Below are 55,913 nucleotides of genomic sequence, written 5' to 3' on the forward strand. Positions count from 1 at the left end.
TACCCGCCCGCTGACCCGGCAGGCCGTTGCCACCGGCAAAGTCATACTTGACACGTGTTAGGTCGCCTCACTAGCCTACTAAACACGTGTTAGGAGGAGTCGACAATGACGTCTGAAAAGACACCGGGGCAAACTCAGCCCCCGTATCCGCCGCGGCCCGGCAGCGGACTTTCACAGCTCACGCGGCGTTCCCTGCTGGGCGTGGCGGGCCTCGCTGTTGCAGGAGCCACGGTGGGCGCCTGGCCACGGCTTACCGGGACTGACATCCCGGGCCGCGGCAGCAAGGCCCTGAGCATCGCCATCCTTGGAACCGCAGCGGACGCAACGGCCCGCCAAAGCCTGGTTCAGGCCTTTACCGCCGCCCACCCGGATATTCCGGTCCAGGTGCAGGCCATCCAGGGCGCGGACTGGAAGGATTTCTTTTCTAAAATCCTCACCATGGTCGCGGCCGGAACGCCGCCGGACGTTGTCTACGTGGCCACCGAGGGCGCCCAGCTGTTCGCCGACAAGCTCGCCGAGCCCCTGGATGATTATGTCCGCCGGGACGCTGCCGATATGAGCGACTACTTCGACGACGTTCATCCGAGCCTGCTGGAAGCCTTTATGTACCAGGGAAGCCTTTACCAGCTTCCGCTGGACTGGAACGCGGCGAACATGTATTTGAACACCACAACCTTCGCCCAGGCCGGCCTTGACCGGCCGAAGGACGACTGGACGCAGGATGACTTCAGCGCCACCCTCCGCGCCCTGCGGAACGCGCGCCCGGCCGACTTCACCCCGTACTACTGGACCAACCGGCTTTTTGGCGGAGTAGTGCCATGGCTGTACGCCAACGACACCAGCTTCCTCACTGAGAGCAAAGCCTCCGGCGGGGACTGGCTTTGGGACCGCTTTTACCCCACGGATCCTGCCCGGGCGGCACGCGGCGGGGGGTATCAGTGGCTGGCCCCCAACGCCGAGGACGCGCGGGTTATCGAGACCTTTGACTACCTCCGCGAACTCGTGGCCGAAGGACTGGGCGTGCGTCCCGAATCCGGGGGCGGCAACGCCCTGGTTGGCTTGTTCGGCAACAACCGCATCGGCACCACGCCGGCGGGCGGCTACTGGGCGCAGGGCCTGCACGATGCCGGAATGACCCCCGACCAGTTCGACGTCCAGTTCTTTCCCCGCTGGCGGACGCAGCGGCACCAGTTCGGTGCTGCCGGCTATGCGATCATGCGCACGGCGAAAGACAAGGACGCCGCCTGGGAATGGGTGAAGTTCTGCTCCAGCCGCGAAGCGATGCAGTTGGCCATGCCCAAGCCGAACACCACTCCCACCCGCCGTTCGATGGTGAACGAATCCTTTTACGCCGCCACCGGGCCCCGACACTGGAAAGTCTTCTACGACACCCTCGACAGGTTCCCCACCTCCGGTCCGATCCCCGCGCCCCCGCAACAGGCCGCCGTGGAAACTGCCCTGATGAAAAATGTTTCCACCGCTGTCAGCGGTAACTCCGCCGGCGTACGGACAGCAATGGCCACCCTGCAGCGCGATCTCGAACTGGCCCTCAGGAGGAACGCATGACCACCACTTCCACCGCCCCGCGCCAAAGCGCAAAACCGCCGGCCGCGCGACGCTCGTTCGTCGAGCGATGGCTGGCGTTGATATTCCTTGCCCCCACACTGCTGGGGATGGCCCTGTTCACTTTCCTGCCGATCATCGGCTCGCTGGTCCTGGCCTTCTTCCGATGGGACATCATTTCAGCACCCCAGTTCGTCGGTTTCGCCAACTTCGCCTCCCTGGCCCAGGACCCCACCGTCCGGGTGTCCTTCCTGAACACCATCGTGTTCGTCGCCGTCGCAGTAATCCTTCAGCTTGGCATCGCACTGAGCCTGGCTTCCATGCTCCAGGCCAGGATGCCGTCCTGGCTCAGGGTCTTCCTCCGTTCCACCTTCTTCTTTCCCCTGGTGCTGTCCGCCGCGTCGGTGTCCATCTTCATGCGGTACATGTTCAACGAACAGTTCGGCGTGGTGAACTGGCTGCTGTCGCTCATCGGCATTCCCGCGGTGCCCTGGCTGACCAGTCCCGTGGCCTCCGCCGCCGTCGTCGTCCTGGTGTACGTCTGGCAAAACTTCGGGTTCTCCTTCCTTCTCTTCCTCGGCGCCCTGAGCAACATTCCGAAAGAACTGCACGAGGCAGCAAACCTGGACGGCGCCACGGGCTGGAAACAGTTCAGCTACGTCACCCTTCCCCTGATCAGCCCCACCGTGCTCGTTGCCTCTGTCATGGCGATGATCAGTGCGCTGCAGGTCTTCGACCAGCCCTACGTACTGACCAACGGCGGTCCCGGGGATTCCACCCGGACCGCCGTCATGGTGATCTTTGAATCCGCCTTCCAGCAACTGGAATTCGGCGAAGCCTCGGCCATCGGCCTGGTGCTGACAGTGCTGATCCTTGCCGTCACCGCCCTGCAATTCCGACTCAGCTGCCGCTTCGTCTTCTACCAGTGAGGTCCCTTATGTCCAGCCAGACCCTGCAGACCGGGACCAGCGAGCATTCGGCTTCCACCAGCGGCACGCCGGCCACCCGCACGCCCTACCGCAACAGCCGCCTGCCCGCTGCAGGAACCGTCGGCAGATACGCCGCGCTAGCGGTGGCTGCGGCCCTGACCCTCGGCCCTGTCCTGTGGACCCTGTCCACCTCGCTGCGAACGCCGTCGGAGTCCTTCAACCTGCCGCCTTCCTTCCTGCCCCTCAACCCTGACTTCACCGCTTACGAGGAGGTGTTCAGGCAGATCAACGTCGGCCTCCTGGTCCTGAACAGCGCCCTGGTGACCGGGCTGATCGCGCTTGGCCAGATGGCTTCCGCCACTCTGGCCGGCTACGCCTTCGCCCGCCTGGACTTCCGTGGCAAGAAGGCCATCTTCTCGTTGGTGCTGGCCACGATGATGGTTCCCGTGCAGGTCACCATCGTTCCGGTGTTCATGCTCATCCGGGGGATGGGTCTGTCCGATACCCTGCTGGCCCTGATCCTGCCGGCCATTCCCACCGCCTTCGGCACCTTCCTGATGCGCCAATACTTCCTGGGCCTGCCAAATGATTTTGCGGAAGCGGCCGCCCTGGACGGTGCCGGACCGTGGCGAATCTTCCGTTCCGTTTACGTACCGTTAGCGGTCCCGGGCATGGCCATCGTCGGGATCCTTGCCTTCAACTTCCACTGGAACGAGTTCTTCCGGCCTCTGATCCTCACTATCAGCGAACAGAACTTCACTCTTCCCCTCGGCCTGGTCACGCTCCAGGGCAACCTCGGCACCGGAAGCATCTCGGTGGTCCTCGCCGGCGTGATCCTGTCCATGCTGCCCGCACTGGTCGTCTTTATCTTCGGCCAACGCACCCTGCGCGAAGGCCTCACGGCCGGCGCGAGCAAATAACACTGACCTTCATAAGGAACCTCATGGAAACCATCACCCCGACCAGTACGGCAGCCACCGCAGACAGCTACCGCCCGGCCCTGCACTACACCGCACAGGACACCTGGCTCAATGACCCCAATGGCCTGATCTTTCATGAAGGCGTCTACCACCTCTATTACCAGAACAACCCGCTGGGAAATGTTTGGGGAAACATGTCCTGGGGTCACGCCACCTCCACAGACCTGCTGTCCTGGACCGAGCACGCCGTCGCCATCGCCTGCGACGAGAACGAAGACATTTTTTCCGGCAGCGTCGTCCATGACCGTCACAACACCAGCGGATTCGGCAGCGGGTCCGTTGCCCCCCTCGTGGCGATCTACACCAGCGCCTTCAAACCGGGCTCACAGTATGAGGGCGTTCAGGCCCAGTCCCTGGCCTACAGCCTGGACGGGGGCTACAGCTGGACAAAACACACAGGCAACCCCGTCCTTAACCGCGGGTCCGCCGAGTTCAGGGATCCTAAGGTCATCCGGTACGACGGCGGCGCGGGCAGCTACTGGGTGATGGTCGCCGTCGAAGCCAAAGACTTCCAGGTGGTCTTTTACAAATCCCGCGACCTGAAGAATTGGGAACTACTGAGCACTTTCGGCCCTGCAAACGCCACCGGCGGCGTTTGGGAATGCCCTGACCTGTTTCCCCTGCCCGTGGACGGCGACCCTGAAAACGTCAAGTGGGTCCTCACTGTCAACCTCAACCCCGGCGGGCCCAACAACGGCTCAGCCGGCCAATACTTCATCGGTGACTTCGACGGAACCACATTCACCTCCGCCAGCACCGTAACCGACGGCCTGCAGGACCCTGGCCGGCTGAGCGAATACCGCTGGCTGGACTGGGGCCGGGACTATTACGCCGCCGTCTCCTTCAGCGACGCCCCGGACAACCGCCGCCTCATGATCGCCTGGATGAACAACTGGGAATACGCCAACCACATCCCCACCACACCGTGGCGGAGCCCCATGAGCCTCGCCCGCGAAATTTCGCTCCAGACCAGTGACGGAAACCTGTCCCTGGTCCAGCGACCCGCGGGTGATTGGACAGACCTGGCTGACGCTGAGTTGTTCCGCCTTTCCGGAACCACCATCCACGACGGCGTGCAGGTTCTGGCGGGCGCGGCCGGCACGGTCCAGCGCATTGACGTCAACTTCACCCCCGGAAGCGCAGAAGAATTTGGTCTCATCCTGCGTGGTGACGGCGTGAAGGGAACCCGCGTGGGCATTCGACCCGGGCAAGCCACACTGCTCGTGGACCGGCGCGAATCCGGCAGGACAGACTTTCACGCGTCCTTCAGCTCCATCGACACCGCTCCCGTCCTGGCGAAGCAGGGGTCCTACGACCTCACCATCTTCGTGGACCGCTGTTCCGTTGAAGTCTTTGCCCAAGGCGGCAAGGTCACCATGACCGAACTGATCTTCCCGGCCGAAACCAGCACCGACCTCGCCGTTTACGCCGTCGGCGGCGCGGCCACCATCAACAGCCTCCAGGTCACGCAGCTCGGGTAGGGCAGCACCAAACAAGGAACAACAAACATGCACAACAACGGGAAACAAAACCCTCCCGAGCAGGTGATGGACGTCGTCGTTATCGGGGAAGCCCTGATCGACATCGTCACCACGCCTGAGGGGACCAGTGAACATCCCGGCGGTTCACCGGCCAATGTCGCCTACGGCCTGGCCCGCCTGGGAGTGAGCACCGGACTGCTCACTTCCATGGGTACCGACCGCCGTGGTGATGCACTCGAGGAGCACCTCGCCGGGGCCGGGGTGACGCTCTTGCCCGGCTCCCGGTCTCTGGAGAGAACGTCGACGGCGACCGGCACCATTGCGCGCGATGGCTCGGCGAGCTACGCCTTCGACATCTCCTGGGATGTGGAACCGCAGGATCTTGGACCTACTCCGCCCAAGGTCGTTCACACCGGTTCGATTGCGAGTTTTCTGTTACCGGGCGCCGGCGGCGTCAAAGCTATGCTCCAGGAAATCCGCAGCGAGTGCATCATCACCTACGATCCCAACATCAGGCCAGCCCTGCTCGGAACCCATGCCGAAGCACGGCAAACTTTCGAGGAACTGGTGCAGCTCACCAGCGTCGTCAAACTCAGCGATGAGGACGCCGAATGGCTCTACCCGAAGAGGGCCCTGGAGGAAACCGCCACACACATCCTGGATCTGGGAGCGGAGCTGGCTGTCATCACCAGGGGCTCATCAGGCTCATTGCTCGCGACACCCACCACCTCCCTCAGCATTCCTGCAGTGAAGACCCCAGTGGTTGACACCATTGGCGCTGGCGACTCCTACATGTCGGCCCTGATCCTGGGACTCCTCACCCGCGGAACCAGCGGCCTGGCGCCCTCCGTCCTGGACCAGTTGGGATGCACGGCGGCCGCTGCGGCCGCGATCACCGTATCCCGGGCCGGCGCCCGGCCGCCAACCGAAGACGAACTCCGCTCAAAGCTTCAGCCCCTGCCTTCGCACTCGTAGCACGAACCCTCCGTGCGACGCCGTGCGCAGGGCGGCATGGGGACCCTCCCCCCTGCCAGGGCCGCTAAGAGTGCCTCGCTGACGGCGCCACCGCGACGGAAGGTGCACCGTGGGCCATCCCAAAAGTAACCCTTGACACAGATCCAGTAACGCGCGTAACCTCTATCACATGCGCTAGTAACGCGCGTTACCTACTTGGCAGCACTACCGACCACCACCGGAGTATTCAATGGCGAAGACCACCACCTCGACCCATGCCGGGGCTGCGCGGCAGCGGGGTGTCACCATGAATGACGTTGCCAAGCACGCCGGCGTTTCCCGGACCGCGGTCTCGTTCGTGCTGAGCAACCGCGAAAATGCCAGCATCTCCGAGGAGACCCGCGCCCGGATCAACGAAGCTGTTCGGGTCTTGGGCTACCGCCCGAATGCCGGGGCACGTGCGCTGGCATCCCAGCGCAGTGATTGGTACGGGATTGTCACCGAGATCGTGACGGCACCGTTCGCCGTCGACATCATCAAAGGTGCACAGGACCAGGCCTGGCTTGACCGTCGGTTCCTGCTCATCGCGCCCTCCGACCAGGCCGATGCCGTAGGACCCAACCAGGGCATGGAAGACGCCGCCATTGAAAAGCTGCTGGAACAACGCGTGGAAGGCCTTCTCTATGCAGCCACGTACCACCGGGGCGTTCACGTTCCCGAAAGCGCCAACGAGGTACCCACCGTCCTGATCAACTGCTTCGATGCGGACGGAAGGCTGCCCTCGATTGTCCCCGACGAGCGAGCGGGCGGCCGCGTCGCCGTCGAACGTTTGCTCCAAGCCGGCCACCGCCGGATCGGAGTGATCAACCTGGACCCGGATATTCCGGCAGCAGTCGGACGTTTGGCAGGTGCCCGCGAGGCACTTGCCGACGCCGGCCTCGAGCTGGACCCGGAGCTCGTGGTGCCCGGACATGCGACGGCTGACGGCGGCTACGAGGCCGCCTGTGAAATCCTGGACCGCTACACGGAAAAGGACAGGCCAACCGCGCTGTTCTGCCTCAATGACCGCATGGCGATGGGCGCTTACGACGCCATCAAAGAACGGGGCCTGACCATCCCCGGAGACATCGCCGTGATCGGCTTCGACAACCAGGAACTGATTGCGGCCTACCTTAGGCCCAAGCTGACCACGGTTGCGTTGCCGTTTGAAAAAATGGGCGCCCTGGGAGTCCAGACGCTCGCAGCTCTGACAGCAGGACAGCCGATAATTGCCGACCAGCAATTAGTCGGCTGTCCGCTGCTAGAACGCTCTTCGGTCTGACCGCGAAATCAATAGCGAAGAGCAACCCCTCCCCCACCCCTTCACCTTGCTGATGAAGATAGGAAAGAGATAACCATCATGACACAACCCCGATTCCTGAGGGCTGCCCGCACAACGGCGGCCGGGCTGGCGGTGGGCGCACTGCTGCTGACCGGCTGTGCAGCCACCGTGAACAAGCCTGCCGGCACCGACGCCGCAGCGAACGCCAGCGCCTTTCTCACCATTCCGCGTGAGGACATGGGCACGTTTGTGCAGAACTTCAACCCGTTTGCACCCACCGTCAACCCGATGGTCCAGCAGTCCATCTACGAGTCGCTACTGATCTTCAACCCGGCCAAGGGCGACACCGTGCCGTGGCTGGCCACTGAATGGGAAGCCGCCGACGACGGCAAGTCCATCACCTTCACCCTGCGCGATGGCGTTAAGTGGTCCGACGGCCAACCGTTCGTGGCCGAGGACGTCGCCTACACCTTCGAGCTCCAGAAAAAGATCAAGGGTGGTTACGACTATCTGGACACCGTTGCCGCGGAAGGCACCAACAAAGTTATCTTCAACTTCAACAAGCCCTGGTCACCGGCTCTCCACGACGTCGGCCAACTCACCATCTTGCCCAAGCACATCTGGTCCGCCCTCGCCGATCCGGAGAAGGACGCCAATGCCAAGCCCGTCGGCACAGGCCCTTACACCGAGGTTGACAGTTTCCAGGCCCAGTCGTTTGTGCTGAAGAGGAACCCCAACTACTGGCAGCCGGAAAAGCAAAAGATCGCCGGTATCAAGATGCTCGCCTTTGCAGGAAACGACGGCGCCAACCTCGCCGCCGCGAACGGCGACGTGGACTGGGCTCCGCAGTACATCCCGAACATTGAAAAGACGTTCGTTTCCAAGGACAAGGAACACCGCCACTACTGGTTCCCGGCCACGGGCGCCATGATCAACTGGCAGCTCAACACCACCAAGGCCCCCTTCAACGACGTTGATGTCCGCAAGGCCCTAAGCATGGCCGTTGACCGGGAGCAGGTCACCAAGATCGGCATGAGCGGCTACGCCAAGCCTGCGGACTGCACCGGGCTCTCCGGCAACTACGAGGCCTGGAAGAACAACGAGGTCAAGGAGAACTGCACCTGGACCAAGCTGGATGTCCAGAAGGCCAATGAGCTGCTGGACAAGGCGGGCTACCCGAAGGGTGCTGACGGCAAGCGCACGCTCCAGGATGGCAAGCCTTTCGAATTCAAGATCTCCGTGGGCGCGACTTCTTCTGACTGGCTGTCCGTGGCCAACGTGATCGCGCAGAACCTGGCAGAAGTCGGCGTCACAGCAAAGGTTGAGTCCCCGGACTGGGCTGCCGTGGTTGCCGGCTACGAGACGGGCGACTTCGACTCCGGCATCGTCTGGAGCGCCAACGACCCCAGCCCGTACAAGTACTTCAACACCTCCATGGGCACGGCCACCGTCAAGCCTGTGGGCACCAAGACGTTCGACAACTACCACCGCTTCGGGGACACCAAAGCCGACGCACTGCTGGCGGAATTCGCTGCAGAGGCCGAGGAGTCCAAGCAGAAGGACATCGCCAACAAGCTGCAGGAACAATACGACGACGCCGCACCGCTGGTGCCTCTGTTCTCCGGCCCGGAATGGGGCGCCTTCAACGACACCCGCTTCACCGGCTGGCCCACCGAGGGCAATCCTTATGCCACCCTTTCGGTCCGTGCACCTACGACGGTGCTGGTATTGACCACGCTGGAACCGCGCAAGTAACGCAGCGGGCCACCCACACTGCACGCCCGGCGGGCAACCAACCCCGCCGGGCGTGCCTCCAAACTTTCCGCAATTCCCGAAATGGAGGGAAACCGTGCGCTTCATCCTGCGCCGCCTGGGTTTCTACCTGATCGCCTTCTGGGCATCCGTCACCCTGAATTTCCTGCTCCCGCGCTTCATGCCCGGGGACCCCGTCTCCCGCATGTTCGCCCGCTCCCAGGACAGAATGCAGCCTGAACAGATCGAGGCCCTGCGCAAGCTGCTCGGCGTTGACGACCGGCCTCTCTGGGAGCAATACACCGACTACCTCCACAACATCTTCACCGGGCAAATGGGCGTCTCCATCTCACGTTTCCCCACTCCGGTCACCGAGGTCATTGCGTCCCAGATCGGCTGGACCCTCCTGCTCGGGGGAACCGCACTGGTGATAGCCGCCGTCGTGGGTAACCTGCTGGGCATCCTGGCCGCCTGGCGACGCGGCGGAGCCATCGATTCGGCGCTGCCGCCGGTGCTCGTATTCATCGGTTCCTTCCCGTACTTCTGGCTCGCGATGGGCGCGCTGTACCTGTTCGGCGTGGTGCTGGACTGGTTCCCCATCCGCCACGCCTTCACGGCAGGTCTGGAACCCGCCTTCACCTGGGAGTTCATCGGCGACGTCGGGGCGCACCTTGTCCTGCCGGCGTTGACGATCGTGCTGGTATCCATTGGCGGCTGGATGCTGGGCATGCGAAACACCATGATCGCCACGAACTCGGAGGACTACATCACCATGGCCGAAGCCAAAGGACTCCGCCCCAGCCGCATCATGCTCCGCTACGCAGCACGCAACGCCATGCTCCCGTCGGTCACAAGCTTCGGCATGGGCCTGGGCTTCGTGGTGGGCGGGGCTCTCCTCACTGAGGTGGTGTTCGCGTATCCCGGCGTCGGATACCAACTCCTCAACGCCGTCCAAGGCCTCGACTACCCGCTCATGCAGGGCCTGTTCCTGACCATCACCGCCGCCGTGCTGCTGGCGAACTTTCTGGTGGACATCCTCTACGTCCGCCTCGACCCGCGCGTGCGCAGCAACTAGAGGGACCGATCATGACAACCGCAATCCTGAAGCAGCCCACTCAGCCCACAGCTGCCCGCAAACCCAACCGCAGTTTTGTCCACGGCCTTATCACCAACAAGAAAGCCCTGGTGGGCATGATCGTGATGCTCGTGTTCATCGCGCTTGCGTTGCTGGCCCCCGTGCTGTTCCCCGGAGACCCGTCGCGGATTACCGCGATGGCCTCGCTGGAACCGTCTCCCGAGCACTGGCTCGGCACCACGGCCAAAGGTCAGGACGTGCTTGCCCTGACTGCCCACGGCTCCCGCAGTTCCCTGTTTGTCGGGTTGACTGTGGGCTTTGCTTCCACCTTCATCGGCATTTTGGTGGGCCTGGCCTCGGCGTACTTTGGCAAGTTCATCGACGAAGCACTGTCCCTGGTGACCAACGTCTTCCTGCTCCTGCCCGGGCTGCCGCTCCTTGTCATCCTGGCCGCGTTCCTGCCGCCGGGGCTGGGCACTGTGATCCTGGTCCTCGTGGTCACCGGCTGGGCCGGGTCGGCACGTGTATTGCGCGCACAGGCGCTGTCCATCCGCTCCAAGGACTTTGTGGCCGCGGCGGTGGTCTCCGGCGAACGGGCGGGCCGGATCATGTTCCGCGAGATCCTGCCGAACATGGCCTCGATCGTCATGGGCACCCTGCTGGCCTGCGTGATCTATGGCATCGGCGCCCAGGCAGGCCTGGAGTTCCTTGGCCTGGGTGACGTCAGCACGGTCTCCTGGGGCAACAACCTCTTCTGGGCCGGCAACGAGGGTGCCCTGCTCACCGGCAGCTGGTGGGTCTTCGTCCCGTCGGGCGTGTGCATCGCGCTGGTGGCCTTCGCCCTGGCCCTCATCAACTACGCCGTGGACGAGGTCACCAATCCCCGCCTGCGGAAGATCAAGACCCCCAAAACCATCGAAAGGAGCGCCGCCAAATGACGGTCTCCCAAGTTTCCTTTGGCTCCCACGAGCCCGTCCTGGACGTCCAGAACCTCACCGTCAAGTATGTCGGCGACACCCGCTCCACCACTGCCGTCGACCGTGTTTCCTTCAGCATCGGCACCGGCGAGGTGTTCGGGCTGGCGGGCGAGTCCGGCTGTGGGAAGTCCACCATCGCCAACTCGATCATGCGGCTCCTGAAGGATCCCGCGAGGATCGCCGGCGGCAGCATTTCCTTCGGCGGCAAGGACGTCCTGGCCATGAGCCCGGAGGAGCTGCGGCGCTACCGCTGGCAGGACGTGGCCATGGTGTTCCAGTCGGCCATGAACTCGCTCAACCCGGTGTTGACCATCGGAGAGCAGATCGTGGACATTTTCACCACCCACGCGGGTTACTCCCGCAAGGAATCCCTGCGGCGCGCCGGCGAACTGCTGGAACTCGTGAGGATGGACCCCGCACGCCTGAAGTCCTACCCGCACCAGCTCTCGGGTGGCATGCGGCAGCGGGCCGTGATCGCCATGGCCGTGGCGCTCAAGCCGTCCCTGTTGATCCTCGATGAGCCCACCACCGCGCTTGACGTGGTGGTGCAGCAGGAGATCATGGCGCAAATCAAGGAACTCCAGCGCGAACTGGGGTTCTCTGTCCTGTTCATCACCCACGACATGTCCCTCATGGTGGAACTTTCCCACCGCATGGCCGTGATGTACGGCGGCAGGATCGTGGAGACGGCGAAGGCGCAGGACGTCTACGCCAACCCGCGCCACCCCTACACGCAGGCGCTGATGGGCGCGTTCCCGCCACTCACCGGTCCACGCGTTCCGCTGACCGGACTGCCCGACGGCGTGAAGTTCCGGAACATCCCGGACCTCACCGAGGCGGCACCCGGCCACCTCGTTGCACCGTTTGGTGCCGACGCTTCAGCGGCTGACACCGCAATCCTGGCAGGAGCCGTACGATGAGCCACGCTGTACTGTCATCCCAGCGCCCCTCCACTGACACCGAAGCTCCAGCCCTCGAGGTCCGGGGACTAGGAAAGTCTTTTCCTGTAGGTGGTTTGTTCTCCCGGGACTCCGTCCGGGCCCTGCAGGGCGTGGACCTGGCCATTGGCCGCGGCGAAATCGTGGCCCTCGTGGGAGAATCCGGGTCGGGTAAGAGCACCCTGGCCCGCTGCGTTGCCCGGCTGGAAAAGCCGAGCTCCGGCGAGATCCTGATTGACGGCGTCGACGTCCTCAAGCGCGACCGCTTCCAAGCATCGCGAGCCTTCCGGTCCCAACTGCAGATGGTCTTCCAGGATCCTTTCGGCTCGCTGAATCCTGCCCATAGAGTGGAGCACTTCCTGCGGAGGTCGCTGGCGATCCACCGGAAGGGCGGCAGCTCCGAGGCGGAGACGCAACAGCGACTTGAGGAGCTCATGACCACCGTGGGGCTGCAGGCCGACATGCTGAACTCCTACCCGCACGAGCTCTCCGGCGGGCAGCGCCAGCGAATCGCGATTGCCCGGGCCCTTGCCGTGGAACCTCGGGTCATCCTCGCCGACGAACCCACCTCCATGCTGGATGTTTCCGTCCGGATCGGCGTGCTGAACCTGATGCGGAAGCTCCGCGATGAGCAGGGAATCTCCATGCTCTACATCACACACGACCTCGCCTCGGCCCGATACCTGGCGGACCGGACGGCGGTCATGTTCGCGGGAGAACTCGTCGAAGAGGGCGAGTCCTTGGATCTCCTGGCCAACCCGGCCCACCCGTACACGCAGCTGCTGGTCTCGGCCGTCCCGGACCCGGCCCGGGCGGGCTCCTACGATCCCGTCCGCCGGGCCGAGCTGCGGCAGGCGGTGATGGCTTCGACCAGCTGCGCTTTCGACGGCGACCCGAGCCAGGCCTGCTCGGCCGAAGAACCCGTGCGCCATCTGGTTGGAGACCCCGAAAACCGGCACTGGGTGCGCTGCCACCTCTACCGGCCGTGGGACGGCGCCGCCGGCCATGCCCTGGCGGGCGAACCAACCCAACCCAACCGCCCGGCGTCGAACGCTCAAGAAGAGGCTTCCGCATGACTGAACTGACCCACCCGCTCGCAACCGTTCCACAGGACGAGTTGGTTGCCCGGGCCGAAGCCGACCCCCTCCGGCCACGCTTCCACTTCGTGTCACCGGCCGGTTGGCTCAACGATCCTAACGGCGTCAGCCACTGGGACGGCACGTACCACCTCTTCTACCAGTACAACCCGGAGGGCGCCTTCCACCACCGCATTCAGTGGGGTCACGCCACCAGCACGGACCTCGTCACCTGGACGGACCAGCCCATTGCACTGGACCCGTCCGCCGGACCCGACGCCGAGGGCTGCTGGTCGGGGGTCTTGGTGAACGACCGCGGCACGCCCACCCTGGTGTACTCGGGGCGGTTCGAGGGCAAAGAGCTGCCCTGCGTCGCCGTAGGATCCCCGGACCTGCTGAACTGGACCAAGGACCCCGGAAATCCCGTGATCGCAGCACCGCCAGTCGGAGTAGACATCACGGCGTTCCGCGATCACTGCGTCTGGCGTGAAGGAACGAAGTGGCGGCAGCTGGTGGGTTCCGGCATTCGCCAGCGCGGCGGTACAGCGTTCTTGTACGAATCAACGGATCTGCGGTCGTGGGACTACATCGGGCCGTTGTTCATCGGCGATGCCTCACAGGGCGATCCTGCGGACACCGATTGGACGGGGACCATGTGGGAATGCGTGGATCTCTTCCGGGCGGGACAGGGTTCGCTGGGATCAGCGCCTTCTGCCGGCTCGCCGGATGTGCTGGTCTTCTCCGCCTGGAACGACGGCGACACGCACCATCCGCTGTACTGGACCGGGCGGTACGCCGGGGACAGCTTCGAGCCAGCGGCCCTGCACCGGCTCGACTACGGCGGCCGCTTCTTCTACGCACCGCAATCCTTCGAGGATGAGTCCGGCCGGCGTGTCATGTTCGGCTGGATGCAGGAAGGCCGCAGTGATGCCGCGATGGTGGAGGCCGGCTGGTCAGGGGTCATGAGCCTGCCGCGGATCGTCACGGCGGCGGACGACGGGACCCTCCGGTTCGCACCCGTACCCGAAATCAAAAAGCTGCGCCGTGACCATGCCGGCCTCCGTGGACTGGTGCTGACCGGCGCCCCGGCGCCCCTGGACATCGGCCTGTCCGGCAAGCAACTCGACCTCGAACTGGACCTCCAGCTGGCACCGGGCGCACTGCTGCGGCTCGGTGTGCTGGGCTTCGCTGGCGGGGGCACCTCCGGCAGCCCCGCCGAGGAAACGGTCATTGAGCTGTACAGGGCGGGTGACGGCGGCAATAACGGCACGCTCCGCCTGGACCGCACTAGAAGCAGCCTTGATCCAACCGTTGATGTGGAAGACAAGTCAGGACCCGTCCCCATGCCCGAAGGACGGGTGCACCTCCGGGTCATCGTGGACCGATCCGCCGTCGAGATTTTTGCCAACGGGATAGCGCTCACCGCCCGCGTCTACCCCACCCTGGGCGGGGAACACGTCAGCCTTGCCGCCCAGGGCGCGGTGCAGGTGCTCTCCCTCGACGCATGGACCATGGCCGAAATCTTTGACGGTACCCGGAGCCTCTTTCCCTGAACCGGGGCACTACACCAACACCCGCTCTCACAGCAGCATCGACGCTGCCCAGCAAGAAGAAGGAACCCATGCAAGATTCACCCGCGGTCTCTCGTCGATCACTCCTTACCGGAAGCGGGGCGGCGGCCCTCAGCGGATCGCTCGCACTTTCAGCGGCCTTCGCTGATTCCGCCGCAGCCGCTCCGGCCGGGACACCCGATCCACCATCTAACGGCTCTCTTTCAAAAGGATCACGCCGGATGCGTCCGACCTATCACTTCAGCGTCCCGGACAACTGGAAGAACGACCCTCAGCGCCCCATCTTCATAGACGGGGAGTACCACTACTACTACCTGTACAACGCTGACTATCTGCGGGGCGGCGGCGGCACGTCGTGGCGCCGTGCGACGACCACGGATCACGTCGCGTTCACTGACCACGGCGTCGCGATCCCGAAGTTCAGCAACGACAACGGCGACTGCTGGTCAGGGTCGCTTGTGGTCGACGAGCGGAATACCGCCGGATATGGCGAGGGTGCGGTGATCGCCCTCGTGACGCAGGCTCCCGAAGGTCGCCAGGCCCAGTACCTCTGGTACTCGACAGACCGCGGGCGCTCGTTCCGGGCCGCCGGTACGGCCCCGGTGTTGCCGAACCCCGGAGTGCACGACTTCCGCGATCCCAAAGTGATCTGGGATGCTGACCGCGGACGGTGGTTCATGGCGAACGCCGAGGGGCAGAAGCTCGGCTTCTACACCTCCGCCGACCTGCGGTCCTGGCGGCGCGTTGGCGAGTTCGTTCGCACCGATCTCGGGCTTCTGGAGTGCCCTGATATCTTCCGCATGACCGCCGACGACGGCACTTCTCATTGGGTGCTCGGCACGAGCGCCAACGGCAAAGCCCGCGGCCTGCCCGCAACCTACGCCTACTGGACCGGCACCTTCGACGGAACATCGTTCACGCTTCCGGCGCAGCCCCCGTGTCAACGCGATTGCGGGCATCGCCGCAATGACGGTTCCCAGGGCGTAGGCACTGACAAACTGCCCCGCCGTCGCCTCGGTGACGGCCAGCCCCGAAGCGATCTGCGGCAACAGGCCTGCCGGCATGGTCTCGGTGGCAATCAGCAGGAATCCCATCAGGGCCATGACCAGCAGGGCCGCCCAGGGAAAGGGCCGGGCCGGGCCGGAAGGATCGCTTGCCGGAGCGGAATCCTTTGTTTCTTCGATGATGTTGATGTTTTCGTGGGGCAGGGCGTCGACGGGCGCCTGGCGCGCGCCATCCTCAAGGATTGCTCGAGTCAAAACGGTTCCGTTCTTGGTGGAAATGTCCGGAGTGGCTGTGTCAATGCGCTCAGTTAGCGGGAGCCAGCCTGGCCGTAAAGCCGCTCGTGTGGTCCCGGATCGCCGCGAGGTCATCGAACGATCCGATCCGCACAATTCCGCGGGAGTACCCGACGCTCTCGTAATAGAAGACGAGGGCTTGGTCGGGCGCGTAGTAGCCGATGGTCAGTGGTTCCGCGCTGTCGCCGGTGGGCACGCCGTCGAGCGAAAGCGGCTCCGGCAGTTCTGCGATCTTTTCCTGGCCGCCGTAGTCCCTGAAGGAAAGCGTCAAGGGAAGCTGCCCGATCAGGGAGCGTGCAGTTGCGTTGCTGGAAAGAGTACCTCTCACGGTCCCGCCATCGATGTCGATGGTGATCGGGGTACTGTCTGCCGCACCCGCGGAGGACGGGACAGCTGCAGGTTGCGACGACGAACCATCGGCCGCGGTGGATGGTTCCGTTGGGGTGGACGGCGGCTCAGTGGTGGAGGCCGGGCCGTTAGACGAGGTGTTGCACGCGGCCAGGGGAATCATGAGCGTGATGATCGCAGCCAGGGCCCGCATTTTCAGGCGCATGAGAGATGGCTTCCCTTTCAGTTGGAAAAATTTGTCCACTCCAGCAAAGCAGTTGCACAAGAGGGGTGGGAGCCCCTGTTGTGACGGGTCCTGGGAGGGACCCCCTGGTGGACTCAGCCCCCACTGTTGCCGGGCCGCGCAGCGGGCCTGGGCGGCAGGGTACGGAAAGCATCAGTCCGTGCCCTCAGTCGAGAGGTGTCACGAACGTGCGGAAGTCCTTCCCATCGCTATAAATGCTCCACAGCGTTTCGCACAGGGCCGCGACGGCGGCCAGGCCACCCGGCAGCGCCGCTGGCGGCCGGAAGTTTTTCAGTTGTCCGTCCGTGCCCTCTCGGATGTACCCTGGACGGCATTTCCGTGTTCGCTAGCCGCCCACGAGGCGAGTATCTGCATGCGTTCAGCCGACGGCGAGCCGGGCTCTGCGGCGTAGATCGTGAGAGTCAGTCCCGGCTCGGCGGCCATTTCGAGCCCCTCGAATGCGAGGCTCATTTCGCCCACGACGGGGTGATTGAAGGTTTTGAAACCAGTGCCGTGGTGGCGGACGTTGTGCGCACCCCAGCGTCGGCGGAACTCCTCGCTGCGGGTTCCCAGCTCACCGATGAGGTCGTGGAGTTCCTTGTTATGGGGGTCCCGGCCGGCCTCCGTCCGAAGGATGGAGACGGTGACCTCCGCGAAGGCATCCCAGTCCGGGTAGAACTCGTGGGCACGTTCGTCCAGGAACGTGAACCTGGCGATGTTCGGTGGTTGGCCGGGCATCTCGTAGCAGTCCTTATAGAATGCGCGGGCCAAGGGATTGACCGCCAGCAGGTCCATCCGGCCGTTGCGGACGAATGCGGGACCGGCTGTGATCGCATCAAGCACCCATTGCAGGCTCTGGTGCGGCACATAGGACTTGGACGTGCGGCGCCGCGGTGGCCGGGCGGCCGGGCTGGCCGCGCTGGCGAGGTTGAACAGGTGTGCCCGCTCGGCGTCGTCCAGGCGCAAGGCCGTGGCGATGCTCGCCAGCACCTGTGGAGAGGCGCCGCTGATCGCACCGCGCTCCAGGCGGGTGTAATACTCCACGCTCAAACCGGCCAAGGTGGCTACTTCGCTTCGGCGTAAACCCTTGACGCGCCGGTTCTCCCCGGCGGGCAAACCAACCTGCTCCGGGGAGACCTGGGCGCGCCGCGAGATAAGGAAGTCACGTACTTCCGCTCGATTGTCCATGCCTTCCACGCTAGATCAACCCCAGGGGAAGAGGGAGTCCCTCCCAGGGCCTCTATCAGGAGGACCCTCCAGCACGGGTTGAGGGGGTCAGTTCGCGATGACGGGAAAGCCCGACCGCACCCGTGAACGCCATTGCTGCTGCGCCCGCGCCTGCCAGCTCAAGCAGACTTCGGCGGGTGACGCCCGTTTTGCCCGGACGGGCAGTCGCGATCGTTTCATCGTGGTTGAAGTGTGCGCTCATCGTGTTCGTCCTCATGATCCGTTTCGTATGATGTGGCCTTGTTCGCCTTGTCGAGCACACCACGGCTCATTCCGGGGAGGGAGTTTCTCTTGTGAGGGGTACCGGCAAGGCCCCTCACAAGGACCGCCCGTAGCCCCAGTGGGTGCGGTTTTCGTGCTTCCTCGGTCCCGGTGGTCCGTTCCGACCCCCTTTTGCCCTTGCAACCAATCTGGTTTTCTGACCAGCGTTGGTTCGCATCACCGTGTGCTGCGGATTTCAGCTCCCGATTGCCGGCAACCTCTTGGGGTCCCTCTTGGTACCCCTCACGGCAGGGACTCCCGGACCGTCGATTCCCCGTGTTGGATTGATGGCGTACTCCTCGGACCGACCCGGAAGGACACAGTCGTGGAGGTCGTCATTGACAAGGACAACCCCACGACCCGCTCGTGCCTGGCGATGCTGCCGATGACCCCGGCGTTCTCCGACTACGGCGGCAGGGAGAAGGTCCCCACCCCGACCGGGACGACCCGTGTGAATGAGCTGCAGAACGTTGAACTCCCACCCTAGGCTCGCCAACGAGAGCCACACCGCCCACAGAGAGGATCGACGACTTTGAGCGTCTCCACACACACCGTCCGACCACCCCGCCGCGGCCTTCTGGCCACCGCCGCTCTCCTCGCCGCGGCAGCCCTGGCGCTGCTCCCGGCATCACCGGCCGCCGCGCACCACGGCTGGGACGGCTTCGAGACCAACCACCTCGTCTACATCTCGGGCACCGTCTCGTCCGAGGGAAGCTGGGGCGACCCGCATTCGCTTTTCGACGTGGCACTGGATGCCCAGCTTCCGGCCAACACGCCCGATCTGCCGATCCCCGAGGACCTGTCAGGCCCGGAGGACAGCATCCGGGTCGAAGCCGCACCCGCGTATGACGGCCCCCACGACGGGCTTGAGGTCATCATCGCTCCGCCATGGTGGTCGCGCAGCAACGGACTGGACCGCTCCGTGGAGGTCGGAGAACGCTTCCAGGGCGTCGGATACATCAACAGCACCGACGACGGCCTCTTCCGCCCGGTAGCGTTCTGGTACGGAGACGACCATGCGCCCGTCAACCAGGTAATCGGCAACACGCTCCCGGTCAGGGCACCGCTACCGGGCGATGCCCGGGCAGGCGATGCGCAAGCAGGCGGTGGACCGTCGGCGGTGGAGGATCCCGTGGAAATGGACCCTCCGACAGAAGATGCCGGCATCGTCGGTCGCAGCGGAGCGGAGACGTGGGTTGTCTGGGCGGTGTTCGGTGCCGCCGTCGTCGTCGCCGTCGTGGGCGGAGTCTTCTATGTGCGCCGCCGTACCCGCCAGGATGAACGGAGCCCTGATGCCTGAATGGCTTGAACCGATCCTGCGCTGGCTGCAGCATTCCGCGCTCGGTGATGCCGTGCGCTCCACTCCCTTCATGTATCCGACGCTCGAGAGCCTCCACATCCTCGGGATCGCCGTGCTCGTCGGTCCGGCCTTCGCCTTCGACCTCCGGCTGCTGGGCGTCGGGCATCGTCTGATACCCGTCACGAGGGCCGCACGCTATCTCCTGCCCGTCTCCCATCTCGGACTGGCCATCGCAGTGGTCACCGGCATCCTGCTGTTCAGCGCGCAGGCAGTCGGTGTCGCCGGCTCCGGTGCTGCTCCGTGGAAGCTCGGACTCCTGCTCCTGGCCGGGCTGAACGTCCTCGTGTTCCACCGCGGCGTCCACCGTCGGGTCGGCGAGTCGGCGTACGCCGACGCGACACCGATCGCGGCCCGCGTCTCGGCGGTCGTATCGATGACGACGTGGACGGGTGTGATCTTCGCAGGACGATTCCTGGCCTACGTCTAAGGTTCGCTCCATCTGGTAGGCCGACGTGCGCTATCGCTTCGTCATCGACGCCCAATTACGGTCCGCGGTCCTGCCAATCCGGCCCAGCCCGGCACCAGTACGACCCGATCCGAAGCCCTGCGTGTGCACATTGTGCGCACCCTCTTTCCTGCCCACTACGACGCCCCCAATTGGGCTGCTGAACGGCGGCCCGGGCGGGGAGCGATTTGGTGGCGCCCTTAGTGAAGGCCCATAGCGTTGCGTACTTCATCCAGGATGTGGTGCATGGCAGTCTCGGCTGCTGTCGCGTCCCCGCCGGCGACGGCGGCGGCCACGTCCTCGTGGGCGTCGAGGGCTTCAGGTCTGGGTTTGAAGGGCATGAGGCCCCGCCGGGTGCGGCTGGTGAGCACCTCTGCCACCATGCCTTCCAGGGCCAGGAACATCTCATTGCCGCAGCTCTGCAGCAGCAGGCAATGGAATTCGATGTCTGCCGCCAGGAATGCCTCAAGCTCCCCGGCGTCCCCCAGTCGGCGCAGATCCGCGGCCAGCGACGTCAGCTTCGCCCGCTCGGCGGCGCTCGCCCGGCGGGCGGCGCCGGCTGCAGCAATAGGTTCGACGGCGATGCGCAGCTCGGTGAGGCTGCTGTACTGGATCTCGCGCCGGTCTGAGGCGAGCCGCCAGCGCACGAGCTTGGGGTCAAAGACATTCCAGAGCCGGCGCTCCTGCACCACGATGCCCACCCGCCTGCGCGAGTACACCAGGTTCATGGACTCGAGGACCTTCATAGTGTCGCGTGCCACGGTACGGGAAATGCCGTATTCCTGCTGAATTCCTTCGAGGGTAAGCCGGCTTCCCGGCGGTAATTCGCCGGAAGCAATGGCAACGCCAACCGCCTCCAAAACGCGTTCGTGCATCGCCGGGGAGCCCCCGCCGTCGTCGGCGCTGCCCGCGTCCTGTGGTGTCGCCGTCGACATCTTTCCTACCTTCCTCTGCGCCTGCGCGCACTACCAGCTTACTCAAAAGAAGCGAAAGATATGACTTTTGACACGAAAAGATAGTATCTGTCGGGCGGAAAGGTGCTACCTTTTTCAAGCGCACCTCCTCGGGCATGCGCGATGAGCGTTCTTCACTAAGCCAACGGCGTCTTCTTCGGAGGTAAAACATGCAGTATCCCACCACGCACCTTGTAGTGATGGGCGTTGCCGGCTCCGGCAAGTCCACCATTGCGGCAGCTCTCTCCGAGCAGCTGGGCTGGGCATGTGCCGAAGCCGACGAGTTCCACCCGCAGACCAATATCCAGAAAATGAGCCAAGGCATTCCCCTGCAGGACGAGGACCGCTGGCCCTGGCTGCAGCAGATCCAGAACTGGATGACCACCCAGGCCAAGGCTGGCAAAAGCACAGTGCTCACCTGCTCCGCCCTCAAGCAGAGCTACCGGCAGTTGCTCGCCCAGGCGGAGGGCCGCGTCCTGTTCCTGCACCTCCACGGCGAAGCGGACCTGATTGGCCAGCGCATGCAGGGCCGCGAAGGGCACTTCATGCCGCCCACGCTCCTGCCCAGCCAGCTGGCAACCCTGGAACCGCTGAGCGACGACGAACTCGCCACCGGAAGCCTCCGCCTGGACATCTCCAAATCCCCTGAAGAGCTCGTGAGCACCATCGTCGCCTCGCTGAAGCTACCGGCCGCTCCCGCGTCCTAACTTATTCACCCGCAACCATCCAGCTTCAAAGGAGAACCATGGTCATCGAAGGATGGACCCAAACGATGGGAGCAGGCCCCCTGCTGCTCATCGCCGCGGCCGCGATCGTCACGCTGCTGTTCCTGATCATCAAGCTTCGCATGCACGCGCTGCTCGCCCTGATCCTTATCAGCCTCGCAACCGCCTTCGCCACCGGCATCCCCGCCAACCAGGTGGTACCCGTACTGATCAACGGTTTCGGCACAACCTTGGGCACCGTGGCCCTCCTCGTGGGACTTGGCGCAATGCTCGGCCGCATCGTGGAAACCAGCGGCGGAGCCAAGGTCCTGGCCGACTACCTGATCGGCATCTTCGGCGAAAAGCGTGCCCCCTTCGCGCTGGGCCTTGCCTCCCTCATCTTTGGCTTTCCCATCTTCTTCGACGCCGGCCTGATGGTCATGCTGCCTGTCATCTTCGCCGTCGCCCACCGCCTCGGCGGCGGAGTGCTCCGCTACGGCCTGCCCGCCGCCGGCGCGTTCTCCGTGATGCACATCTTCCTGCCGCCGCATCCCGGACCGGTATCCGCATCCGCCTTTTTTGAAGCCAACGTTGGCCTGGTAACCCTTGCCGGCCTCATCGTCGTCATCCCCACCTGGTACGTCACCGCCTACCTCTTCGGCCTGCACATCGGCAGGAAGCTCGTGCTGCCGGTTCCGGAAATCCTGGGCCACGCCAGCGCCGAAGCCGAGAGCCACCCGCCGCGCTTCCGCACTATTGTGGGGCTGCTGCTCCTGCCGCTGGTCCTGATCTTCATGAACACCGGACTGAACACGCTGGCCGCCTCCGGTGTGTTGAGTGAAGGCGTCAAGGATGAGCAGTGGTTCCAGATCCTGCGCACCCTCGGTGAAACCCCGGTGGCCCTGCTGATTTCCGTGATCGTGGCCATATACGTCCTGGGCCTCAGGCGCGGCAAGGATGCAGGTGCACTGGAGAAACTGCTCGAATCCTCCCTGGGCCCGGTCTGCTCTGTCATCCTGATCACCGGTGCCGGCGGCATGTTCGGCGGCGTCCTGCGCACCTCCGGCATCGGCACCGCACTTTCCGATGTCCTGGGTGACATGGGCATCCCGCTCATCCTGGCCGGCTTCCTGATCGCAGCCATCCTGCGCATCGCCCAGGGTTCCGCCACCGTGGCCCTGACCACCACCGCGGGCTTGATCGCCCCGGCCGTGGCGCTGGCAGGGCTGAACGGCATGCAGGTCGCCTCCATGGTCATCGCCGTCGCAGCGGGCTCCGTGGTGGTTTCCCACGTCAACGACTCCGGCTTCTGGCTGGTGGGCCGCTTCTTCGGGATGGACGTCAAGACCACCCTGAAAACCTGGACCGTAATGGAAACCCTCATCGGCGTGATGGGCTTCGCCATCGCCGCCGTGATCTTCCTCCTTGCCGGTCTGGCAGGTTAGCGTCGAGGAAACTCACTGGCGGGCGCCCGCTTTTGGTGAAATGGTCCCCGAAAGTTGGACTGGCCGAATGGATCATAAGCCGCGAGGGCCTGGAACCGTATTGCGCGGGGCTCAGGCCCTCGCAGGTCCCACCAACTCCTGCGACTGGACCTCGAAGCGGCCGCACCTGTCAACTGGCCAGGCTCAGGGAGCTCATGATCAGCTCCGGATGGGTGGCCATGTCATGCAATTCCCTCCACCGTCCTGCATGAACAGGTACAAGAGCGGACATTCCGGACCGGCCGCAACCCCCTCGGTCGATCGAAAGAATAATCAGCAAGTCATGTTGTACGCGGCCCGAGCCACCATGAAGTGGTGAACACGGAAAACCAACGGAAGGACGAACAAGAATGAACACCCAAAAGAGGCTTCGCAGGGCGGTACCCGGTCCGCCGTAGGCAGCCGCTCCCCCACACAACCGAATGGGTCTATCAGGGACCCCACACACCCAGAACATCAGATCAGAGGCGAGTGTGCACACTGTCCACACGAAGAAGCATGAAAAGGCCCCTGGACAGGGAAACACTGTGCCCGAGGTGGGACTCGAACCGGGTTCCAGCCCTTGAATATCCGCCACTCCCCCGAACACCTCCGCAATCCGGCCCAGTCCGGCCGACATACGACCCGATCCCAAAGCCCAGGGTGTGCACATTGTGCACACCCTCACTTTTGCCCCATTAGGCGCCTCCCAACCAAGCTGCTTGAACGGCCGTCCGGACAGGGCAGGTGTGTCTTGCGTGGCGACTTCGCTCCGATATGAAGAGCAGGCTCCTAGAACCGGGACGGCCCCCAACAGACACCGCACTACGGGGCCCGTGGCTTTCAGCGCGAGGGCCGTCCCCTATGCCGCAGCAAGGCATATGCATCATCCGTTGACCGCATTCGCTGCCCCGTCTAACCGCAAGATTTCCGTTTCACGGTGATGAAGTGACTACCGGTGACCTCGGACCGACGCATCAGCCGCTGAGATACCGGCCCTATTCAGTGACAAGCCTGGCAAGGGAGCGAACCGTGTTTGTGAACTGGTCGAACCTCAGTCTCATGTGGCCGTTCTGAAGACCGCCTGTGCTGCGGACCAGTTCGTGGGCCTTGAGCTCCAGCAATTCATCCGGCACAAAGCGCGGCACGGTGCGGCTGACCCATGGGCAACGATCGGCTTCGTCACCCCTTGCCTCACGGTAATCATCAGGCAGGAGCTCCGCTTCGGAGGTCACTTCTACGACCGCGTAGCAGTCACGGGTCTGGGCGCAAATTACAACCAAGTCTCCGGTCTTGATGCTTGGTCGACCCTTCGCGGGCCTGCCGAAGAACCAATCACGGCGCCACGGATCCAGCGCCGGCGCACCGTACTCGGACTTCAGCCACAGTGTTCTGCTCGTATCACGCGCATCCAGCAGAAGCTGCTCCACAAGAACCAGAGCAGACTCACTGTCCAAGTCATCGGAAGCGGAGGCGTCTGCCCTCGTCAGCTGCTGCGCCTGAATGAGCAGCTTCTCGACATCCTCGTCCTCGACGTCGCGGCTGACCCACTTGCCCATGGCTTTCCTGACACCTTCGACCTGAGCTCCTGCCAGATCAACCCCCAGCTCCACGTTGGCAGCCTTGGAGCTGCCCAGACCGGCGCCGGTCAAGTTCGCCGATCCAAGGAAGCTACGACTTCCAACAATGAACGTCTTAGCGTGCAGCCGTTCAACATGGCTGAGGGTGACGCCGCTTTGCTTGAGTTCCCTCAAACCGTCGATTGACAGGTAGCCGTTGGCAACTGCGCTCGGACCAAGGCACGTGAAGAGCTGCCAGCTGGAATCAGATGGCGCGGCGGCTCGCGCCAAACGGTTACAGACGTCAAACGAAAGAAACGGACTGGCCAAGAACACGTCACCGTCGACGTCCCCGATGGCTTCGTAGCCAATCAGCAGCCCTCGCGTGGATCCGACCTTCATTCATCACGATGTTGACCATACTGTGAGTCTCATTCATGGTCCGTCAGCGCTACGAACATCTTCATCTACGCACTGCAAAGGCCCTCGTGTGACGGGGGCCCATACACCTCCTTCACACTCGCTGACCTGTTCGGCAGGCACGCACATGACCATGGCAACAGCGGCTACGGGGCCTCCAGCGCCGCACCGGAACCAACCGTTGCTGAGACTGGGCGCGCGACATTCCATTCCTTGGCACGGAGCCGGCAGCCTCCTTGCAGAATTCCGACGATAGCGTTTCATGAGATGCCCGCTATTAGCCCCACGCTGTCATCCAGCGATTCGTCTCCCGCGGCGCCCACCAAGACGAGTTCGCACGCCAGCGATGGCAATGCCATGCCGACAGCCGTTGTTCAAGCACCAGGACCATTAGCCTCGAGCCCGTGAGCTTGTCGCCCCGTCCTCGACGTGCCCTTCGCCACCACAGATCCCGCTATCCCAAGAAAAACGTCGATGGTTAAGGCTGAGCACCGACCTCGCGGAAGAGATTGGTGACGCTGCGGTCAACCCAGTTTATGTGTCTCGCCACTAACCGCCATGGGCGCGCCATTTGCGCGGCTAAAGACCACGCACCCGTAGGCTGTAGGCCAGCGAACGGTCTAATCAGGGGAGCAAAAATGACGGAATCCAGCGGCGGCATGGGCAATACCGCAGTGATGGAACGGACGGCAACAGATCACCGGCTGGAGCTGAAACTACGCTTCCTCTCCCGCGACTACACACTTCCCCAGTTGCGCCGGCGTTTCCAAGACATAGAGGCGTTGCTAACGCTGTTGCTGGCGGACAAATCGATGCTGCCTCTCTCCAGCTCTCGTCACACAATCTATTACAGCAAATCAGGCAGGTTGGTGAGTGATAGGAGATCAGCTCAGACTGAGCACGCCGAGCTTCTCAAGGGCGTCGTCATTGAAAGAGTTTCCCTCAGCAGCCCGTTGGAGATTTTAGCCGTCATCACTGCGTCCACTGCGGCGGTCGCCGCTGTCGTGAAGCTCATGCCAAAAATCATCGATGTAAAGAACGATTGGAATGAGAGTCGCGTTCAGCGGGCGGACTCCAATCTGAAACTTGATGAGATCGAGTTACAGCGTAAGCTCGTCAAAATCCTCTCCACTGAAGCCGACAAGATGACGAGCGACGGATACGAAGCGGCTGGCGCGAACAACCCAACCAAGAGACTCGTGAAATCAGCTGCTCGGGCTATCGCCCAGTTAGACGATGTCGAGACCAAAGACTGAGTATGTCTGCGGATTTTGACCAAACCTCCGGAGCGGCCTGCACCTTCATGTCTGACGGCAGCTACACAATCGATGGCTCATACACCGCCGAGCCTTTGTACGACAACACAGTGCCCATGGCCTACGAATGCTCATCTACGAAGTCAAGCGAAAGCTGGACGGCTGACTCGAAGTTCGTAGGCCAGCAGTAAATGAGAGGATTCAAAATAGACCACAGAACCGCAACGCTCGTTGGCCTGCTCACTGTGATCGTCATATCCATTGTTTGGGTGAGTCACGCGGAGAACGAGGCAATTCGTCTACATCTGCCACCTGTACTTCCAGAGCCCACAACTGTCGAAGGTATCAAGCTCACCGACTGGATTAGCGCCATAGGAACGGCTGTTGGAGCCGTACTCACCGCCGGTGCTCTCTTGATTGCTGCCTTTACCTACAGGCACCAGGTGGACGAGAAGAATCGTCAGGCAGAGGACCGGCGGCGGCAGGCTGAGGAAAACAAGCGAGCCGAAGATAAGGCTGCAAGGGCGCAGGCCGTACAAGTCTCGCTAGTCACTGCGGATTCAAAGCAGCACACCAATTATGTTGTCCTAGAACTGATCAATTCCAGCTCGTCGCCCATAAAGAACGTCTTACTCATGTGCTTCGATCACAAGGGGCAACAAATGGGTCAGGCCCTGCAACAAGTGATTGCAGGGGGCCAGTCTCTGCATCTGGAGAGGCCTCGAAGGGTTGTGGACAAGGCCTGGGCTAGGTTTCAAGACGCAGAAAACAGAACGTGGAAGGTCTATGTGAACGGAGATCTAGAACCAGCCTAAGCAGATAAGCCAGCCCGCTACGGGTGAGTAGTAAACGCCTGGTAGGTAATCCTGGAGCCGGCCGGGCTATTTGGGTCTTGTATCGGTTCCTTCACGCATCGGCGCCTCAAGGCTTGGATTCGCGCTTCCAGTTTTGACGACATACGGGGCACGGTCAGAAGCAACGGCAACAGCCACCACGTGTTCACCAGCTTCGCACACCTGCACATTCAGATGTCGTACGAGTTCTGGCGGCGTGTGGTCGAACTGGGGAATGATCTGTGACCACCAGTCGAGGATGTCGGTGCCAGATACGTCGTGGATCTCACCTGTTTTCTCGTCGATGCCAATGATGTACAGCACTGGATCGCCTCCCGCCCGATTCAGGCTGCCGGCCAGCTGCCGAGCCTTCATTTCTTGCGGCCAGCTTCGCTTACATTCGATCAGGTCGTGCTCCACGGGTTGACGCGCACGGATCTGATCTACAGCGGTAATTACTCTGGCTTCAAGCTCTATGGCGCGCATGTACCAACGCTACCCAACCCCTGTGATGCTTCTGACAGAGTGGTAGCCGTCCGGATTGTGTGCTTTCATGCGCCATCCTTCTATCCCTCCGCGGGTTTATCCTGGGCTTCAGTAGCTCGTTCGGCTTCGCGCCGCGCTTTCCACCGCTGAGCTGCTTCGACTACTCTTGCGTCTTTGGCATCACCGTCCCGTGAATAGACTTTGATTCCCCGCGGCGACTCGCTCCATTGCTTCTGGTTCTTGCTGATGTCCTGGAGTGCTTTCGCCGCGTGGTGCACACCAAGGATCTCTGGGAAGATCCGGGCCTTAGAGGGATGCAAGTCAATGAAGACGTCGCTCGTCTGTTTCTCACCATCGATTCCGTCATAAGTGACAACGCCCTTGTAAAGCAGCGGCAGGTCTTCCCTGTGAGCTCGTTCCGTAGTGACGTCAAAGAGCGTCCGCCACTCCTGGCCTGGAGCCAAGAACGAGATTAGGTCGGGAAGAATGACATCTTCTTCGCCGCCGTTACCGTCCGTCCGGTTGAGCGCGGGTTCAAATGACAGACGGATGTTCCGGCCTGCGGTCTGTCCATAATTCCGTACTACGAGGTCAAGAATGTGAGAGCCCACAGCGCTCTCTTCCAGGAAGGCGACGACGTACGGCTGCGACTTTTCACGCTCTAGCTTCTTCGTCTGTTGACGGGCTGAAGAGGCCTCTTGTAGTTGGCCCCATGCAATCCAGAGCGCGGCAGCAGCGATCAGGAACGTCAGAAGGGACGCAAGTGCCCCTATCCAGTCCGTAATGCTCGGCCCATTGTCTTGGATGGCCCGCACCAGCTCGGCGAGTTGCTCATCAGTCATGGAAGCAAGTCTGCCAAAGACCACTGCCAGCCAATAGCAGGGCGGACTTGCCACAGGCGTGGCGTGTCCGAAATTTGACGCCACGTCGAGGAACATCACTCCGCGGCGGCCCGGGATGCGGGCCCACGCCTCGGCAGCCCTGAGCCTCTCCGATGGTGGCCGCGGCAGTGGCGGTGTGGTGCGGGTTCTCGTAGGGGGCCCGCGCACGAGCTGGAGTGACGCTAACGTCAGCGCACAGAACGAATGGATGGCCGTCACATCCATGGCCTCGACGTCACCGAGGTCCGGCAGGAGCCCAGGACGCCGCGGACCGGTCGTAGTCTGCCGTCCAGACCCAGTTCGGCGATGAACACTGTCCGGCCGGTGTACCGGACATCGTTGGAGGCCAGCAGGCCAGCAGGGCGGCCATGGCGATGGCCATGTCAAAGATCAACCGTGGCCACTCTCCCCGGGCTCGCACTCACATGGGTCCCGATCAGACTCGATTCCCCCTCTAAGTGGGCGCGAATGAGATTATCATGGCGCGAGTACTTCCAATGGAAGTGCTGGACATGCTGAAGTTGTGGCAACCCGGGGTCTTAAGACCGCGGTTTAGCTTGCCCGGTCCCCGACCGAACAAGATGAGCAAGCGACGAACTGGGCCAGAGCTTATCGGCGTCATGCCGCGCCGCCGAAAAACCTCCATGAATGACCAGAAGCATTTTCGCTGTTTGTCATTCTGATCCCCCATCATCGCTGGACGGGCCCTCCGCGCAACCAGAGCGCGATGCGCCGAGCGCAGTCGAAGAATTCGTTCGGCGCTCCTCCGTCGCTCATCTCCTCGCGAAAACTTGGACCGTGCCCCGTTCCCCAAGTTGCACCCCGGCCCCTCATACCCAGCGGTGACTCCCATATCAGAACGACGCCGAAATCTGACAAGCACGACCGGTGCCTGCCAGTCGATAAAGGGGAAAGGCCATGGAACCACTCACGATCAAAACACCTGCAGACGCTCTCAGTTTCATTGGACACACCCTGGGGTTTTGGCCCCGCGAAAGCCTCGTCTGCATCACCCTCGTCGACAACCACGTCGGGGCCACCCTGCGCGTTGACCTGCCGAAGCCGGGAGCAGAAATCAGCTACGCACAAACCATCGCCGGATACTTAGCCCATGACGCTAAAGCCGCCAGCGTTGTCTTCGCGCTATACACATCGCTTCCCGCCGAGTCCGGACATACCCGGCCTCACGCGGCAACCATCGCGGCACTGACAGGGGCCCTTGCCGAGCGGGGAATGACCATCCGCGACGGACTCCTCGTAGGAGATGACGTAGTCTCGCAATACGACGGCGATCCCGAGGTCGGACCATCGCAGCCCCTAACGTTGACGCAGTCAAGCCAAATCAACGCCGAGTTCGTCTACCGCGGCAGCACCATCGCCCCAACCAACCGCATCACCTTGCCGGCCTCGACCAAAGAGACCCAGACCGCGGACGCCGTCGAAAGTTGCGTGAAATCACTGCAGAGCCTGAACGTCCGAGACGCCATGGACCGGGCCCGGACGCTGTGGACAGAAATGCTCGACGCGAAATCCTTCCCGACCGACGAGCGAATCATCAGCCTGATCGCGGGCCTCCAGTTCCCCACCACGGAACGCTCGACGGCGTCGGCGGCATCCTGCAGCGCCTGCGGCATCAAGTGGCCATACACCAGCTCAGTCGTTCGCGTAGATGCGTGCCCGAGTCGCCGGGAGATCGTGAACAGCGATACGCCATCCTGAATCAGCCAAGACGCGTGCGTATGGCGCAGATCGTGGATCCGGGGTGACTTCTTCAGGCCGCGGGCCTGGGCGGCTTCCACGGCCGGCACCCAATAGTGGTGCCAATAAAGCTTGTGCACAATGCGTTCCCCTTTGGGAGTGGTGAACAATAGTTCCGAGCCAGAGCGGCTGGCCACCAGTGGAATCAGAACTTCCACCAAATGGGGATTCAGCGAAACTGTCCTCTTACCGGCGCCTGTCTTGGTCGCTCCAACGTAATACTCGGAATCCGTACCGCGTTTCCATGCCTTGTTAGTTCGCATCGTTGCCGGCTTCGACATCAGGTCCACGTCCGCCACAGTCACCGCAGTCGCTTCGCCGAACCGCGTTCCCGTCATGACCAAGAATTCAGTGAACACCTTGTACCGCTCCCCCATGCCCTCCAGAATCAGGCCGAATTCAGCGTGAGTCAGGAACCTGGCCTCATCCTCTGGCTTTTCGCCTGAGGGGAGCTGCACGCCTCGGCAAGGATTATCCTTCCGGTAGCCGAGCCGGACGGCCGTCTCTATCGCCGAGAAGATGAGGCCATGGTTGTTCTTGATGGTCTTAGCGGACCGGCCCTTGGTCTGCATCTCCTTGATCTAATACGTCAGGTGCCGGTAGTCAAGCTTGTCCACGGGAATGTGCCCGATGACGTCAGCTATGTGCAGCTTCAGCATTGTCTGATATGTGTGCACCGTGCCAACAGATGGCCGGACCAGAAGGTCGATGTGCTCTTGGATCACGGCCGCGACGGTGGGCGCTTTGGTCTGGTTCGCGAGCATCGCATGCCGGGCGATCTCAAACTATTGGTTGTTGGCGTCAAGGAGGCGCTTCAGTGTGATCGCTTCGGATTCCGTCGGAAGCGTGATGCCTTGTTCCTGGCGGTTGGCCGGGTCCCGCAAGCAGACCATAAAGGACATCGAACCGTCCTTTTTAGTGCGCCTTCGAATGCTGGCCATAGGAAAAATGCTACGCCGCTGTCGACACTTTTAGTACTTTTGTCCACACTCAGCACCTTAAGAAGCCACTGACCTGCGGAAGCACTGTGCCCGAGGTGGGACTCGAACCCACACACCTTTCGATACCGCATTTTGAGTGCGGCGCGTCTGCCAATTCCGCCACTCGGGCGCGGAGTACACCGGTGTCATAATCGGCCCGCCACAGTGCTGTGAGCAACGCGATCGCTTCCAGTGCGCGAAATTACTCTACATGCAGATAGGCTGAATCCCAGAATCGCGCCAGTGACGCCGCATCGAACCAAACCGGTCCAGTACAGCAGCGGCGACAATCTAAGATGGTCTAGTTCCCGCCGTACCTTTCCAAGGAGTTCCCGTGTCAGAACAGACGGAGTCAAACCCCACCACCACGCCGGCGCGCCGCGTGGTGGTTGCCGAGGACGAGACCCTCATCCGGCTCGACATCATCGAGATCCTGCGGGGCGAAGGCTACGACGTCGTCGGCGAAGCGGACAACGGCGAAAAGGCCGTGCAGCTCGCCGAAGAACTGAAGCCCGACCTGGTTCTCATGGACGTCAAAATGCCCGTGATGGACGGCATCTCCGCCGCCGAAAAGATCGTCAAGGCCCGGATTGCCCCCGTGGTGCTCCTCACCGCCTTTAGCCAGAAGGAACTGGTCGAGCGGGCCCGCGATGCCGGCGCCATGGCCTACGTGGTGAAGCCCTTCACCCCCGCGGATCTCATCCCGGCCCTGGAAATCGCCCTCTCCCGCCACGAGGAAATCAAGGCGCTCGAGAGCGAAGTCACCGACCTGCAGGAACAGTTCGCCACCCGCAAGCTCGTGGAGCGCGCCAAGAGCCTCCTGACCACCAAGATGGGCCTCACGGAGCCGGAGGCTTTCCGCTGGATCCAGAAGACCTCGATGGACCGCCGCCTCAGCATGCGCGAGGTTGCCGAGACCATCATCAACCAGGTCAACTAGGACATAGCAACGAAGGGGTCCGGAAGGCCGCAGCCGCGGCCCTCCGGACCCCTTCGTTTTAACTGCTAGAGGGCGAGGCGCCCGCCCAGCTGCACCGCGGCCACCAAGGCCAGCACTCCGCCGGCGACGGTGACCACGGCCATGAGCGCCGGCAACGCTCCCCCGCTCAACGCCACCTGCTCGCTCTCCGATCGGGTGAGGATCGTGTGGATGCGGCGGTAGCGCCGGTGCGTCAGGCCGAGCGCCACTATGGCCACGCCGGCGCCGAGCGCCGTCGGAATGAACGCCCACGAACCTAAGATTTCGGGCAGGATGCGGAGCGCTGCCAGGGACCCGACGGCGACTGCCAGCGCCGTCCTGCGCCACGCCAGCGCTGTGCGCTCCACCCACAGGCCGGCGTCGAAAGGCCGGTCGCTCCGGCTGGCTGCCACTTCAGTACCGCCGGACATCAGGCGAGGACGACGCCGAGGAAGACCAGGATCCCGGCGACGGACACCGCGGCACCGATCGGCAGCGTAAGCCGCGCGGCCGGCAGCGGCGTGTCGAGGCGCAGCGCCCGCTCGGTCTTCACCCAGCCGAACCAGGCCTGCAACGGCGCGGCAATGCCGGCGACGATGAGGACCATGGACGCTGCAAGGCGGAACCCGCCCTGCAGGTTCAGCCCCAGCGCCTCCAGGGCGATGCCGCTGGCAATCAGTGCCAGCGACGTCCGGATCCAGGCCAGGAACGTGCGTTCATTCGCGAGGCTGAACCGGGCGTCCGGATCGGCCCCCTGCGAATAGAGAGCGGCGGGAAATCGTTTCGAGGTCTCTGTCATGGCTCTTTCTGGTTGCCGTGCTGGAGCAGAAGGTGAGGGACAAGACGCTGGCGGCGGCCCTGGTGGGGGCCGCCGCCAGCGGTGTGGGGTGGGTCAGTGGTGGGGTTAGCGGGCGGAGACGGTTGCCGGTGCCTGCTGCTGCTGTGCGTTCCAGGCCGCGTAGCTGCCGTCGAGTTCGACGACGTCGTACCCGGCCCGGCGCAGTGCGCTGGCCGCGACGGAGTTCCGCACCCCGCTCTGGCAGTAGGACACGATAGTGCCCTGGGCGGGGAGTTCGTCCAGGTGCCACATCACGCGGCCGCCGCTGAGCTGGTACGAGCCCGGGATGTGCCCGGCCTTGTGCTCGGTCTTGTTCCGCACGTCCAGGACCATCGCGGCGTCAAAGCCCTCGAGCTCTTCGGGGGCGATGAGCTTCGGGACACTGACCGGCAGGCCCTCGATCCCGGTGACGTACCCGGCGACCTTGTCGATGCCGACGCGGACCAGGTGATCCCACATCTCCTGCGCGGCTTCCTGGTCCGGGGCCAGCAGCACCAGCGGATTCGGATCGGTTTCCGGGTTCACCACCCAGGCGCCGAAGCTCGCCACGGACTTCCCGGCCGGAACATTCAACGCCCCGGTCACGGTGCCCTCGTGGACCGCATCGTTCGAACGGGTGTCGATGAACGTGACCGTGTCCGCTGCCAGGTCCTTCGCGACCGCCTCGCGGTCCAGTTCCTGCAGGGGTGCGCGCTCCCCCATCACGGCCGGGCCTTCCCGGTTTTCCCGCTTCATCCGCCCGAAGTAGGCGTGCGCGTCGGGCTGGCCGTCCAGGAGTTCATCGATGAAACCCTGCTCATCGTCCGCGGCCAGGTAGGGGCCCCACCAGGCGTAGAGCCGCTCGTAGCCGACCGTGGAGGACGGGATCGCCCCGAGGGCTTTCCCGCAGGCGCTGCCGGCGCCGTGGGCCGGATGGACCTGGACATAATCAGGCAGGGCCAGGAACTTATCCCGCAGGCTCGCGAACAGCTGCTTCGCCCCCACGAACCGGGTGTCGACCCCGCCGGCGGCCTCATCCAGCAGGTCCGGGCGGCCCAGATCCCCCGAGAACACAAAGTCCCCCGAGAGCAGGTACCCGGCCTGGTCACTGAACGCACCGTCCGTCACCAGGAACGCCAGGTGTTCCGGGGTGTGCCCGGGGGTGTGCAGGGCCTTGATGGTGATGTTGCCCAGGGTGATCGTGTCACCGTCGAACAACCGCTCCCCCTCGAACCCGTACTGCCAGTCCGGCCCGCCCTCACCGGAGACATAAATCTTCGCACCAGTCGCCGCGGCCAGCTCACGGGTCCCGGAGAGGTAATCGGCGTGGATGTGGGTCTCGGTCACGGCCACGATCTTCATGCCGTTCTTCGCCGCCAGTTCCTGGTACACGGCAATATCGCGGCGGCCGTCCACCACCACGGCTTCACCCTTGGCCTGGCAGCCGATCAGGTAGCTGGCCTGGGCAAGATCCTCATCATAAATACGTTCCAGAAGCATGTGCTCTCCTTCGCAAAGCGGCGGGGAAACCCCGGTTGACTACTCACAACAATAATACCCCCGGGGGTATCTTGCAAGTAGGTCCGGTTACCCTTCCGGGTATCCCCCGACGGGGCACAAAAAAGGGGAGGGTCCCCCGCCGTCGTGCTGAGCACGGGCGGAGAACCCTCCCTGTTCTTTGAACCTGCGGAACTAGAACTTGGTGTTCTTTTTCTTCTTTTCCGGCCAGGGGCCGAGCTTGTCCTTGGCTACCTCGGCTTCGCCGACTCCGGCGTCCGTAAGGTCGCCCACCTTGTGGACCTTCAGCATGTTCGTGGACCCGGCTTTTCCGGGAGGCGAACCGGCGGCAATGACCACCATGTCGCCGTCGTCCACGACGTCCAGGTTCAGCAGGCTGCGGTCGACCTGCGCCGTCATTTCATCGGTGTGGCCCACCATGGGCACCAGAACCGGCTGGATGCCCCAGGTGAGCGCCAGCTGGTTCCAGACGTGCTCCACCGGGGTGAACGCGAACACCGGGCGGACCGGGCGCAGCCGCGACAGGCGCCGCGCGGAGTCTCCGGACTGCGTGAACGCACAGATGTACTTGGCGTCCAGCTGGTCGGCGATTTCGACGGCGGCACGGGTGATCGCACCGCCGCGGGTCTTGGGCTTGGTGCCCAGCGGGGGGACGCGCTCCAGGCCGTGGACCTCGGTGGATTCAATGATCCGGGCCATGGTCTTGACGGTTTCGATCGGGAACTTGCCCACGCTGGTCTCGCCGGAGAGCATCACTGCGTCGGCGCCGTCGAGCACGGCGTTGGCGCAGTCGGAGGCCTCGGCGCGGGTGGGGCGCGGGTTGTCGATCATGGATTCCAGGACCTGGGTGGCCACGATGACGGGCTTGGCCCAACGGCGGGCCAGCTCGACGGCGCGCTTCTGCACGATCGGCACTTCCTCCAGGGGCAGTTCCACGCCGAGGTCACCGCGGGCCACCATGATGGCGTCGAACGCGTCAATGATCTCCGGGAGCTGGTCCACGGCCTGCGGCTTTTCGATCTTGGCGATCACCGGCACGCGGCGGCCTTCCTCGTCCATGATCTCGTGGACGCGGGTGATGTCCGAGGCGTCGCGGACGAAGGACAGGGCCACCATGTCCACGCCGCGGCGCATGGCCCAGCGGAGGTCGTCCTCATCCTTTTCGCTCAGCGCCGGCACGTTGACGGCCACGCCGGGCAGGTTGATGCCCTTGTTGTTCGACACGTAACCGCCAACAATCACCTGGGCGACCACCTTGACGTCGTCGACCTCGAGGGCGCGGAGGGCCACCTTGCCGTCGTCGATCAACAGCGCGTCGCCCGGGTTGACGTCCTCGGTGAGGCTCTTGAGCGTGGTGGAGCAGATGTCCTTGGTGCCCGGGACGTCCTCGGTGGTGATGGTGAACGTGTCGCCGACGGCCAGCAGGTGCGGCCCGTCCACGAAACGGCCGAGGCGGATCTTGGGGCCCTGGAGGTCCGCCATGATGGCAACGGCCTTGCCAAGCTGACCCGCCGCCTTGCGGACGTTCTCGTAGGTGTTGTCGTGCACGGAGTAGTCGCCGTGGCTCATGTTCATGCGGGCCACATCAACGCCGGCGTCGATCACTGCGAGCGTGTTCTCAAAGCTCGCAATCGCCGGTCCGAAAGTGGCCACTATTTTCGCGCGTCTCATATACCTACCCTAGTAGTCGATTGCATGGATGAAGTTGTTGGCGGAATGTAACTGCCGCCGGGGGCTGGCCGCAGGCCGGCACCGCCTAGAGGACGGCCATGGCCCGGTCGGTCGGTGCCACCGGCGCCGGCAGGATGGTGCTGCCCATCAGGAACTTGTCCACCGCCGCTGCGCAGGCGCGCCCTTCCGCGATGGCCCAGACGATCAGCGACTGGCCGCGGCCCGCATCCCCGGCCACGAAGACGCCTTCGGTGTTGGTCATGTAGTAGCCGTCGCGGGCCACGTTGCCGCGGCCGTCGAACTCCGCGTTGACCTGCTCCGTGATGCCCGCGGCTTCGGGGCCGGTGAAGCCCAGGGACAGGAACACCAGGTCGGCCGGGATGATCCGTTCGGTGCCGGCCTTGGGCAGGCGCTTGCCGTCGACGAATTCGGTCTCGGCCACCTTCACGCCGGTGAGCTTGCCGTTCTCGCCGACGAACTCCACGGTGGAGGCGAGGTAGGTGCGTTCGCCGCCCTCCTCGTGGGCGCTGGCCACCTCGAACAGGGTGGGGAACGTCGGCCACGGCTGGTGGCTGGCACGCTCCGCCGGCGGCTGCTTGCCGATGGCCAGGGTGGTGACCGAGGCGGCCTGGTGCCGGTGCGCGGTGCCGAGGCAGTCGGCGCCAGTGTCGCCGCCGCCGAGGATCACCACGTGCTTGCCGGCGGCGTTGATCTGGTTCTCCACCGTCTCCCCCGCCACCACGCGGTTGGCCGGGACGAGGTAGTCCATGGCGAAGTGCACGCCCTCGAGCTCACGGCCCGGGATGGGCAGGTCGCGCGGGACGGTGGCGCCGGTGGCCACCACCACGGCGTCGTAACGGCGGCGCAGCTGCTCCCAGGTCACGTCCGTGCCCACGGCGACGCCGGTCCGGAAGCGGGTGCCCTCGGCCTTCATCTGCTCCAGGCGGCGGTCCACCTGCTCCTTTTCCATCTTGAAGTCGGGGATGCCGTAGCGCAGGAGGCCGCCGATCTTGTCATCGCGTTCGTAAACGGCGACGGTGTGGCCCACGCGGGTCAGCTGCTGGGCGACGGCAAGCCCGGCGGGACCGGACCCGACGACGGCGACCGTCTTGCCGGTGAGGCGCGCCGGCGGCAGCGGGTTGACCCAGCCGTTCTCGAACGCCTGGTCCACGATCGAGACCTCGACCTGCTTGATGGTCACGGCGGGCTGGTTGATGCCCAGCACGCAGGACGCCTCGCACGGGGCCGGGCAGAGCCGGCCGGTGAATTCGGGGAAGTTGTTGGTGGCGTGCAGCCGCTCCATCGCCTCCTCGCCCTTGTCCCGCCACATGAGGTCATTCCACTCCGGGATGAGGTTGCCCAGCGGGCAGCCCTGGTGGCAGAACGGCACACCGCAGTCCATGCAGCGGCCCGCCTGGGCCTTCAGGACACCCTTTTCCTGCGCCTCGTAGACTTCCTTCCAGTCCATGATGCGGACCGGGACGGGGCGGCGGGGCTGGGTTTCGCGCTGACGTACTTTCAGAAATCCGCGTGGATCAGCCACCGGTCACCTCCAGGATTCGAGACCAAACTTCTTCGCCGTCGGGGTCCAGGCCCTCTTCGATGGCGTCAAGACGGGTTTGCAGGACGGCCGCGTAGTCGCGCGGCAGCACCTTCGTGATGCGGGCTGCGGTGTCGTCGAAGTTCTCCAGCAACCGGGCCGCGAGCAGCGACTCGGTCTCCTCGGAGTGCTTCACCAGCAGTCCATGGACAATTTCGCGGTCCTCGGCGTCGAGTTCGCGCAGCTGCAGCTCCCCGGCTTCGAGGGCCTGCTTGTTGACGCGCTCGGTCTGCAGGTCCAGCACGTAGGCCGTGCCCCCGGACATGCCGGCGCCGAAGTTGCGGCCGGTCCGCCCGATGATGAGCGTCTGGCCGCCGGTCATGTACTCGCAGCCGTGGTCGCCGATGCCCTCGACCACCGCGGTGGCCCCGGAGTTGCGGACCAGGAAGCGTTCTCCGACCTGGCCGCGCAGGAACATCTCGCCGCTCGTGGCGCCGTAGCCGATCACGTTTCCGGCGATCACGTTGCGTTCCGCCGGGAACACGTTGGTGCGGTCCGGGCGGACGATGATGCGGCCGCCGGAGAGGCCCTTGCCGACGTAGTCGTTCGAGTCACCGAACATCCGCAGCGTGATGCCTGCCGGAAGGAAGGCCCCCAGCGACTGCCCGGCGGTGCCGGTCAACGTGATGTCGATGGTGTCGGGCGCCAGCACGTCCGTGCCGAAGGTCTTGGTGACCCTGTGGCCCAGCATGGTGCCGACGGAACGGTCCGTGTTGATGACGTCGACGGCGATCTTGACCGGGCTGCGGTCACTCAGGGCTTCCGCGGCCATGGTCATGAGGCGCTGGTCGAAGTGCTTGTCCAGCTCGTGGTTCTGTCCGGTGAGGTTGCGCAGTGGCGCGTCGTCGTCGAACTCGAGGCCGTGCAGGATCGGGTCCAGGTCCAGCCCCTCGGCCTTCCAGTGGTTGATCGCCTCACGGGTGTCGAGCATTTCGGCGTGGCCGATCGCTTCCTCGATGCTCCGGAAGCCCAGTTCGGCCAGGATCTCCCGGACTTCCTCGGCGAGGAACTCGAAGAAGTTGACCACGAATTCAGGCTTGCCGTTGAAGCGGGAGCGCAGCTCGGGGTTCTGCGTCGCGACGCCCACCGGGCAGGTATCCAGGTGGCAGACGCGCATCATGATGCAGCCGGAGACCACCAGCGGGGCGGTGGCGAAGCCGAACTCCTCGCCGCCCAGCAGCGCGGCGATCACCACGTCGCGGCCGGTCTTGAGCTGGCCGTCCACCTGCACCACCACACGGTCACGCAGACCGTTGAGCATGAGGGTCTGCTGCGTCTCGGCGAGACCCAGCTCCCACGGCACACCGGCATGCTTGAGCGAGTTCAGCGGCGAGGCGCCGGTGCCGCCGTCGTGCCCGGAAACGAGGACGACGTCGGCCTTGGCCTTCGTGACGCCGGCGGCCACGGTGCCGATCCCCACCTCGGAGACGAGCTTGACGTGCACCCGGGCCGAGGGGTTGGCCCGCTTGGCGTCATAGATCAGCTGCGCGAGGTCCTCGATCGAGTAGATGTCGTGGTGCGGGGGCGGGGAGATGAGCCCGACGCCGGGTGTCGAGTGCCGCGTCCGGGCCACCCAGGGGTAGACCTTCTGCGCCATCAGCTGGCCGCCCTCGCCGGGCTTGGCGCCCTGCGCCATCTTGATCTGGATGTCGTCGGCGTTGGTCAGGTAGAGGCTGGTGACGCCGAACCGGCCGGACGCGATCTGCTTGACCGCGGAACGGCGCTCGGGATCGAGGAGCCGGTCCACGTCCTCGCCGCCTTCGCCGGTGTTGGACTTGCCGCCCAGCCGGTTCATGGCGATCGCGAGGGTCTCGTGCGCCTCCTGCGAGATGGAGCCGTAGCTCATGGCGCCGGTGGAGAACCGCTTGACGATGCTGGAGACGGGCTCCACTTCCTCGAGCGGCACCGGGGGGCGCAGCCCGGCCTTGAACTTCAGGAGCCCGCGCAGGGTCATGAGGTTCTGAGACTGGTCGTCCACGCCGCGGGTGTAGGACTTGAAGATGTCGTAGCGGCGCTCACGCGTGGCGTGCTGCAGCCGGAACACCGTCTCCGGGTTGAACAGGTGCGGCTCGCCGTCGCGGCGCCACTGGTACTCGCCGCCGCCCAGCAGCGGCTGGTGCGGCAGTTCGATGCCGTTCTCCGGGTACGCCATCCGGTGCCGCGCCGCGACCTCGGCCGCGATGACGTCCAGGCCGACGCCGCCGAGCTGGGAGTGCGTGCCGGCGAAGTACTCGTCCACGAGGTCCTGGCCGAGGCCCAGGGCCTCGAAGGTCTGCGCGCCCGTGTAGGAGGCCACGGTGGAGATGCCCATCTTGGACATGATCTTCAGGACGCCCTTGCCGAGGCCCTTGATCAGGTTGTAGACGCCGTCCTGCGGGGTGACCCCGACGACGTCACCGCTGGAGATGAGCTGCTCCACGGACTCCATGGCCAGGTACGGGTTCACCGCGGAGGCACCGTAGCCGATCAGCACAGCCACGTGGTGCGTCTCGCGGACGTCGCCGGCCTCCACCACGAGGGCGGTCTTGGTGCGGTTGGCGCTGCGCAGCAGGTGGTGGTGCACGGCGCTGACCAGCAGCAGCGACGGAATCGGCGCCCACTGGGCGTTGGAGTCGCGGTCGGAGAGCACCACGTACTGCACGCCGCGGTTGATGGCGCCGGAGACCTGCTCGCAGATCTCGGTGAGCCGGGCGCGGAGCGCGTTCTCGCCGCCCTCGGGCCGGTACAGGCCGCGGACCTTCATGGCGACCTTGTCGCCGTCGGCGGTCTCGATGTTGGCGATCTTGGCGAGCTGGTCGTTGTTGATCACGGGGAACGGCAGGGAAACCTGCGGCTGGCGGACCTGCTTGGTGTCCAGCAGGTTGCCGTTGGGGCCGATGGCGCAGGTCAGCGAAGTGACCAGTTCCTCACGGATGGCGTCCAGCGGCGGGTTGGTGACCTGCGCGAAGGACTGCACGAAATAGTCGAAGAGCAGCCGGGGGCGCTTGGAGAGCACGGCCACGGGAGTGTCCGAGCCCATCGCGCCGAGGGGTTCGGCGCCGGTGCGGGCCATGGGGCCGAGCAGGATCTTCAGTTCCTCGGTGGTGTAGCCGAAGGTGCGCTGGCGGATGTTGACCGAGGCTGCCGTGTGCACCACGTGTTCGCGCTCGGGCAGGTTCTTCAGGTCGATCAGGTTTTCCTTGACCCAGTCGGCCCACGGGTTGGCCGCCGCCACTTCGGCCTTGACCTCGGCGTCGTCGATGATGCGGCCGGCTTCGGTGTCCACCAGGAACATCTTGCCGGGCGAGACGCGGCCCTTTTTGACCACCTTGGAGGGTTCGACGTCGATCACGCCCACCTCGGAGGCGAAGACCACCAGGCCGTCCTCGGTGATCCAGTAGCGGCCGGGGCGCAGGCCGTTGCGGTCCAGGGTTGCGCCCACCAGGCTGCCGTCGGTGAAGGACACGGCGGCGGGGCCGTCCCACGGCTCCATCAGCAGCGAGTGGTACTCGTAGAACGCGCGGCGGGCCGGATCCATGGTGGCGTGGTTTTCCCAGGCCTCGGGGATCATCATCATGATCGAGTGTGTGATGGGCCGGCCGGAGAGCCAGAGAAGTTCCGCCACTTCGTCGAAGGACGCCGAGTCGGAGGCGCCGGGCGTGCAGATCGGGTACAGCTCCTCCGGGGAGTCCCCCAGCAGCGGGTTGGCCAGCTGCGACTGCCGGGCCCGCATCCAGTTGCGGTTGCCCTTGACGGTGTTGATTTCGCCGTTGTGGGCGATGGTCCGGAACGGCTGGGCCAGCGGCCAGGACGGGAAGGTGTTGGTGGAGAAGCGCGAGTGCACGATCGCGAGCTTCGTCTTGAAGCGCTTGTCCGAGAGGTCCGGGTAGAACGGTTCAAGCTGGGCCGTGGTCAGCATGCCCTTGTAGACGATGGTCCGGGAGGACAGCGACGGGAAGTACACGCCGAACTTGTTCTGGGCGCGCTTCCGGATGCGCCAGGCGCGGGAGTCCAGTTCGTTGCGCTCCAGCACTTCCCCGGTGCTGGAGGCAAAGAACGGCTGGGAGAAATACGGCATGCAGGCCCGGGCCATGGCGCCGACGAGGTCGGCCACCACCGGCACTTCGCGCCAGCCGAGGACCGTGAGGCCCTCGTCCGCGGCGAGTCCCTCGATGCCGGCTTTCGCCGCATCGGACTCGCGCTGCTCGGACGGGAGGAACGCCGTGCCCACCACGAACTGGCCGGGCGCGGGGAGTTCGAAGTCGGTGACGGCCCGGAAGAACTCATCCGGGATCTGCATCAGCAGCCCGGCGCCGTCGCCGGTGCCTTCATCGGCGCCCACGGCACCGCGGTGTTCGAGGTTGCGCAGTGCGGTCAGCGCGGCGTCCACGATGTCGTAGCCCGGCTCGCCCCGCAGCGTGGCGATGATTGCGAGGCCGCAGGCGTCCTTTTCCTGCTCCGGGTTGTAGAGCCCGGCCGCTTCGGGAAGCGCCGCGAAACGCTTGAAAGGTGAGATGGCGGCCTGTTCCGGCTCGGACCAACTGGGGCTGTGCAGGGTTTGGGTCATGGGAGACGTCCTTCCTCCTGATCGTGCGTATGGGAGGGACAACGTTGGCCCGCATCGGTGCGCCGGTGTGACGGGCACAACAAAGTGTTTTTCTTATTCGAATTGTAGGTCAGTGCCGCGTCCTGCACTAACAGTTACGCGGCCGCCGGCCTGGGCTTGCACGAACACCAGCTGTCTGCTGTCCGCTGCCTTCCCTGCTGCCACGACGCTGTGGAGACGGACTCTGCGAGGGGTAACTCCGCGGCCCGGTGTGCCGGGGCTGAGGCTACTTGGTGCCCTCAGCGTCCGGCGCGGTTCCGGTGGCCTGCTGGCCGGATGCTCCGGCCGCGGGCGCCCCAGCGGCGGGGGTGGTGCCGCCGGTGGATTCCTTTGACGCTTCTGCCGGGGCGGAAGCGCGGCCGGGACCGCTTTGGTTATCAGGGAGATTACCACGCGATTCACTATCTGAGACACCGGAATCCACATGGCGGACACTGGTACCGGAAGCGGGAACCGTGGGGGGAACCGTGGCCGGAACGGCGGCGGTTTCCTTGCCCTCTGTTTTCTTGCCCTCCGTGGACGAAGCTGCATCTTCCGTGCCTTCCGCGGCTGCCGGCTCTCCGGCTGGTTCGCGGCCGGGCAGGTACACCGTGTCCGGTTCGTCGCGCTTGCGCAGCCCCAGGATGATAAAGGCGGCCAGGGCGCCCAGCAGGACGAAGATGCTGGTCCAGACGTTCAGCCGGGTGGTGATGCCGAACAGGTTGATCTGCTCGGCGTCGTCGATCCGCATCACTTCGATCCAGACCCGGCCCAGCGTGTAGTACACCGCGTAAAGGCAGAACAGGCGGCCGCGGCGGAAGTTAAATTTGCGGTCCAGCAGCAGCAGGATGCCGACGCCGGCGAGGTTCCACAGGGATTCGTAGAGGAACGTCGGGTGGAACAGCGTGTCCGCGGCGGTGCCGACCGGGAAGTTGGGGTTGTCGGCGTCGATCTGCAGGCCCCAGGGAAGGGTGGTGGGCCCGCCGAACAGTTCCTGGTTGAAGTAGTTGCCCCAGCGGCCGATCGCCTGGGCCAGCAGCAGCCCGGGGGCGGCGGCGTCGAGGAACGCGCTGAGCTTGACGCCGGCCTTGCGGCAGCCGATCCACGCGCCGACGGCGCCCAGCAGCACGGCGCCCCAGATGCCCAGCCCGCCGCGCTGGAGCTGCGGAATCAGGGACAAGTCCCCCGTGCCGTCAAAGCCCGGGCCGAAGTACGCATCCGGGGAGGACACCACGTGGTAGAGACGGCCGCCGATGATGCCGAACGGGATCGCCCAGATGGCAATGTCCCAGACGCTGCCCTCCGGGGCGCCACGCTTGGCCCAGCGCACGGACGTCAGCCACAGGCCGGCGATGATGCCGAGCAGGATGCACAGGGCGTAGGCGTGGATCCGCAGTGACCCCCACGGGAGCGGGATGTCGAAGCCGGACCAGTCCGGGCTCGGAATGCTGGCGGGGATCATCGCCGCCGCGTGGAGGACTGACTGCATCTGGTTCAAGCTTCTTCCCTGGTGAGGCCGGTGCTGAGGTCTTTGGTCAAGGACGCTACGGCATCCACGCCGCCGTCGCCGATGGCCGCGACCAGCGCGGTGCCCACGATCACGCCGTCGGCGTAGGCGGCGATCTCCCGGACCTGGGCCGCGTTGGACACGCCCAGCCCGACGCAGACGCGGTCGGCGCCGGCGGCGTGGGCCGCGGCCACCACGTCCTTGGCCGCGGAGCTGACCGACGTGCGGGCGCCGGTGACGCCCATGATCGAGACGGCGTAGACGAAGCCGCGGCTCGCCTCAACAGTGCGCTTCATGCGCTCCGGCGAGGACGACGGCGCCACCAGGAACACCCGGTCCAGGCCGTACTTGTCCGAGGCTGCCATCCATTCGGACGCTTCATCCGGGATCAGGTCGGGGGTGATCAGGCCCGCTCCCCCGGCCTCGGCCAGCTCGCGGGAAAACTCGTCCACGCCCATCCGGACCACGGGGTTCCAGTAGGTCATGACCAGTACGGCGGCGTCGGTTTTGCTCGTGATGCCGCGGACGACGTCGAACACCTGGCGGACGTGGAAACCCTTGGCGAGGGCCTCGGTGGTGGCGGCCTGGATGACCTGGCCGTCCATGACCGGATCGGAGTACGGGATGCCGATCTCGATCAGGTCGGCGCCGTTCTCCGCGAGGGCGATGCCGGCGGCGATGGTGTCCTCGACGCTGGGGTAGCCGGCGGGCAGGTAGCCGATCAGGGCCGCGCGGCCCAGGGCCCGGGCGCGGTCAATGGCCGCGGCCGATTTGCTGGTGGCGGCCAGGCTGCCTCCGGCGTTCATGTCGACGTCGTTCACAGCTGCTCGCCTTCTTTCGCGATTTCGTGCTCGGGGGAATCCTTGTCCAGCAGGTCGAACCACTCCGCGGCGGTGGCCACGTCCTTGTCGCCGCGGCCGGAGAGATTCACGATCACGATCTTGTCGGCCGCGGTGCCTCCGGCGCTTTCAGCTTCGGCGGCAAGCCGCTGGCCCACCTTGATGGCGCCGGCCAGGGCGTGCGCGGACTCGATGGCGGGAATGATGCCCTCGGTGCGGCACAGCAGCCGGAACGCGTCCATGGCTTCGCTGTCGGTGATGGGCTCGTAGCTGACCCGGCCGATGTCGGCGAGGTAGGAGTGCTCCGGCCCGACGCCCGGGTAGTCCAGGCCGGCCGAGATGGAGTGCGACTCGACGGTCTGGCCGTCGTCGTCCTGCATCAGGTAGGAGCGGGCGCCGTGCAGCACGCCGGGCTTCCCGAGCGTGATGGTGGCGGCGTGGCGGCCGGTGTCGACGCCGTCGCCGCCGGCCTCGAAGCCGTAGATCCGGACCGAGGGATCGTCGAGGAAGCCGTGGAAGATGCCGATCGCGTTGGAGCCGCCGCCGATGCAGGCGCAGACGGCGTCGGGCAGGCGGCCGGTCTGCTCCAGGATCTGGGCGCGGGCCTCCTCGCCGATGACTTCGTGGAAGTAGCGGACCATGGCGGGGAACGGGTGCGCGCCGGCGGCGGTGCCCAGCAGGTAGTGGGTGTTGTCGACGTTGGCGACCCAGTCGCGGAGGGCCTCGTTGATGGCGTCCTTGAGGGTCTGCGAGCCGTTGGTGACGGGGATGACCGTGGCCCCGAGGAGTTCCATGCGCGCCACGTTGAGCGCCTGCCGGCGGCAGTCCTCGGCACCCATGTAGACCACGCACTCCAGGCCGAGCAGGGCGGCGGCGGTGGCGCTGGCGACGCCGTGCTGGCCGGCGCCCGTCTCGGCGATCACGCGGGTCTTGCCCATGCGCTTGGCGAGGAGCGCCTGGCCCAGCACGTTGTTGATCTTGTGCGACCCGGTGTGGTTGAGGTCCTCCCGCTTGAGGAAGATCCGCACACCGCCGGCGTGCCCGGCGAAGCGCTTGGCCTCGGTCAGCAGTGAGGGCCGGCCGGAGTAGTTTTTGTTCAGCTCCGCGATCTGCGCCGTGAAGTCGGGATCGGCCTTGGCCTTCTCGAAGGTGTCTTCAAGTTCGTCCAGGGCTGCGATGAGGGACTCGGGCATCCATCGGCCGCCGTAGGAGCCGAAGTACGGCCCGGGGGCGTGCCGCAGGGATTCACCGCCCTGCAGGAAGGCGTCCACGCCGCTTTCATCTGAGCCGGTTGCTGGCGCATCGACCATGAGTCTCACATCCATTTCCACTGCTAACTAGATCTTGGGTGCCGCGCGGCTGCGCTGCCGGCGTCCGGCCAGGCGCTGCCTGGGCCGGAGCGCGGATCAGGAACGGGCGGCGATTTCTTGGGCTCCGGCGGCCATGAACTCCGCGATGCGCTCCCGCGGGGTCGCATCGCTGACCAGCGCCTCGCCGACCAGCACCGCGTCGGCGCCGTTCGCCGCGTAGTGGCGGACGTCGTCGACGCCGCGCACTCCGGATTCGGCGATGACCAGCGCGCCGGCGGGAATGCCCCCGGCGAGGTCGGCGAAGACCGACCGGTCGACGTCGAGCGTCTTGAGGTTGCGGACGTTGACCCCGATGATCCGCGCGTCCGCGGCAACAGCCCGTTCGATTTCCTCGGCGGTGTGCGTCTCGACCAGCACGTTCATGCCAAGTTCGCGGCTGAGGGCGCTGTACTCGCGCAGTTGCGCGTCGGACAGGGAGGCCACGATCAGCAGGATCAGGTCGGCCCCGTGTGCCCGGGCCTCCCAGATCTGGTACTCGTCGATCATGAAGTCCTTGCGCAGCAGCGGAATGTCCACCGCGGCCCGGACGGCGTCGAAATCGGCGAGGGAGCCGTTGAAGCGGCGCTGCTCGGTCAGGACGCTGATCGCCGCCGCGCCGCCGTCGGCGTACTGGACGGCGAGCGAGGCGGGATCCGCGATGCTGGCAAGATCGCCCTTGGAGGGGCTCCTCCGCTTGATCTCGGCAATGACCTTGAGCTGGCCGCGCGCGGCGGAGGGGCCGCCCAGGGCGGTCCAGGCATCGCGCGCCGGGGCGGCAGCCGCGGCACGCTCCTTCAGTTCCGCGAGCGAAACGAGGCGCTGGCGTGCCTCCATATCCTCCCTGACACCGGCATTGATGTCATCGAGAACAGTCACGCTCAGTGGCCGGAGTTCTTCAGCTTGCTGCCGCCAACGCCGTAGCCGGCCTTGCGCATGACGAACCCGATGACCAGGCCGAGCAGCATGACCGCGCCGCCGGCGATGAAGATCGGGGTGTTGGCGATGACGAAGGCGATGGACATAATGAGGGCGCCGGCGAGCATCACGAAGACGGTGGTCCAGGCGGCGGGGCTGTTGCCGTGGCCGGTGGGTTCGCTGTGATCGATGTCGTCGTAGGAGTAGCCGGTTCCGGCAGCGGGCTTGGGGGCGGAAACAGGGGCGTTGCTCATTGAAATCTCCTCAGGGTGAATACTGCTTACATTCTGCCATTTTTTGACCGTGCTGTTGGCCGCATTGCGGGCCGTGCTGTTAGCCGCGTTACGGGCCGCACTGTTAGCCGTGCCGGCGGCATCGGCTCAGGTGGGGTCATCCCCCCGGGACAAACGGTCCCAGCTGTCGATCTCGTCGGCCGGCCCGGTGGGTGTGGCGGACCCCCCGGCGGCCGTTGCTGCGGTGTCGTACTTGGTGCGGGACTTCCAGTAGCGGCCCGCGGGGACGATCAGCAGGGCGCCGAGCCCCAGGAGGCAGCCGGCGGCGACGGCGAGGGCGGGGAAGACGGTGACGTCCACGCTCACGTTGCTGCCGGTGATCCCCGTGGCGGCGGCAATCGAGCCCTGCGCGGCGGCCAGCGGGTCCGCGATGACGACGGCGGCGGCGCTGGCGATCCCGGCGGCGGCCAGCAGGATGAGGGCGGTGATGACCCAGCGGGCCACCCGTCCGGCGATCGATGCGGCCAGTCCGCCGGCCAGGGCCACCAGGGCAAGCGCCGTCACGGTGGTGGCGGCCTTGCTGCCCTGGACCTGGAGGCCGTCCTGGCTGTTGACGGCCTGGCCGAGCTGCGCTGGATCCAGGTGGACAATGAGCCAGGTCTGGGTGGTGGTGCCAAAGACGGCCAGGGCCAGGAGTGAGATGGCCAGGACCAGCGTGGACTTCCGCGCCCAGCGCGGAACCACCGGGCTGGTGCTTTTGACGGTGGTGCCGCTCACGGCTGGGTCCCGGCGTCGGAAATGGAGTCCGCCGTGATGTTGCGCAGCGACCGGGCCGTGTGGACGGCGCGCATGGGTGCGGCGGCCTTGTTCACGGTTTCCAGCGCCTCGGTGGCGTTCACCGAGTCGGCCACGATCCCGCCGCCGGCCTGCACGTAGGCGCGGCCTTCCCGCAGCAGCGCGGAGCGGATGGCGATGGCCATGTCCATGTCGCCGGCGAAGTCGAGGTAGCCCACCACCCCGCCGTAGATGCCGCGGCGGTGCGGTTCCAGCTCGTCGAGGAGGCGCAGTGCTCGGGGTTTGGGCGCGCCGGAGAGTGTTCCGGCCGGGAAGGTCGCCTTCAGCACGTCGTAGGCCTTCGCCGTGGGCGCCAGTTTGCCGACCACCGTGGAGACCAGGTGCATGATGTGGCTGAAGCGCTCGACTTCCATGAACTGGGTGACGTCCACGGAGCCGGCCACACAGACCTTGGAGAGGTCGTTGCGGGAGAGGTCCACCAGCATCAGGTGCTCGGCGCGTTCCTTTTCGTCGGCGAGGAGCTCCTCGGCCAGGGCCTTGTCCGCTTCCACGGTCTTGCCGCGGGGCCGGGACCCGGCGATCGGGTGGGTAATGACTTCCTCGCCCGTGACGGTCACCAGCGCCTCCGGGGAGGATCCCACGATCGAGTACTGCCGCCCGGCGGAATCCTCCAGGCTGAAGATGTACATGTAGGGGCTGGGGTTGGTGTTCCGGAGCACCCGGTAGACGTCCAGCGGGTCCGCGCCGCACTCCATCTCGAAGCGGCGGGAGATGACCACCTGGAAGACCTCGCCGTCGACAATTGCTTCCTTGCCGCGGTCCAGGGCGGCGAGGTACTCGTTCTCGTCCCAGCGTTCCTGCACGCTGGATGCGAAGTCTAGGGCCGCGGGGTCCAGCACGGAGACTGGCTGCTGGACGGGGGCGCTGATCTTGGCAAGGAGTGCCTTGACCCGGGCGACGGCGTCGTGCCAGGCCTCGTCGACCCGCTCTGAGCTGTTGTCGAAGTTGATCGCGTTGGCAATCAGCAGGACGGTGCCGTCCATGTTGTCGTGCACCGCCATGTCCGTGACAAGGTTGAGCGCCATTTCGGGCAGCTCCAGATCGTCCTCGGGCGGGATGGTCAGCTTCTCCCAGTGGCGGACGGTTTCCCAGCCCAAGAACCCCACCAGGCCGGACGTGAACGGCGGCAGGCCGTCAAACCGGTCGGTGCGGAGGGCCTCGACGGTGTCGCGGATCGCGTCCACGGGGCTGCCGCCGAGCGGGACGCCCACCGGCGGTTCGCCGAGCCAGTGCGCCTGGCCGTCCTTGGTCGTGAGGGTGGCCCGGGAACGGGCACCGATGAAGGAGTAGCGGGACCAGGAGCCGCCGACGGCCGCGGATTCCATCAGGAACGTGCCGGGCTGGCCCTGGGCAAGCTTCCGGTACAGCCCGATCGGCGTTTCGGCGTCAGCGAGCACCTTCAGCCGGACGGGGATGACACGGCTGTGGCCGGCGAGTTCACGGAACTCCTCCAGGCCAGGGCTGATGATTCCAAGGTCCTGCATGGCTGTGGTTTCCGCCTGTTCTTCAGTGGGTCCTGGTGGTGGTGTGCTGGGGCCGGCGCCGGGTCAGCCGGCGTTGCCGGTGACGACGTCGAGTCCGCGGCCGTCGAAGCAGGTCCGGGTGCCGGTGTGGCAGGCCGCTCCGATCTGGTCCACGCGGACCAGGAGTGCATCGCCGTCGCAGTCCATGGCGAGCGACTTGACCCACTGCACGTGGCCGGAGGTGTCGCCTTTGCGCCAGTACTCCTGGCGGGAGCGCGAGTAGAAGGTCACCCGTCCGGTGGTCATGGTGCGGTGCAGGGCTTCGTCGTCCATCCAGCCCAGCATGAGGACCTCGTTGGTGTCGTACTGCTGCACGATCGCGGCGACCAGGCCGGCGCTGTCACGCTTGAGGGCGGCGGCGAGGCCTTCGGGCAGCGGGCCGGACGGCGGGGCCGGGGTATTTGCACTGGTGCGGCGGGGGGCGGGGGCGGGCTGCTCAGACATCCCCTCAAGTCTAGTGCCTCGTGTCGTGGCGCCGCCCCGTTGGCCCGGCCCGGGCTTAACATCGGCGCAATCAGCCGGTGGAGCGGGGACGACGGCGGTTCAGGTGCACACGTCGCGCCGTCTCGTGCTAGTTTCACAAGTGATGCATTTCGTCGATCCGTCCCGAGAAGTTCTGGCCGAAACCTTACTGGCGGCCGGTCCTGACTCCCCCACGCTCTGCAAGGGCTGGCAGACCCGGGATCTTGCTGCCCACCTGTACCTCCGCGAGCGGAAAGCTGCCGTTGGCCTGGGGCTCTTGATCAAGCGTCTTTCCAAGGCTTCGGACCAGGCCACGGCCGAGCTGGCCGCCACGCTAAAGATGCCCGAGGACTACAACAAGCTGGTCTACTCCTTCCGAGCGGGCCCGTCCACGTTCTCCCCCATGCGGATCAAGGCACTGGACGAGAGCGCCAACCTGATCGAGTACTTCGTCCACACCGAGGATGTCCGCAGGGCCGTGGACCGCTGGGCTCCCCGCGCCCTCGACGAGGAGTACTCCGACGCGCTCTGGGACGAACTGGTGAAACGCGCAGCCATCCTCTACCGCGGCGTGGACCTCGGGATTGTGCTGGTGCGCCCCTCCGGACCCCGGCACGTCGCCAAGCGCGCGCCCGTCTCCGTGGCCATCGTCGGCGAGCCCGGCGAACTCCTGATGCACGCGCACGGCCGCACGCGCCACGCGCTGGTGACCTTCGAGGGCCAGCCGGACGCCGTCGCGCTCCTGCAGTCCGCCGAAGTCGGCCTCTGACACCTCCGCTTCCCAAGACACCAGCTTTCCAGAACACAGCAACGCGGGGTCACTTAGCGCCCATAAATCCCCTCGGGACGGACGCTAAGTGACCCCGCGTTGCCTTTAAGCGTTGGTGCGGGTGGTGCGGCAGGGGGCTCAGCGGACGTCGAAGCCGGCTTCGCGGATGGCGGCTTTGACCTGGGCGATCGCGTCCAGGGGGCCGAAGTGGAACACCGACGCGGCGAGCACCGCGTCCGCCCCGGCCGCCACGGCGGGCGGGAAGTGCTCCGGCTTGCCGGCCCCGCCGGAAGCAATGAGCGGAACCTTGACGCCGGCCCGGGCCAGCCGGATCAGTTCCAGGTCGAAGCCGTCCTTGGTGCCGTCGGCGTCAATCGAGTTGAGCAGGATTTCGCCCACGCCACGGTCGGCCGCTTCCTGCGCCCAGGCGATGGCGTCGATTCCGGTGCCCTGGCGGCCGCCGTGGGTGGTGACCTCAAAGCCGGACGGGGTGGGCTGCGACCCCGGACGGGTGCGGCGCGCGTCAAGGGACAGCACCAGGACCTGGGACCCGAAGTGCCGGGTGATCTCGTCGATCACGTCGGGCCGGGCCACGGCGGCGGTGTTGATCGCCGCCTTGTCCGCGCCGCAGCGCAGCAGCCGGTCCACCTCGGAGACGCCGCGGACGCCGCCGCCCACCGTCAGCGGGATGAAGACTTCCTCGGCGGTGCGCCGGACGACGTCGAACGTGGTCTCCCGGTTGCCCGAGGAGGCCGTGACGTCGAGGAAGGTCAGTTCGTCGGCGCCGCCGTTGTCATAGCGGTGCGCCAGCTCGACGGGGTCCCCGGCGTCGCGGAGTCCTTCGAAGTTGATGCCCTTGACCACGCGGCCGGCATCAACGTCCAGGCACGGGATAACGCGGACGGCTACAGCCATGACTTCTCCTGGTATTCGCTTGGCGGAAGGTTGGTGCGGGCCGGCTCAGATGCGGCAGGCGTGGATGGTGCTGACCAGGATGGCGCGGGCGCCGAGGTCGTAGAGTTCGTCCATGATCCGGTTGGTCTGCCGCTTCGGCACCATGGAGCGGACGGCAACCCAGTCCGAGTCGCGCAACGGGGAGACCGTGGGCGATTCCAGGCCGGGAGTGAGGGCAGCGGCTGCTTCCACGAGTTCCTTGCGGATGTCGTAGTCCATCATGACGTACTGCCGCGCCACGAGGACGCCCTGCAGGCGGCGGATCAGGACCTCGGCGGCCGGGTTCTGCTCGCCCTTGCGTCCGATCAGCACGGCTTCGGAGTGCAGGATGGGCTGGCCGAAGATCTCCATGCCGGCGGCCTTGAGCGTGTTGCCGGTCTCGACGACGTCGGCGATGGCGTCCGCGACGCCGAGGCGCACGGAGGATTCCACGGCGCCGTCGAGGCGGACCACCTTGGCCTTGATGCCGCGCTCGGCGAGGTAGCCGCGGAGCAGCCCGTCATAGCTGGTGGCGAGGCGCTTGCCTTCGAGCTGTTCCACCGTGGCGAAGTCGCCCACGGGGCCGGCGAAGCGGAAGGTGGAGGCGGCGAAGCCCAAGGGCAGCAGCTCTTCGGCTTCCACCTCGGCATCGAGGAGCAGGTCGCGGCCGGTGATGCCGACGTCGAGCGTGCCCTGGCCAACATAGACGGCGATGTCGCGGGGGCGGAGGAAGAAGAATTCAATGTCGTTGTCCGGGTCCACCATGACCAGCTCGCGGGTATCGCGGCGCTGGCGGTAGCCGGCTTCGGCGAGCATGGCGGAGGCGGCTTCGGACAGGGATCCCTTGTTCGGGACGGCAACTCTCAGCATGGGAAGGTCTTTCTGGTCAGGAAGGGTTCGGTGCAGGCACAGCGGGCCACGCTGGTCACCGGATCCGCAGGGCAGGGCCTGGGAATCCGGCGCGGGCGTGGCTAGAGATGCTTGTAGACGTCTTCCAGGCTGAGTCCTTTGGCGAGCATCAGAACCTGCAGGTGGTAAAGCAGCTGGGAGATCTCCTCAGCGGCCGCTTCATCGGATTCGTACTCGGCAGCCATCCAGACTTCGGCTGCTTCCTCCACGACTTTCTTGCCGATGCCGTGGACTCCGGAATCCAGTTCGGCAACGGTGCGGGAGCCCTCCGGACGGACGGCTGCCTTCTCACTCAGTTCTGCGAACAGCGATTCGAAATTCTTCACACCCTCCAGCCTACTTGCTCGACGGCGGCGGGCGCCTTCCGGGGGCCCGCATGACGGCTGAGATGTGAGTGATGACACAGCTTGTGGGGACGGCCGGGCCCATTGCGGGGCCCGGCCGTCCACGCCGGCTCAGCTGTACTGCTTGAGGGTCACCGCAGTGGCGAGGGCGGCCGTGACGGCCTCGTGCCCCTTGTCCTCCTTGGAACCCGGCAGCCCGGCCCGGTCGATGCCCTGCTGCTCCGTGTCGCACGTCAGCACACCGAAGCCGACGGGAACGCCGGTGCGCACCGAGACGTCGGTGAGGCCCAGGGTGGCCGCCTCGCAGACGTATTCAAAGTGCGGGGTTCCGCCGCGGATCACGACGCCGAGCGCCACGACGGCGTCGAAGTGCGGTGCCAGCCGGGCCGCCGCCACGGGGAGTTCGAACGTGCCGGGGACACGGAGCACGGTGGGTTCGCTGATACCGGCATCCTTCGCCGCGCGCAGGGCGCCGTCCAGGAGCCCGTCCATGATCTGGGTGTGCCAGCTGGCGGCCACGATGGCCAGTTTCAGCTGGGAGGTTGCCTCCGGGTTGAAGGTGCTGAGGTCAATCTGTGGTGCGCCATGGCCGCTCATGTGGGGATCCTTGTTCTGCACAGGGGTGTGCTGCGTGTGCTGTTAGTCGTACGGGGAATGCCGGCGCGGCCGTCCGGGCCGGCCGCGGGTCGTTCAGTCCTGTTCGTGCTCGAACCCGCGCGGACCGGCGGCCGGGGAGGCCGGTTCCATGTCCAGGACCAGCCGGTGGTCCATCCGGTCCTTCTTGGTCTGCAGGTAGCGGAGGTTCTGTTCGCGGGACGGCACCTCGGTGGGCACCATCTCCACGACCCGGACGCCGGCCTGGGCCAGCCGGTCCTGCTTGTCCGGGTTGTTGCTCAGCAGGCGGACCTCGTGAAGCCCCATGTCCGCGAGGATCTGGGCCGCAGCCTTGTAGCAGCGCGCGTCGACGGGCAGGCCCAGCTGTTCGTTGGCCTCCACGGTGTCAAAGCCGGCTTCCTGAAGGGCGTAGGCCTTCATCTTGTTCGCCAGGCCGATCCCCCGGCCCTCCTGGCCGCGCAGGTACAGCAGCGTGCCGCCGAACTCGTTGATCATCTCCAGGGCGTAGGCCAGCTGTTCGCCGCAGTCGCAGCGGTACGAGCCGAACACGTCCCCGGTGAGGCACTCGGAATGCAGGCGGACCAGCGGCGCGGCCCCGTCCACCGGCGGCAGCGGGGAGCTGACTGCCAGGTGCTCGGCCCCGGTAGCCAGGTCCGTCCAGGCCTGTGCCACGAAGTCGCCAAAGGCGGTGGGCAACTGCACCACCGGTCCCGCGCTGACCGGATGCGGCTGGCCGGCAGCCGGCAGGTGCTCCTGTGCTTCAGACGTCGTCATCGTTTCTCCTCCATCACGCGCTCCATCACGCGGGTTCTGCTGCAGTGCCGGCGGACTCCCCTGTTTCCAGGTAGTCCACCAGATCCGCAATCGAGATCAGCGGGCAGCCGTGCTCCAGGGCAAAGCCTCGAAGCCCGTCCAGCCGCATCATCTCTCCGTTGTCGTACACCACTTCCGCAATCACACCCACGGGTTCGAGGCCGGCCAGCCGGCACAACTCCACGGCCGCTTCGGTGTGGCCGGGACGTTCCCGCACTCCCCCCTTAACGGCGCGGAGCGGAAAAACATGCCCGGGGCGGGTGAGCGCCGCGGGTTCGCTGCCCGGATCGGCCAGGATCCGGGCAGTCAGGGCCCGGTCCGTGGCGGAGATTCCGGTGCTGACGCCGACGGCGGCGTCACAGGACACCGTGTAGGCGGTGCCCTTGGCGTCCTCGTTGAGTTCCACCATCTGCGGCAGGGCGAGGGCGTCCGCTCGTCCGCCGTCGAGCGGTACGCAGATCACCCCGGAGCTGTACCGGATAGTCCAGCCCATGAGGGCCGGGGTGGCGTGCTGCGCGGCGAAAATGATGTCGCCTTCGTTTTCGCGGTCCTCATTGTCCACCACCAGGACGGGACGGCCGGCCGCCATGGCGCGGACGGCGTCTTCGATCCGGTCGAGGCCCTCCGGCGGGACGACGGGTGCAAGCTCCGCCGGCAGGGCGGCGTCGGCGGCTTCAGTGAGAAGGGGCTGCCGGGCAGCGATGTCCTTGACGTTGTTCACGGCGTTCCCCCGTCCACGCGTGCTGCTGCTTCCCCTGCCGCCGCGGAAAAGGCGAGCAGGCGCTCAGTGTACTTCGCCAGGACGTCCACTTCGAGGTTTACGCGGCCGCCGATTGCTTTCGCGCCCAGGCCGGTCTCGGCGAGGGTGGTGGGGATCAGGCCAACTTCGAACCAGGGCGCCGGCGCTGCGGCTGCGCTCACGGCCGTGACGGTGAGTGAAACGCCGTCGACGGCGATGGAGCCCTTCTCCGCGATGTAGCGGGCCAGACCGGAGGGAACGCCGAAGCGGAGCCGGTCCCAGTTGCCCAGCGGCTCCCGCTCGAGAAGCTCGCCGACGCCGTCGACGTGGCCCTGGACGACGTGGCCGTCAAGCCGGCCGCCGGCCGGAACACAACGTTCAAGGTTGACGGGGTCCCCGGCGGCGAGTTCGCCGATGGTGCTGCGGGTCAGGGTCTCGCCCATGACGTCGACGCTGAAGTCCCTGCCGTCGATGTCCGTCGCGGTGAGGCAGACGCCGTTGACGGCGATGGAGCCGCCATGGGCCAGCCCGTCGGTGCTGCCTGGCGCGTGGAGCCGGACGGTGGCACTGGTGTTGCCGTTGCGGTCAACGGACAACACCTTCCCCTGTTCGGCGATGATTCCGGTGAACATCAGTTGCCTCCTGCGGCGTTGTCCGCGCTGGGGCGGAGCGGTGGTGGAGCGGATGAAGTAGTGGTGGGTGATGTGGAGGGGTGCAGGTGCAGCCGCAGGTCGCGGCCCAGCACCTGGACCGCCCCGCCGGACGCGGCGTCCCACTCCCAGCGTTGCGCGTCGGCGAGGGTGGTGATGCCGAGGTCCTCCAGTGCCGGGGTTCCGGAACCGAGGAGGGTCGGGGCGAGATAGACGATCAGTTCGTCCACGAGTCCTGCGGCGAGGAAGGCACTGAGG

General features: G+C 65.3%; 54 protein-coding genes, 1 tRNA gene and 1 pseudogene (2 of these 56 only partly in view). 24 read left to right on the forward strand and 32 right to left on the reverse strand.

Annotation, left to right across the window (positions count from 1 at the left end):
* From ACTWQD_RS12000 to ACTWQD_RS12065, 14 genes are all read left to right on the forward strand, one after another.
* Window positions 1-14 carry the end of a LacI family DNA-binding transcriptional regulator gene (locus ACTWQD_RS12000; RefSeq protein ID WP_443196352.1) on the forward strand. The gene continues 1,030 nt to the left of window position 1, outside the view, so 14 of the gene's 1,044 nt are visible here — the last part of the coding sequence; its start codon lies beyond the left edge, outside the window; its stop codon occupies window positions 12-14.
* A gap of 91 nt (window positions 15-105) precedes the next feature.
* Window positions 106-1,566, forward strand: coding sequence for an extracellular solute-binding protein (locus ACTWQD_RS12005; protein WP_443196353.1), 1,461 nt, complete (start codon window positions 106-108; stop codon window positions 1,564-1,566).
* Window positions 1,563-2,492, forward strand: coding sequence for a carbohydrate ABC transporter permease (locus tag ACTWQD_RS12010; protein ID WP_443196354.1), 930 nt, complete (start codon window positions 1,563-1,565; stop codon window positions 2,490-2,492). The genes ACTWQD_RS12005 and ACTWQD_RS12010 overlap by 4 nt, the downstream gene beginning before the upstream one ends.
* 8 nt (window positions 2,493-2,500) lie before the next feature.
* Window positions 2,501-3,412, forward strand: coding sequence for a carbohydrate ABC transporter permease (locus ACTWQD_RS12015; RefSeq protein ID WP_443196355.1), 912 nt, complete (start codon window positions 2,501-2,503; stop codon window positions 3,410-3,412).
* A gap of 23 nt (window positions 3,413-3,435) precedes the next feature.
* Entirely contained in the window at window positions 3,436-4,953 is a 1,518-nt protein-coding gene (locus ACTWQD_RS12020; protein WP_443196356.1) for a glycoside hydrolase family 32 protein, read from the forward strand.
* 27 nt (window positions 4,954-4,980) lie between these two features.
* On the forward strand, window positions 4,981-5,928 hold the full coding sequence (locus tag ACTWQD_RS12025; RefSeq protein ID WP_443196357.1) for a carbohydrate kinase family protein: 948 nt from the start codon (window positions 4,981-4,983) through the stop codon (window positions 5,926-5,928).
* 229 nt (window positions 5,929-6,157) lie between these two features.
* Window positions 6,158-7,228 carry a LacI family DNA-binding transcriptional regulator gene (locus tag ACTWQD_RS12030; RefSeq protein ID WP_443196358.1) on the forward strand — a complete coding sequence of 357 codons (1,071 nt, stop codon included), beginning with the start codon at window positions 6,158-6,160 and terminating at the stop codon, window positions 7,226-7,228.
* 78 nt (window positions 7,229-7,306) lie between these two features.
* On the forward strand, window positions 7,307-8,983 hold the full coding sequence (locus ACTWQD_RS12035; protein WP_443196359.1) for an ABC transporter substrate-binding protein: 1,677 nt from the start codon (window positions 7,307-7,309) through the stop codon (window positions 8,981-8,983).
* Between the two features lie 94 nt (window positions 8,984-9,077).
* On the forward strand, window positions 9,078-10,055 hold the full coding sequence (locus ACTWQD_RS12040; RefSeq protein WP_443196360.1) for an ABC transporter permease: 978 nt from the start codon (window positions 9,078-9,080) through the stop codon (window positions 10,053-10,055).
* An 11-nt stretch (window positions 10,056-10,066) separates the two neighbouring features.
* Window positions 10,067-10,993: an ABC transporter permease gene (locus ACTWQD_RS12045; protein WP_443196361.1), complete on the forward strand. Its 927-nt coding sequence runs from the start codon at window positions 10,067-10,069 to the stop codon at window positions 10,991-10,993.
* Complete coding sequence (locus ACTWQD_RS12050; protein WP_443196362.1) at window positions 10,990-11,952, forward strand: ABC transporter ATP-binding protein; 963 nt, start codon at window positions 10,990-10,992, stop codon at window positions 11,950-11,952. The genes ACTWQD_RS12045 and ACTWQD_RS12050 overlap by 4 nt, the downstream gene beginning before the upstream one ends.
* Entirely contained in the window at window positions 11,949-13,046 is a 1,098-nt protein-coding gene (locus tag ACTWQD_RS12055) for an ATP-binding cassette domain-containing protein (protein ID WP_443196363.1), read from the forward strand. Before ACTWQD_RS12050 ends, ACTWQD_RS12055 begins: the two co-directional genes overlap by 4 nt.
* A complete protein-coding gene (locus ACTWQD_RS12060; protein ID WP_443196364.1) occupies window positions 13,043-14,599 on the forward strand; it encodes a glycoside hydrolase family 32 protein in 1,557 nt (518 codons plus the stop codon). The genes ACTWQD_RS12055 and ACTWQD_RS12060 overlap by 4 nt, the downstream gene beginning before the upstream one ends.
* 239 nt (window positions 14,600-14,838) lie before the next feature.
* Entirely contained in the window at window positions 14,839-15,933 is a 1,095-nt protein-coding gene (locus tag ACTWQD_RS12065; RefSeq protein WP_443196365.1) for a glycoside hydrolase family 32 protein, read from the forward strand.
* On the opposite strand, the gene ACTWQD_RS12070 is transcribed toward ACTWQD_RS12065, so the two are convergent.
* Window positions 15,926-16,468, reverse strand: coding sequence for a cyclophilin-like fold protein (locus tag ACTWQD_RS12070; protein ID WP_443196366.1), 543 nt, complete (start codon window positions 16,466-16,468; stop codon window positions 15,926-15,928). The genes ACTWQD_RS12065 and ACTWQD_RS12070 overlap by 8 nt on opposite strands.
* A gap of 309 nt (window positions 16,469-16,777) precedes the next feature.
* Window positions 16,778-17,674 (reverse strand): helix-turn-helix transcriptional regulator, encoded by an 897-nt coding sequence (locus ACTWQD_RS12075; RefSeq protein ID WP_443196367.1) that lies wholly within the window; start codon window positions 17,672-17,674, stop codon window positions 16,778-16,780.
* 625 nt (window positions 17,675-18,299) lie between these two features.
* On the opposite strand from ACTWQD_RS12075, the gene ACTWQD_RS12080 reads away from it, so the two are divergent.
* From ACTWQD_RS12080 to ACTWQD_RS12090, 3 genes are read left to right on the forward strand one after another with little or no spacing between them, the layout of a single operon-like run.
* Complete coding sequence (locus ACTWQD_RS12080) at window positions 18,300-18,461, forward strand: cyclophilin-like fold protein (RefSeq protein WP_443196368.1); 162 nt, start codon at window positions 18,300-18,302, stop codon at window positions 18,459-18,461.
* Window positions 18,462-18,506: 45 nt separating this feature from the next.
* A complete protein-coding gene (locus ACTWQD_RS12085) occupies window positions 18,507-19,274 on the forward strand; it encodes a hypothetical protein (RefSeq protein ID WP_443196369.1) in 768 nt (255 codons plus the stop codon).
* Window positions 19,267-19,761, forward strand: coding sequence for a DUF6644 family protein (locus tag ACTWQD_RS12090; RefSeq protein WP_443196370.1), 495 nt, complete (start codon window positions 19,267-19,269; stop codon window positions 19,759-19,761). The genes ACTWQD_RS12085 and ACTWQD_RS12090 overlap by 8 nt, the downstream gene beginning before the upstream one ends.
* A gap of 218 nt (window positions 19,762-19,979) precedes the next feature.
* On the opposite strand, the gene ACTWQD_RS12095 is transcribed toward ACTWQD_RS12090, so the two are convergent.
* The gene (locus tag ACTWQD_RS12095; protein WP_443196371.1) at window positions 19,980-20,714 is read right to left on the reverse strand and encodes a FadR/GntR family transcriptional regulator; all 735 of its coding nucleotides are present in this window, start codon (window positions 20,712-20,714) and stop codon (window positions 19,980-19,982) included.
* A gap of 188 nt (window positions 20,715-20,902) precedes the next feature.
* On the opposite strand from ACTWQD_RS12095, the gene ACTWQD_RS12100 reads away from it, so the two are divergent.
* Window positions 20,903-21,439 (forward strand): gluconokinase, encoded by a 537-nt coding sequence (locus tag ACTWQD_RS12100; RefSeq protein ID WP_443196372.1) that lies wholly within the window; start codon window positions 20,903-20,905, stop codon window positions 21,437-21,439.
* 38 nt (window positions 21,440-21,477) lie between these two features.
* A complete protein-coding gene (locus tag ACTWQD_RS12105; protein WP_443196373.1) occupies window positions 21,478-22,881 on the forward strand; it encodes a GntP family permease in 1,404 nt (467 codons plus the stop codon).
* 1,016 nt (window positions 22,882-23,897) lie between these two features.
* On the opposite strand, the gene ACTWQD_RS12110 is transcribed toward ACTWQD_RS12105, so the two are convergent.
* Window positions 23,898-24,860, reverse strand: a complete 963-nt coding sequence (locus ACTWQD_RS12110; RefSeq protein WP_443196374.1) for a hypothetical protein — start codon at window positions 24,858-24,860, stop codon at window positions 23,898-23,900.
* 656 nt (window positions 24,861-25,516) lie between these two features.
* Here ACTWQD_RS12110 and ACTWQD_RS12115 point away from each other — a divergent pair.
* Together ACTWQD_RS12115 and ACTWQD_RS12120 are read left to right on the forward strand one after the other, a co-directional pair.
* Entirely contained in the window at window positions 25,517-26,134 is a 618-nt protein-coding gene (locus ACTWQD_RS12115; RefSeq protein ID WP_443196375.1) for a hypothetical protein, read from the forward strand.
* 191 nt (window positions 26,135-26,325) lie between these two features.
* Window positions 26,326-26,949 (forward strand): hypothetical protein, encoded by a 624-nt coding sequence (locus ACTWQD_RS12120; protein WP_443196376.1) that lies wholly within the window; start codon window positions 26,326-26,328, stop codon window positions 26,947-26,949.
* 66 nt (window positions 26,950-27,015) lie between these two features.
* Here ACTWQD_RS12120 and ACTWQD_RS12125 read toward each other — a convergent pair whose 3' ends face one another.
* Together ACTWQD_RS12125 and ACTWQD_RS12130 are read right to left on the reverse strand one after the other, a co-directional pair.
* Complete coding sequence (locus tag ACTWQD_RS12125) at window positions 27,016-27,453, reverse strand: hypothetical protein (RefSeq protein ID WP_443196377.1); 438 nt, start codon at window positions 27,451-27,453, stop codon at window positions 27,016-27,018.
* An 80-nt stretch (window positions 27,454-27,533) separates the two neighbouring features.
* Window positions 27,534-28,295 carry a hypothetical protein gene (locus tag ACTWQD_RS12130; RefSeq protein WP_443196378.1) on the reverse strand — a complete coding sequence of 254 codons (762 nt, stop codon included), beginning with the start codon at window positions 28,293-28,295 and terminating at the stop codon, window positions 27,534-27,536.
* Window positions 28,296-29,252: 957 nt separating this feature from the next.
* On the opposite strand from ACTWQD_RS12130, the gene ACTWQD_RS12135 reads away from it, so the two are divergent.
* The gene (locus ACTWQD_RS12135) at window positions 29,253-30,053 is read left to right on the forward strand and encodes a DUF4192 family protein (protein ID WP_443196379.1); all 801 of its coding nucleotides are present in this window, start codon (window positions 29,253-29,255) and stop codon (window positions 30,051-30,053) included.
* Here the strand turns inward: ACTWQD_RS12135 and ACTWQD_RS12140 are convergent.
* From ACTWQD_RS12140 to ACTWQD_RS12155, 4 genes and pseudogenes are all read right to left on the reverse strand, one after another.
* A pseudogene (locus tag ACTWQD_RS12140) lies at window positions 29,978-30,664 on the reverse strand (tyrosine-type recombinase/integrase); the annotation flags it as partial. The gene ACTWQD_RS12135 and the pseudogene ACTWQD_RS12140 overlap by 76 nt on opposite strands.
* A gap of 9 nt (window positions 30,665-30,673) precedes the next feature.
* Window positions 30,674-30,856: a hypothetical protein gene (locus ACTWQD_RS12145; RefSeq protein WP_443196380.1), complete on the reverse strand. Its 183-nt coding sequence runs from the start codon at window positions 30,854-30,856 to the stop codon at window positions 30,674-30,676.
* Window positions 30,857-30,877: 21 nt separating this feature from the next.
* A complete protein-coding gene (locus tag ACTWQD_RS12150; RefSeq protein WP_443196381.1) occupies window positions 30,878-31,033 on the reverse strand; it encodes a hypothetical protein in 156 nt (51 codons plus the stop codon).
* 87 nt (window positions 31,034-31,120) lie between these two features.
* A tRNA-Leu gene (locus ACTWQD_RS12155) sits at window positions 31,121-31,202 on the reverse strand.
* A gap of 204 nt (window positions 31,203-31,406) precedes the next feature.
* On the opposite strand from ACTWQD_RS12155, the gene ACTWQD_RS12160 reads away from it, so the two are divergent.
* Window positions 31,407-32,012 (forward strand): ANTAR domain-containing response regulator, encoded by a 606-nt coding sequence (locus ACTWQD_RS12160; protein WP_056431565.1) that lies wholly within the window; start codon window positions 31,407-31,409, stop codon window positions 32,010-32,012.
* Window positions 32,013-32,077: 65 nt separating this feature from the next.
* On the opposite strand, the gene ACTWQD_RS12165 is transcribed toward ACTWQD_RS12160, so the two are convergent.
* The 14 genes from ACTWQD_RS12165 to hisI form a co-directional block, all read right to left on the reverse strand.
* Window positions 32,078-32,461, reverse strand: coding sequence for a DUF202 domain-containing protein (locus ACTWQD_RS12165; RefSeq protein ID WP_443196382.1), 384 nt, complete (start codon window positions 32,459-32,461; stop codon window positions 32,078-32,080).
* Window positions 32,461-32,829 (reverse strand): YidH family protein, encoded by a 369-nt coding sequence (locus ACTWQD_RS12170; RefSeq protein WP_443196383.1) that lies wholly within the window; start codon window positions 32,827-32,829, stop codon window positions 32,461-32,463. The genes ACTWQD_RS12165 and ACTWQD_RS12170 overlap by 1 nt, the downstream gene beginning before the upstream one ends.
* 105 nt (window positions 32,830-32,934) lie before the next feature.
* Window positions 32,935-34,347 carry an MBL fold metallo-hydrolase gene (locus tag ACTWQD_RS12175; protein ID WP_443196384.1) on the reverse strand — a complete coding sequence of 471 codons (1,413 nt, stop codon included), beginning with the start codon at window positions 34,345-34,347 and terminating at the stop codon, window positions 32,935-32,937.
* Between the two features lie 192 nt (window positions 34,348-34,539).
* Window positions 34,540-36,036, reverse strand: a complete 1,497-nt coding sequence (gene pyk, locus ACTWQD_RS12180) for a pyruvate kinase (protein ID WP_443196385.1) — start codon at window positions 36,034-36,036, stop codon at window positions 34,540-34,542.
* 85 nt (window positions 36,037-36,121) lie between these two features.
* Window positions 36,122-37,579: a glutamate synthase subunit beta gene (locus ACTWQD_RS12185; protein ID WP_443196386.1), complete on the reverse strand. Its 1,458-nt coding sequence runs from the start codon at window positions 37,577-37,579 to the stop codon at window positions 36,122-36,124.
* Window positions 37,572-42,182, reverse strand: a complete 4,611-nt coding sequence (gene gltB, locus ACTWQD_RS12190) for a glutamate synthase large subunit (protein WP_443196387.1) — start codon at window positions 42,180-42,182, stop codon at window positions 37,572-37,574. Before gltB ends, ACTWQD_RS12185 begins: the two co-directional genes overlap by 8 nt.
* A gap of 265 nt (window positions 42,183-42,447) precedes the next feature.
* Complete coding sequence (lgt, locus tag ACTWQD_RS12195; RefSeq protein WP_443196388.1) at window positions 42,448-43,689, reverse strand: prolipoprotein diacylglyceryl transferase; 1,242 nt, start codon at window positions 43,687-43,689, stop codon at window positions 42,448-42,450.
* 5 nt (window positions 43,690-43,694) lie between these two features.
* Window positions 43,695-44,513, reverse strand: a complete 819-nt coding sequence (trpA, locus tag ACTWQD_RS12200) for a tryptophan synthase subunit alpha (RefSeq protein WP_443196422.1) — start codon at window positions 44,511-44,513, stop codon at window positions 43,695-43,697.
* 11 nt (window positions 44,514-44,524) lie between these two features.
* Window positions 44,525-45,856, reverse strand: a complete 1,332-nt coding sequence (gene trpB / locus ACTWQD_RS12205) for a tryptophan synthase subunit beta (protein WP_443196389.1) — start codon at window positions 45,854-45,856, stop codon at window positions 44,525-44,527.
* Window positions 45,857-45,952: 96 nt separating this feature from the next.
* Window positions 45,953-46,771: an indole-3-glycerol phosphate synthase TrpC gene (gene trpC / locus ACTWQD_RS12210; protein WP_443196390.1), complete on the reverse strand. Its 819-nt coding sequence runs from the start codon at window positions 46,769-46,771 to the stop codon at window positions 45,953-45,955.
* A 2-nt stretch (window positions 46,772-46,773) separates the two neighbouring features.
* Window positions 46,774-47,064 carry an HGxxPAAW family protein gene (locus tag ACTWQD_RS12215; protein ID WP_443196391.1) on the reverse strand — a complete coding sequence of 97 codons (291 nt, stop codon included), beginning with the start codon at window positions 47,062-47,064 and terminating at the stop codon, window positions 46,774-46,776.
* Between the two features lie 126 nt (window positions 47,065-47,190).
* The gene (locus ACTWQD_RS12220; RefSeq protein ID WP_443196392.1) at window positions 47,191-47,820 is read right to left on the reverse strand and encodes a Trp biosynthesis-associated membrane protein; all 630 of its coding nucleotides are present in this window, start codon (window positions 47,818-47,820) and stop codon (window positions 47,191-47,193) included.
* Window positions 47,817-49,382, reverse strand: a complete 1,566-nt coding sequence (locus tag ACTWQD_RS12225) for an anthranilate synthase component I (RefSeq protein WP_443196393.1) — start codon at window positions 49,380-49,382, stop codon at window positions 47,817-47,819. Before ACTWQD_RS12225 ends, ACTWQD_RS12220 begins: the two co-directional genes overlap by 4 nt.
* Window positions 49,383-49,445: 63 nt before the next feature.
* A complete protein-coding gene (gene hisI, locus ACTWQD_RS12230; protein ID WP_443196394.1) occupies window positions 49,446-49,865 on the reverse strand; it encodes a phosphoribosyl-AMP cyclohydrolase in 420 nt (139 codons plus the stop codon).
* A 142-nt stretch (window positions 49,866-50,007) separates the two neighbouring features.
* On the opposite strand from hisI, the gene ACTWQD_RS12235 reads away from it, so the two are divergent.
* On the forward strand, window positions 50,008-50,652 hold the full coding sequence (locus ACTWQD_RS12235) for a TIGR03085 family metal-binding protein (protein ID WP_443196395.1): 645 nt from the start codon (window positions 50,008-50,010) through the stop codon (window positions 50,650-50,652).
* 138 nt (window positions 50,653-50,790) lie between these two features.
* On the opposite strand, the gene hisF is transcribed toward ACTWQD_RS12235, so the two are convergent.
* The 8 genes from hisF to ribD all read right to left on the reverse strand — a co-directional run.
* A complete protein-coding gene (gene hisF / locus ACTWQD_RS12240; RefSeq protein ID WP_443196396.1) occupies window positions 50,791-51,567 on the reverse strand; it encodes an imidazole glycerol phosphate synthase subunit HisF in 777 nt (258 codons plus the stop codon).
* 45 nt (window positions 51,568-51,612) lie between these two features.
* A complete protein-coding gene (hisG, locus tag ACTWQD_RS12245) occupies window positions 51,613-52,455 on the reverse strand; it encodes an ATP phosphoribosyltransferase (RefSeq protein ID WP_443196397.1) in 843 nt (280 codons plus the stop codon).
* Between the two features lie 101 nt (window positions 52,456-52,556).
* Window positions 52,557-52,820: a phosphoribosyl-ATP diphosphatase gene (locus tag ACTWQD_RS12250; protein ID WP_024367461.1), complete on the reverse strand. Its 264-nt coding sequence runs from the start codon at window positions 52,818-52,820 to the stop codon at window positions 52,557-52,559.
* 129 nt (window positions 52,821-52,949) lie between these two features.
* A complete protein-coding gene (gene ribH, locus ACTWQD_RS12255) occupies window positions 52,950-53,435 on the reverse strand; it encodes a 6,7-dimethyl-8-ribityllumazine synthase (protein WP_443196398.1) in 486 nt (161 codons plus the stop codon).
* 93 nt (window positions 53,436-53,528) lie between these two features.
* Complete coding sequence (gene ribA, locus ACTWQD_RS12260) at window positions 53,529-54,227, reverse strand: GTP cyclohydrolase II (RefSeq protein WP_443196399.1); 699 nt, start codon at window positions 54,225-54,227, stop codon at window positions 53,529-53,531.
* Between the two features lie 25 nt (window positions 54,228-54,252).
* Complete coding sequence (ribB, locus tag ACTWQD_RS12265) at window positions 54,253-54,855, reverse strand: 3,4-dihydroxy-2-butanone-4-phosphate synthase (protein ID WP_443196423.1); 603 nt, start codon at window positions 54,853-54,855, stop codon at window positions 54,253-54,255.
* 128 nt (window positions 54,856-54,983) lie between these two features.
* Window positions 54,984-55,637, reverse strand: coding sequence for a riboflavin synthase (locus ACTWQD_RS12270; protein WP_443196400.1), 654 nt, complete (start codon window positions 55,635-55,637; stop codon window positions 54,984-54,986).
* Window positions 55,637-55,913, reverse strand: partial view of a bifunctional diaminohydroxyphosphoribosylaminopyrimidine deaminase/5-amino-6-(5-phosphoribosylamino)uracil reductase RibD gene (gene ribD / locus ACTWQD_RS12275; RefSeq protein WP_443196424.1) — the final stretch only. Its footprint extends 839 nt past the window's final position; the window shows 277 of its 1,116 coding nt (coding positions 840-1,116); its start codon lies off the right edge, out of view; its stop codon occupies window positions 55,637-55,639. The genes ACTWQD_RS12270 and ribD overlap by 1 nt, the downstream gene beginning before the upstream one ends.

This window comes from Pseudarthrobacter sp. 1C304 (assembly GCF_052245515.1).
Taxonomy (GTDB): Bacteria; Actinomycetota; Actinomycetes; order Actinomycetales; family Micrococcaceae; genus Arthrobacter.

What these genes read in the sequence shown, in the direction of transcription:
- ACTWQD_RS12005 (WP_443196353.1), top strand. Translation starts at nt 106, where the DNA reads ATGACGTCTGAAAAGACACCGGGGCAAACTCAGCCCCCGTATCCGCCG.
- ACTWQD_RS12010 (WP_443196354.1), top strand. Translation starts at nt 1,563, where the DNA reads ATGACCACCACTTCCACCGCCCCGCGCCAAAGCGCAAAACCGCCGGCC.
- ACTWQD_RS12015 (WP_443196355.1), top strand. Translation starts at nt 2,501, where the DNA reads ATGTCCAGCCAGACCCTGCAGACCGGGACCAGCGAGCATTCGGCTTCC.
- ACTWQD_RS12020 (WP_443196356.1), top strand. Translation starts at nt 3,436, where the DNA reads ATGGAAACCATCACCCCGACCAGTACGGCAGCCACCGCAGACAGCTAC.
- ACTWQD_RS12025 (WP_443196357.1), top strand. Translation starts at nt 4,981, where the DNA reads ATGCACAACAACGGGAAACAAAACCCTCCCGAGCAGGTGATGGACGTC.
- ACTWQD_RS12030 (WP_443196358.1), top strand. Translation starts at nt 6,158, where the DNA reads ATGGCGAAGACCACCACCTCGACCCATGCCGGGGCTGCGCGGCAGCGG.
- ACTWQD_RS12035 (WP_443196359.1), top strand. Translation starts at nt 7,307, where the DNA reads ATGACACAACCCCGATTCCTGAGGGCTGCCCGCACAACGGCGGCCGGG.
- ACTWQD_RS12045 (WP_443196361.1), top strand. Translation starts at nt 10,067, where the DNA reads ATGACAACCGCAATCCTGAAGCAGCCCACTCAGCCCACAGCTGCCCGC.
- ACTWQD_RS12050 (WP_443196362.1), top strand. Translation starts at nt 10,990, where the DNA reads ATGACGGTCTCCCAAGTTTCCTTTGGCTCCCACGAGCCCGTCCTGGAC.
- ACTWQD_RS12055 (WP_443196363.1), top strand. Translation starts at nt 11,949, where the DNA reads ATGAGCCACGCTGTACTGTCATCCCAGCGCCCCTCCACTGACACCGAA.
- ACTWQD_RS12060 (WP_443196364.1), top strand. Translation starts at nt 13,043, where the DNA reads ATGACTGAACTGACCCACCCGCTCGCAACCGTTCCACAGGACGAGTTG.
- ACTWQD_RS12065 (WP_443196365.1), top strand. Translation starts at nt 14,839, where the DNA reads ATGCGTCCGACCTATCACTTCAGCGTCCCGGACAACTGGAAGAACGAC.
- ACTWQD_RS12070 (WP_443196366.1), bottom strand. Translation starts at nt 16,468, where the DNA reads ATGCGCCTGAAAATGCGGGCCCTGGCTGCGATCATCACGCTCATGATT.
- ACTWQD_RS12075 (WP_443196367.1), bottom strand. Translation starts at nt 17,674, where the DNA reads ATGGACAATCGAGCGGAAGTACGTGACTTCCTTATCTCGCGGCGCGCC.
- ACTWQD_RS12090 (WP_443196370.1), top strand. Translation starts at nt 19,267, where the DNA reads ATGCCTGAATGGCTTGAACCGATCCTGCGCTGGCTGCAGCATTCCGCG.
- ACTWQD_RS12095 (WP_443196371.1), bottom strand. Translation starts at nt 20,714, where the DNA reads ATGTCGACGGCGACACCACAGGACGCGGGCAGCGCCGACGACGGCGGG.
- ACTWQD_RS12100 (WP_443196372.1), top strand. Translation starts at nt 20,903, where the DNA reads ATGCAGTATCCCACCACGCACCTTGTAGTGATGGGCGTTGCCGGCTCC.
- ACTWQD_RS12105 (WP_443196373.1), top strand. Translation starts at nt 21,478, where the DNA reads ATGGTCATCGAAGGATGGACCCAAACGATGGGAGCAGGCCCCCTGCTG.
- ACTWQD_RS12110 (WP_443196374.1), bottom strand. Translation starts at nt 24,860, where the DNA reads ATGAAGGTCGGATCCACGCGAGGGCTGCTGATTGGCTACGAAGCCATC.
- ACTWQD_RS12115 (WP_443196375.1), top strand. Translation starts at nt 25,517, where the DNA reads ATGACGGAATCCAGCGGCGGCATGGGCAATACCGCAGTGATGGAACGG.
- ACTWQD_RS12120 (WP_443196376.1), top strand. Translation starts at nt 26,326, where the DNA reads ATGAGAGGATTCAAAATAGACCACAGAACCGCAACGCTCGTTGGCCTG.
- ACTWQD_RS12125 (WP_443196377.1), bottom strand. Translation starts at nt 27,453, where the DNA reads ATGCGCGCCATAGAGCTTGAAGCCAGAGTAATTACCGCTGTAGATCAG.
- ACTWQD_RS12130 (WP_443196378.1), bottom strand. Translation starts at nt 28,295, where the DNA reads ATGACTGATGAGCAACTCGCCGAGCTGGTGCGGGCCATCCAAGACAAT.
- ACTWQD_RS12135 (WP_443196379.1), top strand. Translation starts at nt 29,253, where the DNA reads ATGGAACCACTCACGATCAAAACACCTGCAGACGCTCTCAGTTTCATT.
- ACTWQD_RS12145 (WP_443196380.1), bottom strand. Translation starts at nt 30,856, where the DNA reads ATGCTCGCGAACCAGACCAAAGCGCCCACCGTCGCGGCCGTGATCCAA.
- ACTWQD_RS12150 (WP_443196381.1), bottom strand. Translation starts at nt 31,033, where the DNA reads ATGGCCAGCATTCGAAGGCGCACTAAAAAGGACGGTTCGATGTCCTTT.
- ACTWQD_RS12165 (WP_443196382.1), bottom strand. Translation starts at nt 32,461, where the DNA reads ATGTCCGGCGGTACTGAAGTGGCAGCCAGCCGGAGCGACCGGCCTTTC.
- ACTWQD_RS12170 (WP_443196383.1), bottom strand. Translation starts at nt 32,829, where the DNA reads ATGACAGAGACCTCGAAACGATTTCCCGCCGCTCTCTATTCGCAGGGG.
- ACTWQD_RS12175 (WP_443196384.1), bottom strand. Translation starts at nt 34,347, where the DNA reads ATGCTTCTGGAACGTATTTATGATGAGGATCTTGCCCAGGCCAGCTAC.
- pyk (WP_443196385.1), bottom strand. Translation starts at nt 36,036, where the DNA reads ATGAGACGCGCGAAAATAGTGGCCACTTTCGGACCGGCGATTGCGAGC.
- gltB (WP_443196387.1), bottom strand. Translation starts at nt 42,182, where the DNA reads ATGACCCAAACCCTGCACAGCCCCAGTTGGTCCGAGCCGGAACAGGCC.
- lgt (WP_443196388.1), bottom strand. Translation starts at nt 43,689, where the DNA reads ATGCAGTCAGTCCTCCACGCGGCGGCGATGATCCCCGCCAGCATTCCG.
- trpA (WP_443196422.1), bottom strand. Translation starts at nt 44,513, where the DNA reads ATGAACGCCGGAGGCAGCCTGGCCGCCACCAGCAAATCGGCCGCGGCC.
- trpB (WP_443196389.1), bottom strand. Translation starts at nt 45,856, where the DNA reads ATGGTCGATGCGCCAGCAACCGGCTCAGATGAAAGCGGCGTGGACGCC.
- ACTWQD_RS12215 (WP_443196391.1), bottom strand. Translation starts at nt 47,064, where the DNA reads ATGAGCAACGCCCCTGTTTCCGCCCCCAAGCCCGCTGCCGGAACCGGC.
- ACTWQD_RS12225 (WP_443196393.1), bottom strand. Translation starts at nt 49,382, where the DNA reads ATGCAGGACCTTGGAATCATCAGCCCTGGCCTGGAGGAGTTCCGTGAA.
- hisI (WP_443196394.1), bottom strand. Translation starts at nt 49,865, where the DNA reads ATGTCTGAGCAGCCCGCCCCCGCCCCCCGCCGCACCAGTGCAAATACC.
- ACTWQD_RS12235 (WP_443196395.1), top strand. Translation starts at nt 50,008, where the DNA reads ATGCATTTCGTCGATCCGTCCCGAGAAGTTCTGGCCGAAACCTTACTG.
- hisF (WP_443196396.1), bottom strand. Translation starts at nt 51,567, where the DNA reads ATGGCTGTAGCCGTCCGCGTTATCCCGTGCCTGGACGTTGATGCCGGC.
- hisG (WP_443196397.1), bottom strand. Translation starts at nt 52,455, where the DNA reads ATGCTGAGAGTTGCCGTCCCGAACAAGGGATCCCTGTCCGAAGCCGCC.
- ribH (WP_443196398.1), bottom strand. Translation starts at nt 53,435, where the DNA reads ATGAGCGGCCATGGCGCACCACAGATTGACCTCAGCACCTTCAACCCG.
- ribA (WP_443196399.1), bottom strand. Translation starts at nt 54,227, where the DNA reads ATGACGACGTCTGAAGCACAGGAGCACCTGCCGGCTGCCGGCCAGCCG.
- ribB (WP_443196423.1), bottom strand. Translation starts at nt 54,855, where the DNA reads ATGGCGGCCGGCCGTCCCGTCCTGGTGGTGGACAATGAGGACCGCGAA.
- ACTWQD_RS12270 (WP_443196400.1), bottom strand. Translation starts at nt 55,637, where the DNA reads ATGTTCACCGGAATCATCGCCGAACAGGGGAAGGTGTTGTCCGTTGAC.